Origin of the sequence: Providencia sp. PROV252, from assembly GCF_033676005.1 — a bacterium.
Taxonomy (GTDB): domain Bacteria; phylum Pseudomonadota; class Gammaproteobacteria; order Enterobacterales; family Enterobacteriaceae; genus Providencia; species Providencia vermicola.
The window spans coordinates 2706064-2763734 of the sequence record NZ_CP096294.1; the positions used below are offsets into that span (position 1 = coordinate 2706064).

The 57671-nt window shown below is 41.6% G+C and carries 48 protein-coding genes and 1 tRNA gene (2 of these 49 only partly in view); 14 read left to right on the forward strand and 35 right to left on the reverse strand.

Going from position 1 to position 57671, the window contains the following annotated elements; all coding sequences use genetic code 11:
• Window positions 1–978: the 5' portion of a M24 family metallopeptidase gene (locus M1F05_RS12505; protein WP_206082366.1), read on the reverse strand. 258 nt of this gene lie to the left of the window's left edge; 978 of the gene's 1236 nt are visible here — the first part of the coding sequence; it begins with the start codon at window positions 976–978; its stop codon lies beyond the left edge, outside the window.
• Between the two features lie 236 nt (window positions 979–1214).
• A complete protein-coding gene (yfcD, locus tag M1F05_RS12510; protein WP_206082367.1) occupies window positions 1215–1757 on the reverse strand; it encodes an NUDIX hydrolase YfcD in 543 nt (180 codons plus the stop codon).
• 954 nt (window positions 1758–2711) lie between these two features.
• Here yfcD and M1F05_RS12515 point away from each other — a divergent pair.
• The 3 genes from M1F05_RS12515 to M1F05_RS12525 all read left to right on the forward strand — a co-directional run bounded on the left by M1F05_RS12515 (window position 2712) and on the right by M1F05_RS12525 (window position 5365).
• The gene (locus M1F05_RS12515) at window positions 2712–3620 is read left to right on the forward strand and encodes a TIGR01777 family oxidoreductase (protein WP_206082368.1); all 909 of its coding nucleotides are present in this window, start codon (window positions 2712–2714) and stop codon (window positions 3618–3620) included.
• 215 nt (window positions 3621–3835) lie between these two features.
• Window positions 3836–4468 (forward strand): hypothetical protein, encoded by a 633-nt coding sequence (locus M1F05_RS12520; protein ID WP_206082369.1) that lies wholly within the window; start codon window positions 3836–3838, stop codon window positions 4466–4468.
• Between the two features lie 45 nt (window positions 4469–4513).
• Window positions 4514–5365 (forward strand): hypothetical protein, encoded by an 852-nt coding sequence (locus tag M1F05_RS12525; RefSeq protein WP_206082370.1) that lies wholly within the window; start codon window positions 4514–4516, stop codon window positions 5363–5365.
• 13 nt (window positions 5366–5378) lie between these two features.
• On the opposite strand, the gene M1F05_RS12530 is transcribed toward M1F05_RS12525, so the two are convergent.
• From M1F05_RS12530 to M1F05_RS12585, 12 genes are all read right to left on the reverse strand, one after another.
• Window positions 5379–5951 (reverse strand): UbiX family flavin prenyltransferase, encoded by a 573-nt coding sequence (locus M1F05_RS12530; RefSeq protein WP_206082371.1) that lies wholly within the window; start codon window positions 5949–5951, stop codon window positions 5379–5381.
• Window positions 5952–7089: 1138 nt separating this feature from the next.
• On the reverse strand, window positions 7090–7914 hold the full coding sequence (locus M1F05_RS12535; protein WP_206082372.1) for a YwqG family protein: 825 nt from the start codon (window positions 7912–7914) through the stop codon (window positions 7090–7092).
• 258 nt (window positions 7915–8172) lie between these two features.
• Window positions 8173–9690 (reverse strand): amidophosphoribosyltransferase, encoded by a 1518-nt coding sequence (gene purF / locus M1F05_RS12540; RefSeq protein ID WP_206082373.1) that lies wholly within the window; start codon window positions 9688–9690, stop codon window positions 8173–8175.
• A 14-nt stretch (window positions 9691–9704) separates the two neighbouring features.
• Window positions 9705–10208, reverse strand: coding sequence for a colicin V production protein (gene cvpA / locus M1F05_RS12545; protein ID WP_206082374.1), 504 nt, complete (start codon window positions 10206–10208; stop codon window positions 9705–9707).
• A 178-nt stretch (window positions 10209–10386) separates the two neighbouring features.
• Window positions 10387–11022 (reverse strand): cell division protein DedD, encoded by a 636-nt coding sequence (gene dedD, locus M1F05_RS12550; protein WP_206082375.1) that lies wholly within the window; start codon window positions 11020–11022, stop codon window positions 10387–10389.
• Window positions 11023–11027: 5 nt separating this feature from the next.
• The gene (gene folC / locus M1F05_RS12555; protein ID WP_206082376.1) at window positions 11028–12317 is read right to left on the reverse strand and encodes a bifunctional tetrahydrofolate synthase/dihydrofolate synthase; all 1290 of its coding nucleotides are present in this window, start codon (window positions 12315–12317) and stop codon (window positions 11028–11030) included.
• Window positions 12307–13278 carry an acetyl-CoA carboxylase, carboxyltransferase subunit beta gene (accD, locus tag M1F05_RS12560; protein ID WP_206082377.1) on the reverse strand — a complete coding sequence of 324 codons (972 nt, stop codon included), beginning with the start codon at window positions 13276–13278 and terminating at the stop codon, window positions 12307–12309. Before accD ends, folC begins: the two co-directional genes overlap by 11 nt.
• A gap of 104 nt (window positions 13279–13382) precedes the next feature.
• Window positions 13383–14069 (reverse strand): DedA family protein, encoded by a 687-nt coding sequence (locus M1F05_RS12565; RefSeq protein ID WP_206082378.1) that lies wholly within the window; start codon window positions 14067–14069, stop codon window positions 13383–13385.
• A gap of 65 nt (window positions 14070–14134) precedes the next feature.
• Window positions 14135–14950 carry a tRNA pseudouridine(38-40) synthase TruA gene (truA, locus tag M1F05_RS12570; protein WP_206082379.1) on the reverse strand — a complete coding sequence of 272 codons (816 nt, stop codon included), beginning with the start codon at window positions 14948–14950 and terminating at the stop codon, window positions 14135–14137.
• Window positions 14950–15960 (reverse strand): aspartate-semialdehyde dehydrogenase, encoded by a 1011-nt coding sequence (locus M1F05_RS12575; RefSeq protein WP_206082380.1) that lies wholly within the window; start codon window positions 15958–15960, stop codon window positions 14950–14952. The genes truA and M1F05_RS12575 overlap by 1 nt, the downstream gene beginning before the upstream one ends.
• 79 nt (window positions 15961–16039) lie before the next feature.
• Window positions 16040–17176 carry a 4-phosphoerythronate dehydrogenase PdxB gene (gene pdxB, locus M1F05_RS12580; protein ID WP_206082381.1) on the reverse strand — a complete coding sequence of 379 codons (1137 nt, stop codon included), beginning with the start codon at window positions 17174–17176 and terminating at the stop codon, window positions 16040–16042.
• 78 nt (window positions 17177–17254) lie between these two features.
• The gene (locus M1F05_RS12585) at window positions 17255–18076 is read right to left on the reverse strand and encodes a helix-turn-helix transcriptional regulator (protein ID WP_206082382.1); all 822 of its coding nucleotides are present in this window, start codon (window positions 18074–18076) and stop codon (window positions 17255–17257) included.
• Window positions 18077–18177: 101 nt separating this feature from the next.
• Between M1F05_RS12585 and M1F05_RS12590 the strand changes: the two genes are divergently transcribed.
• Window positions 18178–19098, forward strand: coding sequence for a DMT family transporter (locus tag M1F05_RS12590; protein ID WP_206082383.1), 921 nt, complete (start codon window positions 18178–18180; stop codon window positions 19096–19098).
• Window positions 19099–19462: 364 nt separating this feature from the next.
• The gene (locus M1F05_RS12595; RefSeq protein WP_318825852.1) at window positions 19463–24130 is read left to right on the forward strand and encodes a sel1 repeat family protein; all 4668 of its coding nucleotides are present in this window, start codon (window positions 19463–19465) and stop codon (window positions 24128–24130) included.
• Window positions 24131–24339: 209 nt separating this feature from the next.
• On the opposite strand, the gene M1F05_RS12600 is transcribed toward M1F05_RS12595, so the two are convergent.
• Both M1F05_RS12600 and tctD read right to left on the reverse strand, forming a co-directional pair.
• Entirely contained in the window at window positions 24340–25770 is a 1431-nt protein-coding gene (locus M1F05_RS12600) for a sensor histidine kinase (RefSeq protein ID WP_206082385.1), read from the reverse strand.
• A complete protein-coding gene (gene tctD, locus M1F05_RS12605; protein WP_206082386.1) occupies window positions 25767–26435 on the reverse strand; it encodes a transcriptional regulator TctD in 669 nt (222 codons plus the stop codon). Before tctD ends, M1F05_RS12600 begins: the two co-directional genes overlap by 4 nt.
• A 312-nt stretch (window positions 26436–26747) precedes the next feature.
• Here tctD and M1F05_RS12610 point away from each other — a divergent pair, with 312 nt between their 5' ends.
• The 3 genes from M1F05_RS12610 to M1F05_RS12620 are packed head-to-tail and all read left to right on the forward strand — an operon-like array spanning window position 26748 to window position 29685.
• The gene (locus tag M1F05_RS12610) at window positions 26748–27722 is read left to right on the forward strand and encodes a Bug family tripartite tricarboxylate transporter substrate binding protein (RefSeq protein WP_206082387.1); all 975 of its coding nucleotides are present in this window, start codon (window positions 26748–26750) and stop codon (window positions 27720–27722) included.
• A gap of 11 nt (window positions 27723–27733) precedes the next feature.
• Window positions 27734–28165 (forward strand): tripartite tricarboxylate transporter TctB family protein, encoded by a 432-nt coding sequence (locus M1F05_RS12615; RefSeq protein ID WP_206082388.1) that lies wholly within the window; start codon window positions 27734–27736, stop codon window positions 28163–28165.
• An 11-nt stretch (window positions 28166–28176) separates the two neighbouring features.
• Window positions 28177–29685: a tripartite tricarboxylate transporter permease gene (locus tag M1F05_RS12620; RefSeq protein WP_206082389.1), complete on the forward strand. Its 1509-nt coding sequence runs from the start codon at window positions 28177–28179 to the stop codon at window positions 29683–29685.
• A gap of 68 nt (window positions 29686–29753) precedes the next feature.
• On the opposite strand, the gene M1F05_RS12625 is transcribed toward M1F05_RS12620, so the two are convergent.
• Entirely contained in the window at window positions 29754–30011 is a 258-nt protein-coding gene (locus tag M1F05_RS12625) for a hypothetical protein (protein WP_206082390.1), read from the reverse strand.
• Window positions 30012–30196: 185 nt separating this feature from the next.
• On the opposite strand from M1F05_RS12625, the gene M1F05_RS12630 reads away from it, so the two are divergent.
• Window positions 30197–30658 carry a hypothetical protein gene (locus M1F05_RS12630; protein WP_206082391.1) on the forward strand — a complete coding sequence of 154 codons (462 nt, stop codon included), beginning with the start codon at window positions 30197–30199 and terminating at the stop codon, window positions 30656–30658.
• Between the two features lie 44 nt (window positions 30659–30702).
• On the opposite strand, the gene M1F05_RS12635 is transcribed toward M1F05_RS12630, so the two are convergent.
• Together M1F05_RS12635 and fabB are read right to left on the reverse strand one after the other, a co-directional pair.
• A complete protein-coding gene (locus M1F05_RS12635; protein ID WP_206082392.1) occupies window positions 30703–31266 on the reverse strand; it encodes a hypothetical protein in 564 nt (187 codons plus the stop codon).
• Between the two features lie 161 nt (window positions 31267–31427).
• Window positions 31428–32642 carry a beta-ketoacyl-ACP synthase I gene (fabB, locus tag M1F05_RS12640; RefSeq protein ID WP_206082393.1) on the reverse strand — a complete coding sequence of 405 codons (1215 nt, stop codon included), beginning with the start codon at window positions 32640–32642 and terminating at the stop codon, window positions 31428–31430.
• 202 nt (window positions 32643–32844) lie between these two features.
• On the opposite strand from fabB, the gene mnmC reads away from it, so the two are divergent.
• A complete protein-coding gene (gene mnmC, locus M1F05_RS12645; RefSeq protein WP_206082394.1) occupies window positions 32845–34884 on the forward strand; it encodes a bifunctional tRNA (5-methylaminomethyl-2-thiouridine)(34)-methyltransferase MnmD/FAD-dependent 5-carboxymethylaminomethyl-2-thiouridine(34) oxidoreductase MnmC in 2040 nt (679 codons plus the stop codon).
• Window positions 34885–34920: 36 nt separating this feature from the next.
• On the opposite strand, the gene M1F05_RS12650 is transcribed toward mnmC, so the two are convergent.
• The 11 genes from M1F05_RS12650 to hutI all read right to left on the reverse strand — a co-directional run bounded on the left by M1F05_RS12650 (window position 34921) and on the right by hutI (window position 47006).
• Window positions 34921–35436: a GNAT family N-acetyltransferase gene (locus tag M1F05_RS12650; protein ID WP_206082395.1), complete on the reverse strand. Its 516-nt coding sequence runs from the start codon at window positions 35434–35436 to the stop codon at window positions 34921–34923.
• Between the two features lie 72 nt (window positions 35437–35508).
• The gene (locus tag M1F05_RS12655) at window positions 35509–35781 is read right to left on the reverse strand and encodes a YfcL family protein (RefSeq protein WP_047756281.1); all 273 of its coding nucleotides are present in this window, start codon (window positions 35779–35781) and stop codon (window positions 35509–35511) included.
• Window positions 35782–35808: 27 nt separating this feature from the next.
• Window positions 35809–36357: an elongation factor P hydroxylase gene (locus M1F05_RS12660; protein ID WP_206082396.1), complete on the reverse strand. Its 549-nt coding sequence runs from the start codon at window positions 36355–36357 to the stop codon at window positions 35809–35811.
• Between the two features lie 17 nt (window positions 36358–36374).
• A complete protein-coding gene (locus M1F05_RS12665; protein WP_206082397.1) occupies window positions 36375–37178 on the reverse strand; it encodes a TSUP family transporter in 804 nt (267 codons plus the stop codon).
• A 172-nt stretch (window positions 37179–37350) separates the two neighbouring features.
• The gene (aroC, locus tag M1F05_RS12670; RefSeq protein ID WP_206082398.1) at window positions 37351–38439 is read right to left on the reverse strand and encodes a chorismate synthase; all 1089 of its coding nucleotides are present in this window, start codon (window positions 38437–38439) and stop codon (window positions 37351–37353) included.
• Window positions 38440–38552: 113 nt separating this feature from the next.
• Window positions 38553–39485 (reverse strand): 50S ribosomal protein L3 N(5)-glutamine methyltransferase, encoded by a 933-nt coding sequence (prmB, locus tag M1F05_RS12675; protein WP_206082399.1) that lies wholly within the window; start codon window positions 39483–39485, stop codon window positions 38553–38555.
• A gap of 212 nt (window positions 39486–39697) precedes the next feature.
• Complete coding sequence (locus M1F05_RS12680) at window positions 39698–41089, reverse strand: amino acid permease (protein ID WP_206082400.1); 1392 nt, start codon at window positions 41087–41089, stop codon at window positions 39698–39700.
• A gap of 90 nt (window positions 41090–41179) precedes the next feature.
• Window positions 41180–42712, reverse strand: a complete 1533-nt coding sequence (gene hutH / locus M1F05_RS12685) for a histidine ammonia-lyase (protein ID WP_206082401.1) — start codon at window positions 42710–42712, stop codon at window positions 41180–41182.
• 12 nt (window positions 42713–42724) lie between these two features.
• Window positions 42725–44404: a urocanate hydratase gene (hutU, locus tag M1F05_RS12690; protein ID WP_206082402.1), complete on the reverse strand. Its 1680-nt coding sequence runs from the start codon at window positions 44402–44404 to the stop codon at window positions 42725–42727.
• A 325-nt stretch (window positions 44405–44729) separates the two neighbouring features.
• On the reverse strand, window positions 44730–45461 hold the full coding sequence (hutC, locus tag M1F05_RS12695; RefSeq protein ID WP_206082403.1) for a histidine utilization repressor: 732 nt from the start codon (window positions 45459–45461) through the stop codon (window positions 44730–44732).
• Window positions 45462–45767: 306 nt separating this feature from the next.
• The gene (hutI, locus tag M1F05_RS12700; RefSeq protein WP_206082404.1) at window positions 45768–47006 is read right to left on the reverse strand and encodes an imidazolonepropionase; all 1239 of its coding nucleotides are present in this window, start codon (window positions 47004–47006) and stop codon (window positions 45768–45770) included.
• Between the two features lie 219 nt (window positions 47007–47225).
• Here hutI and smrB point away from each other — a divergent pair, with 219 nt between their 5' ends.
• A complete protein-coding gene (smrB, locus tag M1F05_RS12705) occupies window positions 47226–47771 on the forward strand; it encodes an endonuclease SmrB (protein WP_206082405.1) in 546 nt (181 codons plus the stop codon).
• A 21-nt stretch (window positions 47772–47792) separates the two neighbouring features.
• On the opposite strand, the gene sixA is transcribed toward smrB, so the two are convergent.
• The 4 genes from sixA to M1F05_RS12725 all read right to left on the reverse strand — a co-directional run bounded on the left by sixA (window position 47793) and on the right by M1F05_RS12725 (window position 52669).
• A complete protein-coding gene (sixA, locus tag M1F05_RS12710) occupies window positions 47793–48275 on the reverse strand; it encodes a phosphohistidine phosphatase SixA (protein ID WP_318825853.1) in 483 nt (160 codons plus the stop codon).
• A 314-nt stretch (window positions 48276–48589) separates the two neighbouring features.
• A complete protein-coding gene (gene fadJ, locus M1F05_RS12715; protein WP_206082407.1) occupies window positions 48590–50779 on the reverse strand; it encodes a fatty acid oxidation complex subunit alpha FadJ in 2190 nt (729 codons plus the stop codon).
• Entirely contained in the window at window positions 50779–52098 is a 1320-nt protein-coding gene (gene fadI / locus M1F05_RS12720; protein WP_206082408.1) for an acetyl-CoA C-acyltransferase FadI, read from the reverse strand. Before fadI ends, fadJ begins: the two co-directional genes overlap by 1 nt.
• Window positions 52099–52372: 274 nt before the next feature.
• On the reverse strand, window positions 52373–52669 hold the full coding sequence (locus M1F05_RS12725) for a YfcZ/YiiS family protein (RefSeq protein WP_206082409.1): 297 nt from the start codon (window positions 52667–52669) through the stop codon (window positions 52373–52375).
• 353 nt (window positions 52670–53022) lie between these two features.
• On the opposite strand from M1F05_RS12725, the gene fadL reads away from it, so the two are divergent.
• Window positions 53023–54342: a long-chain fatty acid transporter FadL gene (gene fadL, locus M1F05_RS12730; RefSeq protein ID WP_206082410.1), complete on the forward strand. Its 1320-nt coding sequence runs from the start codon at window positions 53023–53025 to the stop codon at window positions 54340–54342.
• A 553-nt stretch (window positions 54343–54895) separates the two neighbouring features.
• Here fadL and mlaA read toward each other — a convergent pair.
• Window positions 54896–55648 carry a phospholipid-binding lipoprotein MlaA gene (gene mlaA / locus M1F05_RS12735; RefSeq protein WP_206082411.1) on the reverse strand — a complete coding sequence of 251 codons (753 nt, stop codon included), beginning with the start codon at window positions 55646–55648 and terminating at the stop codon, window positions 54896–54898.
• A 564-nt stretch (window positions 55649–56212) separates the two neighbouring features.
• On the opposite strand from mlaA, the gene M1F05_RS12740 reads away from it, so the two are divergent.
• Together M1F05_RS12740 and M1F05_RS12745 are read left to right on the forward strand one after the other, a co-directional pair.
• Window positions 56213–56287, forward strand: a tRNA-Arg gene (locus M1F05_RS12740).
• A 1256-nt stretch (window positions 56288–57543) separates the two neighbouring features.
• A protein-coding gene (locus M1F05_RS12745) for a hypothetical protein (protein WP_206082412.1) crosses the window boundary here: on the forward strand, window positions 57544–57671 show its beginning. The gene runs 304 nt beyond the window's last position; only the first 128 of its 432 coding nucleotides appear in the window; the start codon lies at window positions 57544–57546; its stop codon lies beyond the right edge, outside the window.

Genomic DNA, 57671 nt, shown 5'->3' on the forward strand with positions numbered 1-57671 from the left:
TAATGCCATGGTTTCGTTAAATACGTCACTCAACGCAACTCCTGGCGCAATACGGCTCAACATATATTGATGGCCTTTTAATATCGTTTGGTAAATCGCTCTCACCTTTTCATTGGGTTTACCTACCACAAAGGTACGTGCAATATCTGCACCGTATCCAGCAACATCCACACCACAATCAAACTTAATTAAGTCCCCTTCTTTTGCAGGCACATTCTCTGGCAACATTTTAGGTGAAAAATCACTTCCTACTGAAATTAAGTGAAAACGACTGTAATTGGTTTCAGGAAAGGACATTACTTTCGCTTTAAAAGCCGCGGTTAGTTCCGCGGATGTACAGCCAACACGAATGAGCTGGCTAGCTGCTTCAATGCCTGCCTCAGTAATTTGGGCTGATTTTCGCAGATGGTTAATCTCCCACTCACTTTTGATCATGCGTAATTCATTAAAAAGCGGTGAGGAATCAACTAAGTTTAGTTCTGGAATGACTTTGTCTAACCAGTTTTTACCCGTGTAGGTAATTTGGTTAAGCTCAATCGCAACAGGTTTGCCATACACCCCCGCCTCAGATAAAGCGTCTTTTAATAAATTAAAAATGGTTTCGATTGGGCTATTGATCGGCCTTGCTTTCACCACTTTGCCATTATCAGGGTTATAAGGGTCGTCAACATCCACCCAAATTGGAAAGGTTTTAATTTGCGCATTTGGCATTTGTAAGCTTAAGTTCGCGGCTTCAAACTCATTCATGATCACCAGTGATTTTACCGTGGGATCACGGAAGATCACGGCAATGGCAGAACCTGTCTGCCTAAAAGTATACATAAAGAAGCTTGCAAACCCTGTTAAATGATAAAAATTATCACCAACTGTGGCAATTAGCGCTTCAATGCCATCACGCTCCATAATTTCACGGGCTTTATTTGTTACGTTTTCAAGGTGTTGTTGCTTTAAAAGTGACTCGGTTTTTTGAATTGTCATTGTTGTTTTCTCAATCCGTCGTTCTGATCGCTAAATAAATTCACAATATGACGAGCGAAATAATAAGTTCGCTTATTATATCGAGAGTTGAAATGAATACATCGTGTAAGGTGTAAGTTGGATATAACTAATAGTTATATATTAGTCAAAAATTAACCTTGCTAGAGATTTGAATTTTGGTGAAAAAATGAAAAGGACTACAAAAAATAGCCCTTTTACGATTTAAAACTGGGGGATTATAAGTTTTCAGCACAAGTGATGGCTTTTTCGGACTCATTGTTACGAGTGAGCCATAAAGAAAGCGCTTTTAATGAATCAGGTGTAAATTCATCACAACGTGCGCTAATTTCTTTTGGTGTAAGCCAACTTACCTCAACCACTTCTGACTCTTGCAGTGCAAAAGGGCCATGGCTAACACAGCTAAATAGCCCACCCCACACGCGGCAATGCTCATCCTCGAAATAAAAATGACCATGCTCTGCAAATGGTACACCTGCGATACCCAGCTCCTCTTCCGCTTCACGTTTTGCTGAATCAAGAATATTTTCACCTTGGGTAACAACACCACCTGCTGTGGCATCTAAAAAACCAGGGTGGAAATCTTTAATATCCGTGCGTCGCTGGACTAAGATCTTCCCCATTCCATCGTGCACAACAATATACGTCGCACGATGCCGTAAGTTTTCAGCACGCATTTGGCTGCGGGTTGCCTGAGCAATAACGTTATTATCCTCATCGACAATATCGACCCATTCGACGACTTCGGTTTGTTGTTCCATCCTGTAAACCTTTTATAATTAAGCTAAAATAGCTTATGTCATAGACTGATTGCCACGACATGTCAGACAATACAACGATGCTTTTGACTCGCACTTAATCGTTGATCCTAGCCCAATTTGCATTTGGTTGCTATCACAAATAAGTACTTATTATCACAATGCTCATAGAGCTTTTAGCATTTTTAAGATAACGTAATCAAATCACACAATTTGTGCTCACAGATGCTATAGTTAAATTATAAAACCTATGGAAACATTGTTTTAGCGCGATAACTTGAACTTAGCAAGATATCAGTTAGCTAACTGAGTGCAGACAACAACGCTGCGGTTTGAATAATACGCGGGATCCATCTCCTAAATAGTTCAAATTACAGCTAGGCGTCAAACGAAGGCATCCTTAGGAGCATACACAAGTATGTGACTAGCGCGAATGAGCATAGTCAACAACGCTGCGGTTTGAATAACACACGGGATCCATCCCCTAAATAGTTCAAATTGCAGCTAGGCGTCAAACGAAGGCATCCTTAGGAGCATACACAAGTATGTGACTAGCGCGAATGAGCATAGTCAACAACGCTGCGGTTTGAATAACACACGGGATCCATCCCCTAAATAGTTCAAATTGCAGCTAGGCGTCAAACGAAGGCATCCTTAGGAGCATACATAAGTATGTGATTAAGGTAACTGAGTGCAGACAACAACGCTGCGGTTTGAATAACACACGGGATCCATCCCCTAAATAGTTCAAATTGCAGCTAGGCGTCAAACGAAGGCATCCTTAGGAGCATACATAAGTATGTGACTAAGGTAACTGAGTGCAGACAACAACGCTGCGGTTTGAAATATGACGGGGATGAGGAGCATACACAAGTATGTGACTTAAGGTACTGAGCGTAGTCAACAACGCTGCGGTTTGAAATATGACGGGGATTTTGAAATATGACGGGGATGGCAATGAAAATACTCATAACAGGCGGCACAGGGCTAATCGGTACCCCTTTAGTCCAAAAGTTAATCTCCCTTGACCATAAAGTCACCATATTGAGCCGTTCACCACAAAAAGTGTACAGTCATTTCTGTAAAGCTGTCGAATGCTGGACATCTTTAAACGACATCAATAACCTCAACGGCTTCGATGCTGTTATCAACTTAGCTGGTGAGCCCATTGCCGAAAAACGTTGGACTGATGAGCAGAAAAAGCGCCTTTGTGATAGCCGTTGGAAAATCACCCAACGACTGACCGAACTCATTATAGCTAGTGAAACGCCACCGTCTGTCTTTTTATCGGGCTCTGCTGTTGGCTACTATGGTGACCAAGGCCAAATTGTTGTCACTGAAGACGAACAACCTCATGATGAATTTACCCATCAACTTGCCCAGCATTGGGAAGCGCTTGCAGAAAATGCAGCTTCCGATAAAACACGTGTGTGTTTACTGCGTACAGGGCTTGTATTGTCCCCTAATGGTGGAGTCTTGGGTAAAATTTTGCCTATTTTCAAAATGGGTGCAGGTGGGCCAATAGGTCATGGTAAGCAATACATGCCTTGGATACATATCAACGATATGGTCAATGCTATTTATTTTTTACTCATGACGCCTGTGCTTTCAGGCCCTTTCAATATGACAGCGCCTTATCCTGTGCATAATGACCAATTCACGGCTATTTTAGGGGATGTCCTCAACCGCCCTTCTTTTGTTCGCACCCCCGCTTTTGTGATCAAAGCCATTTTAGGCGAATCTGCAGCCTTAGTATTGGGTGGGCAGCAAGCGATTCCTAAACGTTTAGAAGAAGCTGGATTTGAATTCGAATTTATCGAGTTAAAAATTGCATTAGAAGACTTATTGGTTCCCAAGGAAAACTAACCCCCTTTTAATGCTCCTAATAGCCTCATATCTCTACCATCTCGTAATATAAATATAACGGGATGGTTTCCACGCATTCCTATGAAAATGCTTGTGAGAATCATATTTAATTATATCCACTACATATATTAAATACAAAATCATTGATATTTGAAAGATACAAATAGAAAACATCATTATGGTATCTATTTATTAGATAAATTAAGGATGCCATAATGCCTACCCAAATAAATTCATTGAATAAAATCCCCTTTACCCAATCAAAATTTTTAAATTTTTTACAAAAAGATAATTCTAAATTTTTCCAAGAAAACATTTTGAAAATTACAAACTCAAAAGAACCTTTCCTCGGTTTTTGTTATGGTGCATCTGTCAAATTCTTACACTATAGTGATAAAGGTTTAGAACAAGACTATATCAATATTTACAATAAATACTTCGATGATGTTAAAACTAACGACACAATGATAGCAAAAAAACGCAGTGATTTGGCGATGGCATCCGTTTCAGATTATAAAAAATACACAGAAAAAAAACATATCATTAAACAAGGAAATCAACTTCTCAAAGAGATATTTGATATACAAAAATTACGATACAATTCAACAAATAATTATAATTTATCACTACACATTCCATTATCCTCACCTATCTTTAAAGAAAAAAGTCTTTTGAAATTAATAGAACTAGCCTTAGATGAAAACATTAAATGGTGTGTAGATAAGGAATATAGAATGTTTAAAATTACGATAGCACCATTAATTTCTGACAATATCAAATGTACAAAAAAAATATATTCATTGAATTCAAGTGAAATTTCAAGTCCAGATACTGACACACAAAAATAAGCATATGGTATTATTGAATCAGCCATTAACAAAAAAACACATCAAATGAGAATTAATAGCCTATTAGATTTAATGCTAATTTCCACAAGCGAAAAAATAGAAAAAAGCTGGCTAGATACAAACAGCCAACAAAACTTAACTCCCAGTATAAAAATACAAGATGAATATGAAGAAATAACAAAATTAAATGATTTTATGGATGCAATTAGAGAATGCAAAGATGACAATCAAAATTATATATTTTTAAGCCCCAATCATGCTTGCGCAATTAATATCAAGAAAAGCAATAAAAGTGAAATCTATCAATTCTTTGACCCCAATGAAGGCATTTATCAATTTCATAACGTCGATGAGCTCACTTTTTTTCTAAAAAACTTTATGGATGAACATGAGACATATAAATTTATAAAAGATAGCGATTCTAATTATCAAATTTCATTTGTTAAACTTAATAGGATAAACCCAATTTCAAATAATCATAATAAAAAAAAAGTTTTTGATAGTAATTTAAAAATAAACAAATTGCTTGCATTAGATAACTTTGAGGTAAAATTTAAAAGAAAATCATTCAAAAACTTGATACCAAAAAACAAAACTTATCGCATTGTTCATCGTAATTTTGACAAGAAAAGCCATCTTGTGACATTAGCATTTCATTACACTCAATCAAATAATAAGAAGCAAAAAAACATCTACTCATCGAACATTGTTACCCCCATCCTTCATCAGGTTATACAAAGTAACCTGGCACTATTGAAAAAAACGGATGAGGACATTTTTATTGATAAAAGAGGCAATATTTATCCTGTGGCACCTGATATTTCTATGGGTAATTTTAACCCTAATACTGACCCTAGCTTTATGTTTGGCACAAGGACACTTAATAACCAAGTGTAAATACTATCTTAATTTATTTGGCCCCTTGCCAGCGATGAAATAAATCCTGTTCAAGTTCAATATCAAATTGGTCGAGTACACGGTTAACCGTTTGATTGACAATATCTTGAATGGATTGAGGTTGATGATAAAACGCTGGCATGGGTGGCATAATCACAGCTCCCATTTCAGCTGCTTGTACCATCAACTTCAAATGCCCAACATGCAATGGTGTTTCACGTACCCCGAGGACTAATTTTTTCCCTTCTTTGAGTACCACATCTGCCGCCCTTGTCACTAAGGTATCGGTATAGCTGTGAACAATACCTGAAAGGGTTTTCATGGTACAGGGCATAATCACCATGCCGGCAGTACGAAAGGAGCCTGACGAAATGGCCGCTGCAATATCGCGGCTATCGTAATTAAAATCAGCAAGTTGCTGTACGTCTTTCACGCTGTATTGTGTTTCCAGCGCTAATGTTTGGCGGGCAGCCGCACTCATCACCAAATGGGTTTCAACCTGTGTAACGGGTTTTAGTACCTCAAGCAATCTGACGCCATATATCGCCCCACTTGCTCCAGTTAACCCAATTATCAGTTTTTTCATTTCTCTGCCCAATCCACGGTAATTTTTAAAGATTATATACTATATTACGCGCCGTTGTTTGCCCTAACCGAATAATCAACATTCTGAGGATGTCAGGTTGCCACCAATACTGATAAAAACACACTGACGAAAACAATTCTCTAAATAGCTTGAACAACAGCTTAGCGGCAAGAGAAGTCATCCCAAGGAGCATACAGTAGTATGTGACTTGGGTGACTGAGCGCAGCCAACACCGCGACAGCCTAAAGGCACCAATCTCATCCTCTAAAGATTTTAGGTTGTCGCTAGGCGGCAAGAGAAGTCATCCCAAGGAGCATACAGTAGTATGTGACTTGGGTGGCTGAGCGCAGCCAACACCGCGACAGCCTAAACACACCAATCTCATCCTCTAAAGATTTTAGGTTGTCGCTAGGCGGCAAGAGATGTCATCCTAAGGAGCATACAGTAGTATGTGACTTGGGTGACTGAGCGCAGCCAACACCGCGACAGCCTAAAGGCACCAATCTCATCCTCTAAAGATTTTAGGTTGTCGCTAGGCGGCAAGAGATGTCATCCCAAGGAGCATACAGTAGTATGTGACTTGGGTGGCTGAGCGCAGCCAACACCGAGGTAGCCTAAAGGCACCAATCTCATCCTCTAAAGATTTTAGGTTGTCGCTAGGCGGCAAGAGAAGTCATCCCAAGGAGCATACAGTAGTATGTGACTTGGGTGGCTGAGCGCAGCCAACACCGAGGTAGCCTAAAGGCACCAATCTCATCCTCTAAAGATTTTAGGTTGTCGCTAGGCGGCAAGAGATGTCATCCCAAGGAGCATACAGTAGTATGTGACTTGGGTGGCTGAGCGCAGCCAACACCGCAACAGCCTAAAGGCACCAATCTCATCCTCTAAAGATTTTAGGTTGTCGCTAGGCGGCAAGAGAAGTCATCCCAAGGAGCATACAGTAGTATGTGACTTGGGTGGCTGAGCGCAGCCAACACCGCAACAGCCTAAAGGCACCAATCTCATCCTCTAAAGATTTTAGGTTGTCGCTAGGCGGCAAGAGAAGTCATCCCAAGGAGCATACAGTAGTATGTGACTTGGGTGGCTGAGCGCAGCCAACACCGCGACAGCCTAAAAGATGACGAGGATTTTAGGGAGATCAGCCACAATCCCAGTTATACACCACCCTGCTAAAATCCCTTTTCTTCAAATCTTCGGGATGAATAAAGAAATTCCCTACACCAATGTCTCCCCACAGGATCCCGACTTCATAGTCGCTGTTTATTTGTAGGAGCAACTCATATTGCTGAATATCTTCTTCGTACTCTCTTGGATCTGATTGCGTAAAGAATGGATAGCCACCAATACAATGCGCACCTGACGCAAAGGCATCACTGTATGGTTCAACCCAGTCATCATAAAAATCTTCGCCTTCAAACTGGTCTTCGTAGTCATAGAGGTTATCAACGCCCAATATTTTTTGCCCGAATTGAAAATCATCGATACTGATATATTGCTCTGTCGGCGTATACTCGATAGCACAGGTTTGGTCAACGGGCGTGTAATAGTCATCTGAGTGCGCTGCAATAACGGCGGAAAAGTCTTGGGTTAATTTCGCTGTATCTTCAATAATATTTTCACGGTAGATAATCCTAAAGTCCGCTTGTTTTTGGCGGTCTTCGAAATTAGCCCCATATAAATCATCACCGCCGATAAAAAACTGTAACAGTCCTTTTTCTGGGTAGTTTGCCAATTTAGGCATTTGTGCAAAGTTGATTTGTGCGAGCAATTTTAACGGAATTCCCTCGCTATCGATGGGGTAAGGTTCGTTCAGAGGTAAGTACGGCATTCCACCCACACGACTTTCCCACCACACATATTCTTCTATCGGTGTTAAGGTCATTTCAACAAGGTTTTTTTTCGTTGCTTTGATTTTATCTATGAAGGGTTTTATGACATCAGGAAGAGAATCGAAATCAGCCATACTTAGCTCCAAATAGGTTGTTAATTTCTTTCTAGCCTACTTGATTTTTTCGAATTTTAAATCAGATATAACTGCAACTTATTCGTTTATTTAAAGCAATGATAGAAAAAATAACGTAAGCCTATGTGGAGTCAATGTTCTAACGAGTTTGAGTAACAGCCTAGTGGCAAAGAAACTATCCCAAAGCGCATACAAAAGTATGTACTTGTTAGCTAAATGATGCCAACAACGCTGTCACTCAAACTATGAACGAAGATTTTAGCCTTCGTTATAAATTTCCAAATCCTCGACTTCACTCTTATCTTTTAACTTCAGCTCGTCGTCTTTTCGCAAATTTTCCAAATAATCTAAATAACCTTGGTCAATGTCTTTGGTAACATAAATCCCATCAAATACGGAACATTCAAACTCAGTAATTTCTGGATTTTCTTCACGAACAGCATCAACTAAGTCTGATAAATCTTGGAAGATTAACCCATCAGCACCAATTAATTTGCGAATTTCATCCACTTCACGACCATGAGCAATCAACTCGTTCGCATTTGGCATATCAATACCATAGACGTTCGGGAAGCGAACTTCAGGCGCCGCAGAGGCGAAATAGACATTCTTTGCGCCAGCTTCGCGCGCTAGTTCAACAATTTGCTCTGAGGTTGTGCCACGAACAATGGAATCGTCAATTAGTAACACGTTTTTGTCACGAAACTCAGCACGGTTGGCATTCAGTTTACGGCGAACAGATTTACGCCGCTCTTGCTGACCCGGCATGATAAACGTACGGCCAACATAACGATTTTTCACAAAACCTTGGCGATACGGTTTATTTAATATATGGGCGATTTCTAACGCAATATCGCAAGACGTTTCTGGAATCGGGATAACGACATCGATATTTAAGTCTTCCCACTCACGCGCAATTTTTGCACCGAGCTTTTGACCCATACGCAACCTTGCGTTATAGACCGATACTTTGTCGATGAATGAATCTTGGCGAGCAAAATAGACGTATTCAAAAATACATGGCGTCAATTGAGGGTTGTCAGAACATTGGCGTGTGAATAATTGACCTTTTTCAGTGACATATACCGCTTCACCAGGTGCCACATCACGTAAAAATTCAAAACCTAATGTATCGAGCGCAACACTTTCAGAAGCGACCATATACTCATGTTCACCACTCTCTGTAATACGGCGTCCTAACACTAACGGACGAATACCGTGTGGATCACGGAATGCTAACATACCATGGCCAATAATCAGAGCGACACATGCGTAAGCACCACGCAGTTTTTTGTGCATCGCAGCCACTGCACTGAAGACGTTATCGGGTTCAAGGGGGAAATGGTCAAATCTGTCTAATTCATACGCCAGCACATTGAGTAAAATCTCAGAATCCGAGGTCGTATTAACATGGCGACGTGCAGTTTCAAACAAACTTCGCGTAAGTTCGTGTGCGTTTGTCAGATTACCATTATGAGCAAGTGTGATACCAAATGGTGAATTTACGTAAAAAGGCTGTGCTTCCGAGGCACTTGAGCTGCCTGCTGTTGGATAACGGACATGCCCTAATCCCATACAACCTTGTAACCGAAGCATATGGCGAGTTTCAAACACATCTTTCACAAGGCCATTTGCTTTACGTAAACGAATATTATTTTTGCCATCAATAGTGGCAATACCTGCTGCATCCTGCCCACGGTGCTGAAGCACTGTTAAAGCATCATAAATTGATTGGTTAACTGGTGTAACACCAGCGATCCCGACAATACCGCACATTTGGTCTTTCCTCATCAGCCAGACGGAGAAATGTTCTCCGGTAGGAAACTTGACGCATTTTGCAGGTAGTCAAAAAACCACCTGATAATATGACTGAACTGTGGAATAAATTCTGAACGCTGCCAATCCTCACTTTGAGGAAGCGGTGTAAAGGTATCGAGAAAAAACAGCAAGGCCGATACAATCAACACACCACGCAGCGCACCGAAGCAAATCCCCAGAACACGATCTGTGCCTGATAACCCAGTTTTTTGCACTAAAGAGCTGATCACATAGTTCACCACCGCACCCACAATTAATGTGGCAATGAATAATGCGGCGATTGCAATGCCATTTCGCACCAGTACGTCCTCAAAGCGGGTAAAATAGTCCGCTAAATAAGGGTAAAATGTACTTGCGACAAAAAAAGCACAGCCCCATGTCACCAGTGATAGTGCTTCACGAACAAAACCACGGATCAAACTAACCAGTGCCGAGAAGCCAATAATGGCGATAATTGCGTAATCTATCCAGACCATATTTCATCCAAAATTCGCACTCACGACATCAGCGAAGTGCATTCTAACAGAAAACGAAAACGTTTGCGTAACCATTTTTCTATCAATTTACAAAAAATAGCGGCGAAAAGAAAAAATCATAATCGCCGCAGTAAGTTACTAAATCCCCTTACCTTTTAGGGATTATTGATTCTATTTATTAGGGTTTGAATGTTTGAATTATCCCTTTTGTTCCTGTTATCGCGTTAAGTTCAGGAAGCGCGGCTTCTAGCTTCTGCCGTGATGCCTCTGGCCCGACATAAATACGCGTGAGTTTATTGTTCACCGGTCTTGCTGGAACGGTATACACTTGGTAACCCGATAACCGCAGCTTCGCAACAATCTCCTCAACCTTGCTGGCATTGTTTAGAGCAATGACTTGAACAACAAATGCTTTGCCTTGCGGCTCAGGTTTAACCTCGGGTTTTGGTTCAGGCTTCGGCTGTGGTTTTGGCTCAGGCTTGGGTTCTGGCTTGGGTTCTGGCTTAGGCTCTGGTTTTATTGGCTCAACTGTCGCTGGGACGTTTGCCGCGACTTGTTCATTTTGCTGCTGGGTAATTGCTTCTGATAACATAGCTTCAGAAGCCCCTTCCGAAGAGGCGCTCGCGCTATTATGTGCTAACGGTGCAATTGCTTCGATATCTTCTTCATCACCTGGCTTTGGAATAATAGGAATGGCCGCAAATTCACTTTCATTATATTTCTTATCGCCATCAAGAAGTGCAGGAAGCACGATGACCCCTGCCGCAACCAGTACAATGACGCCAGCAAGACGATTTTGAAATTTACTAGCCACCAGCACTATCCTTTTTGGTTTTCTAATAACATCATGACATGAGCGACTGTGTGGAATGACCCACAAACTACAATCACGTCTTGTTCTTGCGCCTCAACACAAGCTTGCTGCCATGCTTTTTCAACACAATCAAACACATTAGCTTGCTGTACATGCTGGCTCAATTGAGCCACATCAGCCCCTCGAAACTCAGTTAATGGTGCGAGATACCAGTCAGTCACCTGCTGCGATAAACACTCAAGCGTGCCTTGAATGTCTTTATCACCGAGCATCCCAACAACCGCACGAATGCGACGGCCATCAACCGCAGGTAAGCCAGCTAATTTACTCACTAAATACCCTGCAGCATGAGGATTATGTGCCACATCCAAAATCATTAATGGTTTCTCACCAATAATTTGGAAACGTCCTGGCAATTGAGCTGATTTTAAACCTTGATAAATGGCAGCATCCGTGACTTTTTTTGCAATATCTGCATCAATTTGCAGTAAACAGCTAATTACGCCTAATGCCGTTGCCGCATTCGCCAGTGGCACATTCGGTAATGGAAGATCATGCCATTCACGTTGTGAGCTCTGCCAAGACCAACTCGTTGCTTGTTCGCTGTATTGCCAATCTACACCACGACGGAATAAATGGGTGCCAATGTTGTCTGCATATTTTCCAATCGACTCTGGCATATCGGGTTCACCCACCACACCATAATGTCCTTGGCGGAAAATACCTGCTTTTTCATGACCGATATGTTCACGATCAGACCCCAGCCAATCCGTGTGGTCGAGAGCAATACTGGTAATCGCAGCGATGTCTGCATCCACCACATTGGTCGCATCTAAACGCCCACCTAAGCCCACTTCTAAGATAACGATATCTAAATGAGCTTGCTTAAATAATTGTAGTGCAGCCAATGTGCCATATTCAAAGTACGTAAGAGAAATATTTTTACGTTGTGCTTCAATGGTCGCGAAAGCCTCACAGAAATCAGACTCGGAAAGCTCCTGCCCTTGAATACGTACACGTTCAGTGTAGCGCACCAAATGTGGCGAGCTGTAAACCCCCACTTTTAGCCCCGCTGCTATCAAAATTGATTCTAGCGTATGGCAAGTGGTGCCTTTTCCGTTGGTACCTGTGACGGTAATAACGCGAGGAGCTGGTTGCGTCAGATTCATGTGCCGAGCAACTTGGCCGACTCGTTCCAACCCCATGTCAATGTTTTGACTATGCAGGTCAGTGAGATAAGAAAGCCAAGCCTCCAAAGGAGACTTGGCTGTAGGAATGATTAGATTACTCATCATCTTTTTTATGCTTTGCAGAATCCTTTTCTGGTTCTTCGGCACTGATCTCATCAATAGCATTCAGGTCGATTTCTACTGTTTCTGCCACAATGATTGGCGTTTCATTAAAACTTGGCTTATTCGTTAACATCGCCAAAATTTCAGCCAGGCGATCACGCATTTCAGGGCGTCGCACGATCATATCAATGGCGCCTTTTTCCAGTAAGAATTCACTACGCTGGAAACCTTGTGGTAACTTTTCACGCACGGTTTGTTCGATAACACGAGGGCCTGCGAAGCCGATCAGCGCTTTAGGTTCTGCCACGTTGATATCACCCAGCATCGCTAAACTTGCTGAAACACCACCCATGGTTGGGTCAGTTAGCACTGAAATGTATGGTAAACCGCGCTCTTGCATTTTTGCTAAAGCGGCACTGGTTTTCGCCATTTGCATCAACGATAACAACGCTTCTTGCATACGCGCGCCACCACTTGATGAGAAACACACGAGTGGGCAATTATCTTCCAACGCTTGTTCTACCGCACGGACAAAACGTGCTCCGACGACGGAGGCCATTGAACCGCCCATAAAAGAGAATTCAAACGCAGCGGCAACAACAGGCATCCCTTTCAATGTACCTTTCATCACGACCATCGCATCTTTTTCACCCGTTTCTTTCTGCGCTGCTGTAATGCGGTCTTTATATTTTTTGGAATCCTTAAACTTGAGAATATCTTTTGGCTCAAGTTCGCTACCGAGTTCTGTCGTAGAATTTTCATCAAGGAAAGTTTCTAAGCGCTGACGGGCATGGATACGCATATGGTGGTCACATTTTGGACACACAGATAAATTGCGTTCTAACTCAGCACCGTATAAAACTTGTCCACAGCTATCGCATTTAGTCCAAACCCCTTCAGGGATGTTGGCTTTGTGTGATTGGGTCAAGTTACCTTTCTTTAAAATTTTTTCAATCCAGCTCATTAATGGACCTTTTTGTCTGTTTCACTCTGGTTATCACCAGTATGTAATTTTTTGCCATTAAACCACAATGATATCTCACTGTAGATAAAAACTTTTTAAACCACTTAGTGGTTATCGATTTTTTGCGCTGCCGCACGCTTTTCTTTTGCAGCAATCCGACGATGACGAATAATTTCAACCACCCCCGGCAGAATTGAAACAAAGATAATCGCGACTATCAGTAATTTCAAATTCTTTTGTACGAACGGTAATTCACCGAAGAAATACCCTGCATAAGTGAATAATAATACCCAAATAAATGCGCCCGTCACATTATAAAATGCAAAGTGACGATAAGACATTTTGCCCATTCCTGCAACGAAAGGTGCAAAAGTTCTGACTATCGGCACGAAACGCGCCAGTATAATTGCCTTGCCACCGTGCTTTTCATAAAACGCATGGGTTTTATCTAAATAAACACGACGAAAAATCTTTGAATCCGGATTTTTAAATAATCTTTCACCAAAAATACGCCCAATCGTATAGTTTACCGCATCGCCAATAATTGCTGCGGTAATCATTAACGCCACCATCAAATGTACGTTGAGTTCATTACTGTCCAAGGACGAAATAGCGCCCGCAACAAATAATAACGAATCTCCTGGCAAAAATGGTGTGACCACTAACCCTGTTTCACAAAATAGGATCAGGAACAGAATACCATATACCCACGTGCCATAATCTCTGACCAGTTCAGCGAGGTGCACATCAATATGTAAAATAAAGTCGATAATAAAACTGATAAATTCCATATAATCCTCATTAATAATAGCATCCGTGCTATTTGCAGTAATTATGAGATAAAGTTAGCGTCGATTTACATCAGTTCATCTTCGAGAAAAAGAGGCCCCATGACATGACTGGGGAGCGCAAATTTCTCTGGATAATCCACACTGACCAAATAAAGCCCTTCCGCTTTTGCCGTGGCGGCAGCTTTAGTTCGGTCTTTTAATTCAAGAAGATGAGCCATCCAATCAATGTCTTGATTGCCACAGCCAATCTCCAACAAACTACCAACAATGTTTCTCACCATATGATGTACAAACGCATTGGCTTTAATATCCACCACCACATAATTGCCGTGGCGGCTCACATTGACGTGCATAACATTACGCCAAGGTGTTCTAGACTGACACTGGACTGCTCTGAATGACGTGAAATCACGCTCGCCTATCAGTGCTTGTGCCGCTTTGTGCATCCGTTTTTCATCCAGTGGATAATGAAAATGCGTCACGCCATTGGATAAGATGGCAGGCCGATAGCGGTGATTAAAAATCACGTAGCGATAACGACGCGCCGTTGCACTAAAACGCGCATGGAACTCATCACCCACAGGTTGGCACCAACGTACCGCAATATCTGGCGGTAAATGCGTGTTAACACCCATCGTCCAAGCGGCTTCTTTACGCTCAACTGACGTTTCGAAATGCACAACTTGCCCTGTTGCGTGAACACCTGCGTCTGTTCGACCCGCACAAAACACGCCAATCGGCTCTGCGGCGATTTTCGACAAGGCTTCCTCGAGACAACCTTGTACACTTTTCACTTCTTGCTGGCGTTGCCAACCAAAATACCGACTGCCGTTGTATTCAATACCTAACGCGATACGATGCAACTTTGTTGACTCGGACATCAGTAAAACAGCTCCTGAGCGAGTTTTTCCGCTGTTTCAACTGCCATTAATGCACCACCGAAACGCACGTTGTCCGCGACTGACCAAAACTGTAAAATCTCGGGGATCCCGTAGTCATTGCGCACACAGCCAATACTGAGCAGGTCGTTACCAGACGCATCTGTCACTTGTGTTGGATAATCACCCTCTTCTGAGACCTGAATATCATCAAAACGTTCAAATTCATCGTTCGCTTCTTCAGCGCTAATCGGGCGCAGCGTTTCTAAATGGACAACTTGTGCATTACCATAAAAAACAGGGGATTGGATAAAACTGACTGCAACAGGTAAGCCATCGTCCTGCAACACTTTACGCACCTGTTCAACTAAGCGGCGCTCATGTATGACACTGCCTTCCATATCCGCCAATAGCGGCAGCATATTAAAGGCTAATTGCTTACTAAAGCGCCCTTCTTCCGCTGGAATACCATTCAATAAACGTGCGCTTTGCCCTGCCAGTTCATCTACCGCCGCTTTACCGTAGCTTGAAACTGATAGCATATTGGTTAATGTGATACGGCCTAAACCCGCGGCATCCACTAACGGTTTAATTGCTGTCAATAATTGGCTAACTGCGCTATCTGCTAACGAAATAATATTGCGATTACGGTAATCCGCTAATACTTGCGGGTTCACGGCAGGTACAATTAATGGCACATCAGGTTCTTGAGCAAACACACCGCTGGTATCAATCACAATGCAGCCATCTTGTGCCGCGGACTCTGCGTATTGCAGCGTTGCCGCTTCGCCTGCCGCGAAGAAAGCCATTTGGGCTTGTGACCAATCGAAGTCTTTGGCATCGTTTACTTGAATACTTTTACCATTAACACGTACGCTCTCCCCCGCACTGCGTTCACTGGCCAGTAAATACAGCTCGCCGACTGGGAATTCTCTTTCTTGTAACAGTGAAATTATTGCTTCACCCACAGCACCGGTTGCACCCAATACTGCAATATTCCAACCTTCAGTCATGGCTATTCCTCTAAAAAATAAAAAATTAAATGACCTCAATAATTGAAGTCATTTAATCAGATGTTCATCTTACTGAAATCTATGATTGGTGAATTAAGTTCGCCTTAAAACCGAGCTCAGTGAGTAAAGTGGCTGTTTGCGGGTCATCACAAATCACATTCAGGGATGACCACTCACGGCGTTCTTGGTAATTTTTGCGCAATTTATCAAATTCACCTTTGATACCAGCAACAGCTCTAAGTGCTGCATCATCACGGCGCACATCATACACTAGATGCACTAACCTTTTGAGCTGGTTTTGCGTTAATTTACCATTAAGAGCTAATTCGCTAATATCAGGTTTTGGCAGTAGCGATGAGAGGGAAACGTGCGCCGATTTACCGAGAAATTGGCAATAAGCTTCATAAACTTGTGTCGTTCCACGCGCTTTCCCTTCTAAGGTATAACCTGCAATATGTGGCGTACCGATATCGACTAAATGGAGTAAGTCGGTATTCAAATCAGGCTCTGGCTCCCAAACATCCAGTACGACACTGATTTTTTTTCCTTGTTGAAGTACTGCGAGTAACGCTTGATTATCAACGACCTCACCACGGCTAGCATTGATTAAAATAGTCCCTTCACGCAAGTTCTCTAAGCGGGTTTTGTCCATCAAATGGAAGGTTTGGTCTTCCCCTGCCATATTCAGTGGTGTATGGAAAGTCAGCACATCGGCCTGAGTAAGCAACTCATCAAAAGCCACAAATGGCCCTTCTTCGCCTTTTGCTGCGCGTGGTGGATCGCATAACACGGTTTTCACACCCCATGCGTTCAAGCGCGTGGCTAAACGACCACCCACATTACCGACGCCCACGATCCCAACGGTTTTATCCCGTAAATCAAAGTTATCGCGCTGTGCAAGCAGTAATAAAGACGAAATCACATATTCCACCACAGCAATGGCATTACACCCTGGTGCAGAAGAAAAACCAATATTGGCAGTGGACAACCATGCCGTATCCACATGGTCAAATCCTGCAGTTGCGGTACCGACAAATTTAACAGGTGTCTTATTCAAAAGTGATTCATTGACTTTGGTGATGGAGCGAACCATTAATGCATCTGCATCAATGAGTTCTTGTTCAGGGATCGGGCGTCCTGGTACGGCCTTAACGTCACCTAGCTCACTAAACAGTGCCTGAGCGTAAGGCATATTTTCATCAACTAAAATTTTCACGCGGTATGTCCCAATGATTGACAATTTATCTCTGTATCACAATATTTTGCCACGGTTTAATCTAGATGCCTACGAGAGTTAGCGCTCCAGACCAAAGTTATCATCCATCGCAAATTCTTTCACACGGAACCGGTCAGGTGTCACCCCTGAAATTTGTTGGAACATCGCAATAAATGCAGATGCCGAACTATATCCCACATCCAACGCCACTTCATGCACACTTTTTCCTCTTTCCAAGCCTGCAACCGCATGTAAATAACGTAAACGTTGCCGCCATTCACTAAACGACATACCGAGCTCTTGTTGGCAGCGCCTTGATAGCGTACGCTCTGAGGTATAAGAACGTTTTGCCCATTGGGCCAGTGTCGTGTTATCTGAGGGGTCGTTTTGCAGCTCTTGCAAAATCGGGGCTAAAAATTTGTCCTTGGTGGCAGGTAAATAAGTGTCTTGGCATGGGGAGAGGGAGAATTGGTCAATCAAAACATGGGCAAGGCGCAAATCTTGTTCTGTTTCGGGTTGAACAACACCCCGCTGGTACATATCCGTCATAATAGATTGAAATATCGTACTTAAACGAACCACGCACGGACGCTGAGCTAATACATCATTATATTCATGCGAGAAATCCACGATGCGAAATTTGACACTTTCTTTATTAAAGCTAGCATGGGGAATATTCGCGGGGATCCAAATACAAAATTCAGGCGGTGCCAAGTAGTGCTTGCCAGCCACTTCCATTTCCATAATACCGCACACGACATACAGCATCTGCCCAAATGGATGTGAGTGTGATTTGTACTCAGTGAGTGCAGCGGTTTGTTCGTGACGAAATGCAATAAGTTCAGGCTCAATTATATTGCATTCACTAATGTGCCAAATATCTAATTTTGAATTTCCCATGATACCTGTCTGAAAAGCGTTATCGATTGTCTGATTATCAGTATATCTAAAAAATCGGTCAGATGTATACTGGATCACATTCGATATGGGAGAATGTTTTAATGAAGAATTTGCTTTTTCCGCTAATTGCGGTTTTATTGTGGTCAATCAATGCCATTGTGAACAAAGCAGCGTCCACTGCCATTGACCCCGCAGCGATTTCCTTTTACCGTTGGGCACTTGCATTAGTCGTTATGACCCCCTTTGTTCTGCGCTCAGTACTGCGCCACCACAAAGTAGTGATGAAACATTGGTGGCAATTGGCCATTTTAGGGGCGCTCGGGATGATGCTATACCAAAGCTTAGCCTATTATGCCGCCCACAGTGTTAGTGCAACATTTATGGGAATAATGAACTCATTAATTCCATTACTTACAGTAATCATCAGTATTTTTGTACTGCGCGTAATCCCAACAGTCGGTATCGTTCTGGGTTCGGCTTTGTCGCTGTTTGGTTTATTGTGGCTAGTCAGTCAAGGCAATCCAAGTACGTTGCTATCCCACGGGTTAGGCCAAGGCGAGTTAATGATGATTGTTGCCTCTGCGGCTTATGCACTCTATGGCGTGCTGACAAAACGTTGGGCAATTCAGCTCTCTAGTTGGGACTCACTCTATGTGCAAATTTTCTTTGGGGTGATTTTACTGTTACCAAACTTCTTAATGGCCGATGACGTAGCACTGAATAGTCACAATATTGGGTTAGTCATGTTTGCAGGGATTGCCGCCTCCATTATTGCTCCAGCTTTATGGATCCAAGGGGTGATGCGTTTAGGCGCAAATACCACATCTATATTTATGAATCTCGCGCCTGTATTCACTGCAATTATCGCTATTTTCGCCTTAGGTGAAGAGCTAAAAAGCTATCATTTAATCGGCGGAGGCGTCGTATTACTGGGTGTCATGTTAGCGCAGCAACTACGTACTCCACTCACACACATGTTCCGCCGTGAAAAAAAGGTGGTTCAAAAGGATACTTGTCAGTAGAATAGAATTACAAAAGCAATAAAGCAATGTCGTCACTCATATGCCCCACATTGTGGGGCTATGTTTGAAAGTCCCTCACAAAAGAATCCCTATATTTCTCTCTCTTTTTTACTTTTTTCGTCTCTTTTTTATCAACATTAATGCTTTGTGACATTTTAAAATCACTCAGTTATTCATTATTTTCCTACCATTGGTAATCTCAAAACCATCTTATTGCCCATTGTAGACAAAATCCGATTGAAACTTCTTCATAAGCAATTAGACTTAAGCCAAATTAAATACCTCTTTAGTAGTATTAACTCAGAGTGCCCATTGAACACAGGAGCGTGGCAAATAACCTGATAAGCCATGACAAGGAAAAACCATGACTAAACAGTTTAAGATGGTATTGTTTGTATTGATAATAATTGCTATCGCAGGTGGCATTTATTTTATCAATGCATCAAGCCAATCCAACCCAGCTCAAGCTGGGTATGACTTATATCAACAAGGTGATACTAAAGCCGCTGTTGAGCAATTTCAAAAAAATGCCGATAAAGATCCTCAATCTGCCTATGCCTTAGCCATGATGTATAAAGATGGAATTGGTATTGAGCCTGATGATGAAGCGGCGCAGCGTTATTTGATCAAAGCCGCTGAAGCTAATAATAAAAATGCACTCTATAACCTAGGTTATTACCGTTATAACCGTGAGATGGATGATACCCCAAACGATAGAAGCGGTCTCGTTTCCCTCACAAAAGCAGCTGATTTAGGTGTAATAGAAGCACAAGAGTTAGTGGGCAGTGTGTACATGGAGGATAGATACGACGAAATTCCCCAAGACATCAAGCTAGCGCGCCACTACTTTACATTAGCCGCTGAGCAAGGCTCCAAAATATCAAAATTTGCACTGGGTTATATCGCCCATCAATTTGACAAGGACAATAAAAAGGCAGTTGAAATCTTAACACCGCTAGCTAGCAAAGATTTTCCATTCCCTGCCATGTTGCTGGCCACGATTTATGAACAAGGTGGCGATGGGATCGCACCAAACCCTGCGTTAGCCAAAAAATACGAACGCATGTCATACTCCTCTACGTTCGATTATCTTTCCCAAAGCAATGACAGGGAGCCAGCACCTTTATCATTGTATGGTTCGCAAACTGCTGAAGAAAAACAACAAATTATTGCCAACCTTGAAGAACGAGCCAGTAAAGGCGAAGAATACGCTATTTACACGTTATATCACAAATACAGTGTGGGAGAAGACGTCAAACGCAGTGAATTACGCGCAATGGCGTATTTGCGCCCTCTAATACAACAAAAGAAACCTAAGGCACTGTACCTCAGTTACCTTGCAGACAATAGCAAAATTAAAGCGCTAACTGAGGCTGCGGACCAACAATATCCAGACGCGATGTATGAAGCTTATCGTGCTTATTCAGGTACTATTTTCAATTCAGTTGAACGGAATGACGCTTTAGCCAATAAATACTTAATCTCAGCGGCGGATTTGGGGCACCAAGAAGCGCTTATAACCATCACCCAACGCGCCATTTCTGACTATAATTTTCCCACTAAAAAACTCAATGAAACCGTGGCAAAATATCTGCCAGAATTAATGAAGAAGTACCCAAACTCAGCAAAGGCACAAATTCTTGCCAGCCAAGTTTATGGTACTAAAGGCAGTGTATTATATTCCCCAGAAAAATCTTTTGAGGCGACAGAAAAAGCAAACCGCATTCAGCCAAGTTATGAAACACAAATGCAACTTGCTCGCGGCTATATTAATGGCTTTGGAACAGAAAAAAACCTCGAAAAAGCCACACAAATACTGAAAGATAACTTAGATTCACGGGGCTACCCATCCACCGCAGAACGCATGTTAGTTCATTTATACTATCGTTATGACATTAAAGCATTTGTGGATGAAAAAACGATTGTTGATATCTTAAAAAAAGACGTTATTGAACGCGATAATGACGCATTAGCCCATTATTATGCAGACTATTTACTACGCCAAGATGCAGAAAACAATAAAAAATTAGCCTTTGAACTGTATGAGAAAGCAAGCAAATACGACTATAACGGCCGTGTCTATTACGCTGCTGCCCTGCTCAAATATCAACCCACTGAAACCAATACCATCGCCAATATACTTGTCGATTTATTAGACTCGCCTCGAGCCAAATCAGAGTTAACCCCCGAAGAACTCGCCACCGCCTATGATGTTTTATTTAAAACAGGCTTAAACCGCAGAGATACGAAGGCCATACTGGTTAGATTAGCGGCCAATGAGAAAAATACTGAAGCACAAAAATTAATTGAGCCACTGATTGGTACAGACGCAGATATCACTTATCAGTATGGTATTACGCAACTTACAAACTTAAAAAATGTAAGTGCCCTAACGAATGACGAACTCAAGCCTTATTATGACACTATTTTAAAAGCCGCAGATTTAGGAAGTACCTCCGCGATTTTATATATTGCACAAAACCTTGATGGCGTGAATTACATCAATGATAAAGCCTATTATAAAGACCGCTTCCAAGCCATCTCTGGGTTAACGTCTAATGACCTCGTTCCGCAGTATAAGCGCTGTGCAGCATTAGGCAGCAACCGCTGTTTATATGAGTTGGGTGAAATTTACCAAAAAGGCAATTATGGGGAAGATGCTAACTATGATCTCGCCATGGAATATTACAACAAAATATCCGACCCTGATTTCAGCTTTTTAAAATCACGCAAAAGAGAAATTGAAAAAGCGAGAGCCTCGTTTATTACCATTCAGGCGAATGCAAAAAACAATGACTCTGATGCCATTCGCACCCTCGCCAATGCCTATAAATTCGGTAATTATGGGCAGAAGGTCGATAAGCAAAAATGGCAAGAATACCTAGAGAAAAGCGCCAAGCTGAATAATAAAACAGCACTTGAAGAGTTAATTGATTATTATAATGAAAATGAAGAACTTCAACGTGCAAACAAAAGCAAAATTATTGGTTATTACGACCAATTAGCTGCCCTTGGTAGCAAAAACTATACCCGTGAACTGGCACACCAATATTTAAATGGCAGCCAATTAGTTGATGTTGATCGTCAAAAAGCCCGAGAATACTACCTAAAAGCAGGTAGTTGGGGCAATCAATACATCAAGTATATGGATGACTTTGATATTGGCATGCAAACGCTAAATGAAAGTGCAGTTGCAAAATACAAAGTGGGCCGCGCCTATTTATATGGTAATGGAGTGAAAGAAGACCGCCAGCAAGCCATGAAATACTTGAAAATGGCCAGTGACGACAATAACGATAACGCAATAATCCTCTACAGTGAAATGCTGTATTTGGGCGAACTCTCCGCAGATAAGAAAACGCTAGTTGTTGAACCCAATTGGGATGAAGCCATTGTTTATCTGAGGAAACATTCCAACCCAAGCCGTGTTGAAGAATACACAAAACTGTATGATACCACCGTGGTACCTGCACAAAATGGTGATGCAGCGGCGGCTGAAAAATTAGGGGATTGGTATAAATCCCGCGGTCACGCCCCTGCTGCGCAGCTTTGGTACAAAAAAGCCATTGCTGGCGGTAACCTCGCCGTTTATCCATCACTGGATAAAGTGACAGAAAATAGCCAAGCCAAACGCCAAAACTACCTTGATGGCACCGCGAAAGGCGATCTGTTCTCTAAGGTGCAACTTGCAGGCGATTACTTGTACGATAGCAGCATCACCTTAGAGTCTGACGAATACAACGCTGCGATCCAATACTTGCAGGAAGGGATGAAATCGACTGATGAGGCGCTTTCAAAACAGGCGTTCAATTCCTTAGCAAATTTGTACCAAAACGGTATCCGCAGTGAAAAAAATGATCTAAATCGCAGCAAAGATGATAAAAAATACTTTTCTTTACTTGAAAGTGAAGCCCAAAACCGCCCTGATGCTCTCAAACGTTTGTATTCCTATTACGCCAGTAGTGATCCACAAAAAGCCTTAGAATATCTGGAGCAAGCCTATAAAAAAGGCGATATGGGCGCAATCAAAATGCTCTATGAAATTAACTCTCCTGGGCGCTACTGTTCCAATAGTCGTAATACTGACATGGATAAGGCAGGTGCCTATCTGAAAGAGTGGTTAGAAAAAGGCAAGTTCGAAAAAAACACCGATAGAACCTTTATTCAAGAACCTGAAGATTTGTCTCGTGCCATGGGTGACCTCTACCTTAAGGGGGAATGTGATGTTGAGCAAGATCTTGATAAAGCCATTGAATGGTTTGAAATATCCTTGAAATACCATGATAAATACGCCCTTGGTAGTCTTTATGATGCCTATACCCGTAAAAATGATGCAAAACAAGCGTATTACATCGCCTTAAGATTGGAAAAAGATACTGACAATATTGAGTTGATGAATAAACTGTCAGCAGAAGATAAACAAAATGTTGATAAACGCTTTAAAGAAGAGCAAGACTTCCAAAAATATGGCCGTTTTGCAAAGGAGATTGAAGCTAAGCGGGTTAAAGCAGAAGCAGGCGACAAAATGGCCGCGTTCTCCTTAGGGATCAACTATGCCCGAGGTGAAATGGTTCCCGAAGATACGCAAAAAATGATTTACTATTATGAGCTTGCAGGAAAAAATGGTTACCCTAGAGCCTACAATATTCTTGGCAATCTCTATCGCAAAGACAATGAGCGCGGAATAGAAAAGGACTTCGTAAAAGCCCTGTATTATTTTGATTTAGGCGCCCAGCAAAATGACAGTAATACTGCGCACCTAGCGGGAGATATGCTGTACTTTGGGCAAGGTATGCCAAAAGATTACGACCGAGCAGCCAAATACTACGATATGACCAATTTAGAGCAAGGTGCCCACCATGCCATGGCAAAATACAAACTTGCCTATATGTACTATAACGGCTGGGTTGGTAGCAAAAGTAAAGAAGATCTGCAAAAAGCCCACGACTACCTTGAATTAGGGGCTAAATACCAAGATAAAGACTCCATCAATGCCTTAAAAAAATGGGATTTTAGTGCACTGAAAAAATAGATGATAAAAATAAGGGCGCTCAATCAATAGCGCCCTTCAAACTGCGGAAAAACCGATTAGGTTTGGCTGTAGGTTGGAGATGTTTTAAAAATAAACTAGGAAAATCAATTTATTGATTTTCGGCTAATAACACAAAGCAGGAAAAACCACGTTTTTATCCTGCTTTGTCAACAACATCAAGGGCGCTCAATCAATAGCGCCCTCATTTTTTAACGAGTTGGCGCATAACTCGCTGTAAAAGCAATACGCACAAGCAACCCACCCAATAATTCACTTTTGAGTAATTGCGGTTCCGAATCGTGGTAACTGGCAATATCTTTTACTAACGCCAAACCAAGCCCAGCGCCCTCTTTACCCAATGCATTATTCAATCGTGTGAACGCCTCCATAGAACGGCTAATTTTCGCATCGGGGATACCAGGACCTGAATCCTCAATTTCTAAAACAAGCTGCTGAGTACTTTCATTATTCACTACACGCACCGTCACCACACCGCCTTCAGGGGTATATTTAATGGCATTATCAATTAAATTGGCGCACATCTCGGCTAGCAAAATAGGTTCGCCTTTAATCCAAGCGCTATCAAGACCTTCATAGCCTAAGTCAATTCGCTGACTTTCCGCTTGCCCGAGTCGGGTAAAACACGCCTGATGAACAATCTCCACTAAGTTAATCGCCCTGTATTGGCTAACCGCCGATTTTTCATGTGCTTTTAAGCGGGACAATTGCAAAAGTCTGTCTGTCAGCACAATGGTGCTATCCAATGTTTGATTAATCGCTTGTAAACTTTGCTGGCGTTGACTTTCATCACCGCTATTAATGGCAACAGACACTTGCGTTTTTAACACCGTCAGTGGGGTTTTTAATTGATGGGAAGCATCTGCACTAAAGCGTTCTTGCCGCCTAACCATGCGTTTTAACCGTGAAATATAACGGTTGAGCGCCTCAATTAATGGTGATAAATCAGACCATGGCAATAAATCAGGTAATGGCGTCAAATCATTTGCTGAACGCCCTAACATCAAATTCGATAGTTTCTTTAGGGGTGTCAAAAGCTTACTTAATAAGATATAGGCAAGTAACAGAGTTAAAAACACCACTGTTCCTTGGCTCATTAATGCCGATATTAATAATTGATTAGCTAAATCTTGCCGTGAATAGACCGTTTCTGCCACGCGAATTTCCACCATTCCCGTGATCCCACCTTCATTAATAGGCTGAAAAAATGTCGCAATCCGAATAGGTAAACCTCTATATTCAGCATCATAGAAATAAACCAATGCAGTATAATGCTGAGAACGCATCCAATAAGGGGGAATGGGAGGTAGGTCATCATAACCCGAAATAGTTTCACCATTGGGGGAAATCACTTGGTAAAAAATTCTGTCGTTATTGTTCAATTCAAAACTGTCGAGAACAACATAAGGTACACTCACTGATAGATGATTATCAATGACTTGTAACCTTTCCGCAACCGTTCTTGCAGAAGCCAAAAGCGTGCGATCGTAGGCCAAATTCGCGGCATATTTCGCACTATAATAGTGGGTATACACTGAAAAACTACCCAATAAAATGAGCGGGATACCGAAAAAGAGCAGCAACTGATGAAAGAGAGAGCGTGGATGAGAGACTAATTTCATACACTACACTGCTCTAGTCGGTATCCCAATCCGCGTAACGTATTGATATTAACATCTGAACCCGCTAATTTTTTTCTCACGCGGTGCACATATAATTCAATACTTTGTAAATTGGCTTCATCTGACAACGAAAAAACCTGCTCAAATAGTTGTGTTTTTGAAACAGGACGCCCTCGTCGATGGAATAAAGTGTTTAACACCGCATATTCCCTTGGCGTAAGCCCTAATGGCTCTTGGCGCAATAAAAAATAACCTTCCTCATGGTAACACAGAGAGCCAAAACGCTGAGGTTCATTAACCTGCCCTTGGCTGCGCCTTAAAAGTGCACGAATTCGCGCTTCTAGCTCTGCGATATCAAACGGTTTGGTGAGGTAATCATCCGCCCCTGCATTCAATCCCTGCACGCGATCTGCCACGTCAGAGTTTGCCGTTAACAGTAAAACTGGCGTTTCTTGGTGACGTTTGCGCATTTGCGCCAAAACTTCAAGCCCACTCATTCGTGGAAGTGATACATCCAGAACAACTAAAGTATAATTTTCTGTCTGTAACAGCTGATCCGCAATCGCACCATCAGGCGCAACATCCACGGCAAAACCAGAGGATGTTAAAGCCTTTTGTAACCACAACGACAATTCATCATGATCTTCAACCAATAAAATTCTCATACGCACACTCATTATTATTACTTATTGGTATACGTTGGCATTACCCATCATGAATGAAAAGCAGTTGTCATCATTTTTACTGTATTCATCACAACTATGACGTTGCAAGTACGTTAACGGTGTTAAATTAACATTAAATTAACATAACAAAGAAGCAAAAATATAAAACAATCTGATATATATCACATAAAAATAATATTATTTGTTAATGAAAGGTAAATGAAAGCTTCCTCGGCCAATCATGAGCTCGCAAACACAATAAGAAATCTACAAGTTGTTCCTCTAATTATTGGCTTAGTAAGGAAATAAAGAATGAAAAAGTTCACATTAAACACCTTAGCAACAGCAATATTTTTAGTTGGTATGAACTCAGCAGCCGCGCTCCCTGAGCGGACTGAATGTATCGCCCCTGCCAAACCGGGGGGTGGGTTTGATTTAACTTGTAAGCTCGTCCAAGTTTCCATGTTGGAAACCAAAGAAATTGAAAAACCGATGCGAGTGACCTACATGCCTGGCGGAATTGGTGCGGTTGCCTACAATGCCATCGTGGCACAGCGCCCTGCTGAACCAGGTACGATTGTCGCTTTTTCTGGCGGTTCGCTACTCAATCTCGCTCAAGGTAAATTTGGTCGCTATAACGAAAATGATGTTCGTTGGCTTGCCAGTGTGGGCAGCGATTACGGCATGATAGCCGTGCGTGCTGACTCCCCGTATAAATCCCTCAAGGATTTAATGGATACCTTTAAAAAAGACCCCAATAGCATTGTCTTTGGTGCAGGCGGCTCCATTGGAAGCCAAGACTGGATGAAGACCGCGTTACTCGCTAAAGCCATTGATATTGATCCGCGAAAAATGCGCTATGTCGCCTTTGAAGGCGGCGGGGAAACTTTAACCGCATTATTAGGTAACCATATTCAAGTGTTATCGGGGGATATCAGCGAAATGACCCCGTATATCAATGAAGGCAAAATCCGCATTCTTGCCGTGTATGCAGACAAACGTCTTGGTGACGGTTTAGCGGATATTCCAACTGCAAAAGAACAAGGGTATGACATTGTTTGGCCGATTATTCGCGGGTTTTATATGGGGCCAAAAGTTTCCGATGCAGATTACAACCAATGGGTTGAAGCATTCCAAAAACTCCAACAAACCGACGAATTCAAAAAGCAACGCGAACTGCGCGGGTTATTTGAATACAACTTAACAGGGCAAGAACTCGATAGCTATGTGAAAAAAGAAATCGAGCAATATCGTGAGCAAGCCCGTGCATTTGGTTTAGCCAAATAACGGAGCCGACGATGAGCCAACGCATATTTGCTCTAGTCTGGCTGATATTGTGTGTCATCGGAATTTATATTGGCTGGGGGATCCAAAGTGAGTTCTCTTATGAACCATTGGGCCCCCGCCCATTTCCGGTTGCCATACTCTCCTTAATGGCGATTTGTGCGCTTGCCTTACTGTTTGGTAAGCAAGAAGCCGTTGAGTGGCCAAAACCTTATGTACTGCGCCGCCTTGCTCTATTAATTTTATCCTTAGTGATTTATGCATGGGCGTTTGAGTGGCTTGGTTTTCCAATCGCCACCAGTTTATTGACCATCAGTGTCGCGCTGTTATTTGGCGCAACCCCCATCGCTGCGGTGATTTCGGGGCCTATTCTTGGCATTTTCCTCTTCTATGCCTTTGATAAGCTGTTGGATGTGACTCTGCCCATTGGCAGCCTACTGAGTTAAGGAGCGACAACATGGAAACTTGGATGTATCTATCACAAGGTTTTGAGGTTGCCCTTGTTCCTCAAAATATCTTGATTGCCTTGATAGGCTGTTTTATTGGTACCGTAGTGGGTATGTTACCTGGTTTAGGCCCCATTAATGGCGTGGCGATTTTGCTGCCACTGGCCTTTGCCTTGAAGCTCCCTGCCGAGTCTGCACTGATCTTGCTCGCCACCGTTTATTTAGGTTGTGAATATGGCGGACGAATCTCCTCTATTTTACTGAATGTACCTGGTGATGCCGCCGCGATAATGACCACGTTAGATGGTTACCCGATGGCAAAACAAGGTCGAGGTGGCGTGGCACTGTCCATTTCCGCAGTCAGTTCCTTTATTGGTTCAACCATTGCCATCGTCGGTATCATTTTGTTCGCCCCACTACTTGCCCAGTGGTCACTCGCCTTTGGGCCAGCCGAATACTTTGCATTGATGGTATTTGCCATCGCCTGCCTAGGTAGCATGATGAGCCAAAACCCAATTAAATCGCTACTCGCTGCGCTAATTGGTTTGTCTCTTGCCACTGTTGGGGTAGATGCCAACTCTGGGGAATACCGTTTTACATTTGATAGCGTGCATTTATCGGATGGCGTGCAATTTATCGTTGTCGTGATTGGTTTGTTTTCTGTCAGTGAAATTCTATTGATGTTAGAAAGCACGGCGACTGGGCAAGGCCTAATTCGTAAAACAGGCCGAATGTTGTTTAACCGTAAAGAAGCCAAAGCCTGTGCTGGCCCTGCCCTGCGCTCGTCATTTATTGGTTTCTTCGTTGGGGTATTACCTGGCGCTGGTGCCACGATTGCCAGTGCCATCACTTACATGACTGAGAAAAAAATCAGTGGTGAAAAAGGTGACTTTGGTAATGGTGATGTACGAGGTGTTGCCGCACCAGAGGCAGCCAATAACGCTTCTGCGTGTGGTTCGTTCATTCCGATGTTAACCCTTGGGGTGCCAGGTTCAGGGACAACCGCCGTCATGATGGGCGCATTAACCCTGTATAACATCACACCTGGACCTGGTATGTTCACTGAACAACCTGACATCGTCTGGGGGTTGATTGCCGCCCTACTGATTGCCAACGTGGTGTTGCTAATTATGAATATCCCGTTAATTGGCTTATTCACCCGTATGTTGACTGTGCCCCTGTGGTTTTTAGTTCCTGCCATCGCTTGTGTTTCTGCGGTAGGGGTTTATGCAGTTCACAGCACCACATTTGACTTACTGTTGATGATGGGGCTTGGGGTATTTGGTTTTATTTTGCGGAAAATGAACTTCCCCCTTTCCCCGCTGATTTTAGGCTTTGTACTCGGTGAAATGTTGGAGCAAAACCTGCGCCGTTCGTTATCTATCAGCAATGGTAATTTCGATATTCTCTGGAGCAGTACCATTTCACAAAGCTTATTAATCCTTGCGGTGTTAGTACTGGTACTGCCACCAATTATTAAGCGCATTCGTAAACGTAAACAGCAACACGCTCTCTCTTAGCTCGCCCCTGCGAGTACCTTCTCTGTAAAACTTTGCCCCAGATTGCTTTCGGGGCATTTTTTTGCTTATCAATAAACAGGAAGCTCTATGTAACTCAGCAATTTCACATTATTATTGTGTGCGCTTTCGCCGTAATATACATACTTTGACTCTGGAATTGGCATGGGCAGTGGTGTTTTAGGGTGTTTAATAAACAGCGGAAACGGCTTATTATTGTTAGATACACATTTAATTTTAACTGCGAATAGGCTTTTAATGCTGTTTATTAAAGCACTACCTAAAATTTTTAAGTCATTTTTCCAAATTTTGCATCGTGTGAAATCCATATTAGCCCCTTTGGTTAACTTTATTTACGTGAGTATTATCGCATTCACTCAATAATAATAATGTCATAAAGTGAGGTTTTATTATTCGAATCGTTAGATGTAAATGTTTAATCAGATAAAGACGATTGGCGAAATAACAGGTATCAATTAGCTTATAAACCCCATTCATTAAAGTAATAAGCCTTATGTTTGATAGATTATTTTTTGTTCTATTTAATATCAAGCCCAAACCGTTAGCGCATATTCGCACTGTTGAGGTGTACGATGAAACTTACGTGATCCACAGCCAAAACCCCGTTATCATCACTGAAAAAGACAGTGGTTATATTCAAATAAAATCATTTGGAAAAATGTTTATTTATTGCGGGAAAATGCTGCATGTCAGCGTGAGAAAAAATACCAGTTCAGTGACTATTGGCTGGGCAAAAGGGAAGAGCCAAATTTTTGAAGTACGTAAGAATATGAAAGACACACCTAAACAAACCAACTCCAGCCATTCAAACTCAAGTTATGTTCCTCCCTATTATGGCAGCTCATCCAGTGATGATAACCCTCGTTCAAATAGCCATTTTTGTTCCACTGATAGCTCAAGTTCAGACTGTTCTTCATCAGATTCAGGTGGAGGAGATGGCGGTGGCGGTGATTAATCCAATCAATGGCAGAAAATGAACTGCCATTGATTTTGTTTACTCTAAAAATCAAACCTTAATTCGATTCTATTAGCTGAGATAATATTATTGAAATGTGATTCATCTTCTTTCATTTTTCTTTTAATGATGTCTTTGATGTCATTGCTTATACTATTATCGACATGAACCACTGATGTGTGACTTTCTGGTTTAATAGAAAATATAATAGGTAATTCAATCTTTTTAGTTTCTGAGTATAACTTATTTATATAAGACGAATAGATAGCTGACAACCTTTGTTCATATTTTGCTTTACGGCTATCATTCACGTCTAAATTATGAACCTTTTTCATTTGTGAATTAAATGCCTTTAAAACATTACCTTCTGTTGGTTGCTCAATCGCTTTAATCACTTTTGCAGAGGTTGCGCACTTATTTTTTGTTTCTAATAAAGGAAAACAGTGACCACAACCTGATAATTCCGTATTAACGCCCATTAAAGCCGCAGCGATCCCAACAGTGATTAAGCCTGCATACACAGGAAGCATGACCAAACCTGACGCAATTTCAGCCCTATTATTGCGTATTCCGTTGTGTATTTGATGGCCAGTTAAAGAAAAGCTCATCTACAATCCTTGTCTTGATAATTAAAGTGAGCGGTATTTATAGCTCACCCGACAAAGAGCGTCTTTCAAAAAAAGAGGAGACAATATATTGTTTTATAAAATAAAAAAGCGAGATCCAAAGACCTCGCTTATCAATAATTCACTTATATGAATGATATAAATTACGCTTTATATTTGCTCATCACTAATGTGGCGTTAGTACCACCAAAGCCGAAGCTGTTTGACATCACAGTATTCAACGCTTGTTCCGTTGGTTTAGTGACGATGTTCAAACCCGCCGCTTTATCATCTAAGTTTTCAACGTTAATACTTGGCGCAATAAAGCCGTGCTCTAACATTAACAAGCTATAAATTGCTTCGTGTACACCTGCAGCACCCAATGAGTGACCGCTCATGGCTTTCGTTGCAGATATAGCAGGAGAGTGATCGCCAAACACTTCTTGGATAGCTTCTAATTCTTTGGTATCACCGACTGGTGTTGAAGTCCCGTGAGTATTGATATAATCAATTTTATCAATGCCTTGCATTGCCATTTGCATACAACGGACTGCGCCTTCACCCGATGGAGCAACCATATCAGCACCGTCAGATGTTGCACCATAGCCCACGATTTCAGCGTAAATATGCGCACCACGCGCTAATGCGTGCTCTAACTCTTCAACAACAACAATACCACCGCCACCTGCGATAACAAAACCATCACGGTCTTTGTCATAAGTTCTTGATGCTTTATCTGGGGTTTCATTGTACTTGGTAGACAATGCACCCATTGCGTCGAACTCACAGGTCATTTCCCAACTCAGCTCTTCGCCACCACCTGCAAAAATAACATCCTGTTTGCCCAATTGAATTAATTCAACCGCATGGCCGATACAGTGCGCAGATGTAGAACAAGCAGAGCTGATTGAATAGTTTACACCCTTAATTTTAAACGGTGTTGCTAAGCAAGCAGAAATACCCGATGCCATTGCACGGGTTACCATATAGGGACCCACGCCACGTAAACCTTTAGCACGCATACCGTCGGAACCTGCAACTTGGTTACGTGGAGAACCACCACCTGAGCCGACAACAATACCTGTGCGTAAATTCGAAACTTGTTCTTCAGTTAAACCTGAATCCGCAATCGCCTGCTCCATAGACAAGTAAGCATACGCGGAGCAATCACTCATAAAACGATACATTTTACGGTCAATCAGGTCTTTAGGATCTAAATTTTTGACATTACCCCAGACATGGCTACGTAGCCCTGCCTCTTTGAATTCTTCTGAGAAAGTGATCCCGGAACGACCTTCCTTCAGAGAAGCTAGTACTTCTTCCTGGTTATTACCAAGGCTGGAAACAATACCTAGACCAGTGATGACTGCACGCTTCATTCGTTACCTCATGTCTATAATTATATGATTGCGGGATTACAGGGTGTCACTTTAGCTTACACTTGTACGCTGAACAAGTCCGATCAGGGTAAATTTTTGTATTTTTTTCTCTAATGCAGTAATAACACTTTTTTATGACGGTAGCCTTACATCGCTATCAGCGTTAAAATTTAGTCATTATTTAGTGATCATAGGCTTTATTGTGAAAAAGAGCACAGTACAAACCGCACGCCTTAGCTGGAATGATGAAGGCACTCCCATGTCTGAGCAATTTGCAGATATCTATTTCTCTAACCAAAATGGGTTAGAAGAGTCCCGTCATGTTTTTTTACAAGGAAATCATTTTCCTGGGCGTTTCAAGACACATTCTGATGAAACCTGTGTAATTGCAGAGACAGGATTTGGTACTGGTTTGAATTTTCTCGTTTTATGGCAGTCTTTTATACAGTTCAAAGCGCAAAATCCACAATCCACTCTCAAGCGACTGCATTTCATTAGCTTTGAGCAATTCCCCCTGACAAAAACAGACTTAATTGCCGCACATCGCTGTTGGCCTGAGCTTTCAGCATTATCAGCAGCATTATGTGAAAACTGGCCACCTGCATTAGCGGGTAATCAAAGAATCATTTTGGATAATGGCAATATCACATTAGATTTGTGGTTTGGTGATGTTAATGAGCAAATATCTCTTCTTAAAGACAATTTAAACAATAAGATAGACGCTTGGTTTCTTGATGGATTTGCACCATCTAAAAACCCTCAAATGTGGAGCGAACACTTGTTCGCTACAATGGCAAAACTGGCACGAAAAGACGCGACATTTGCCACATTTACCGTAGCAGGTTTTGTTAAGCGAGGGTTACAACAAGCTGGGTTTACACTGAAAAAAGTCAAAGGATTTGGGCAAAAACGAGAAATGCTAACTGGGGTATTAGCCGAAAACAATCACCAACACACAGCACCTTGGAGCAAAAGATACCCCGCAGATAACCCAAATGATGTTGCTATTATTGGCGGGGGGCTTGCCAGCTTAACAGCAGCGTACTCACTCATGAGACGTGGTGCCAACGTCACATTGTATTGCCAAGATACTGACGTTGCCCAAAATGCTTCGGGTAATCGCCAAGGGGCTATTTACCCGTTACTCACAGGTGTAAATGACCCGCTCGAACGTTTTTTTGTAAGTGCTTTTCCCTTTGCCAAACGCTTTTATCATCAGCTTGAAACTATGGGAATTCCCTTTGATGGTCAGTGGTGCGGTGTTACTCAATTGGCCTATAACGAAAAAGTTGCCCGTAAAATTGCAGGTATGTTAGGCACCAATTGGCCTGAAGATTTTGCTCTGGGTAAAACCCATCAGCAGCTTAATGATATTTGTGGTGTTGATGTCAATTACGATGGTATTCATTATCCATCAGGTGGCTGGTTATGCCCTGCTGAACTTTGTGAAGGGCTATATTGCTACTTGAAAAATAGTGGCGTTCAATTTTATTTTAATCATAACGTCACGGCATTAGAGCAAGCCAATAACCTCTGGAAATTACAAATAAGCACTTCTGAAAAAAAAGAGCTAACACGTGTACACTCTACTGTCATTATTGCTAATGGCCATAAACTACGCCAATATTCACAAACTGTTAATTTACCCATTAACCCTGTCCGGGGGCAAGTCAGCCATATACCAACGACCCCTACCTTACAAAAACTTAAAAATGTGTTGTGTTTTGAAGGTTATTTAACCCCCGTGGACAATACCGGAAAACAACATTGCTTAGGTGCCAGCTATCAACGGGATCACCTTGATTTAGATTATAACGAAGAAGAGCAGCAAGCTAACCGCCAAAAGCTCATTGATAACTTACCAGATGCTTCATGGCCTCATGAGATTGATATTTCACACCAACAATCGCGCCAAGGTATTCGTTGCGTTATACGTGACCATTTTCCACTCTTGGGAAATGTGCCAAATTATGAGCAACATTTAGCGGCTTATCATGATTTGCAGACAAGAATTGCCAAAAATCAGCCAATTGATGATGCCCCTGTTTACCAAAACTTGTATATCTTTGGTGCCTTAGGCTCAAGGGGACTCTCGACCGCCCCATTGTGTGCAGAAATTCTTGCCTCGCAGATTTTTGGCCAGCCTTTACCATTGGATGATGAAACCTTGGCTGAATTGAACCCTAACCGCTTTTGGGTGAGAAAATTGCGGTTAGGTCGCCCTGTAAAAATACCGTACTAACAATCAACTAGCAGCATCAGAAATACGAAGCCTGATTTAGGTCAGTTTAATAACCATTGCACAACGGTCTTTTGCAGCGAACCCTGCGTTGATTTCATATTGCAAAATATCACGCAGGACTTCGGTTAACTCGCTTTCATTCAGTATTTCAAAACCTAATCGCTGGTAATAAGGGGCATTCCAAGGTACATCACGGCAAGTGGTCAAGGTCACAGCCATGATATTACGAGCTCGAGCCGCATCCAGAACCTGTTTAATCAATTGCTTACCTAGCCCCTGCCCTTGCCATTGCTGGCTGACAGAAACCTCACAAATATGCAGGCTATCATGATGGTTTTCAGCATTAATAAAACCAATCGGTTCACCGCTATCATTCACTGCCACCCATTCTAATTGCTCGGCAATACAATCAAGATGGTCTTGCTCGGTTTGTCCATCTCCTTCAGCAAGCCACTTATATTTTTCGATACTCGTAAATGCCTGACCAGCGGAGGCTTCAACAGCAGGGAGGTATTTGGCATCTGCCGATGTTGCTAAGCGAATATGCACCATAATGTCTACTCATCACAAAATTTAGCTAACAAAAAAGCGGGTATCCCCGCTTTCAATTCATAACACAGAAAATTAAATTGCGTTATTTAATAAGTTTTTCCACATACCTAGAACCAAAATTTGGTCAGGGGGTGTTAACTCACCTGCTTTAATGGCGGTTTGAATGCTGTCTTCTACGCGTTGATACAGCGCTTCTGAGCTGGTTTCGTTTTCTTCTTCAAGCTCAGCCACAGCAAGGGTTAAGTGACCACGCAGGTAACCGCCTGCGAATAGTTCATCATCGCTAGCATGTTCAACCATATCATCAATTTTTGTCAGTATGCGTGTTTCTAAATCCGCAAGCATGCTTAATCCTTACTTTAGGTGAGTCAATTAGGCAAAAATATCTTCCGGATACGGGAAGTCTTCTGCACAAAGTGGAGGCGTATTGTAAAACGATTGTAACGCATTAATAAAGCGTAATGGGCGCTCAGGAATGCCATTTTGCAAATAAATCATCACTTGTGCATGAACTTTGCGCATAAATGCAATGCGATCGGGTTCAAAATCCCCTTCTAAATTATCGCAACTGACATTAAAGGGGATCCCCACTGCAACACAAAATAGCCAATCGAGGGCTTGAGGTTTAATTTCAACGACTTCAAACTCACATTGTGTTTTTTCATCACGCCCATCTGGACAATACCAATAGCCGTAATCCACTTGTTGGCGTCTTGCATCCCCTGCAATACACCAATGAGAAATCTCATGTAGCCCGCTGGTAAAAAAACCATGAGCGAACACAATTTGATGATAAGGAACGACCTCATCAGCTGGTAAATAAATAGGCTCATCGTCCCCTTTTACCAGTTTGGTGTTATAGGTTTCACCAAAGCATCCATCAAAAATATCAATCAAATCCTGATAATTATATTTACTCATGAATAATTTAAATCATCTTAAAATAATGAAAGGAACCAAGCTTTAATGACATCACCATGGCTATCGTGGAGTAACTTAATACTCATTAACAACGAAATCACCACAATCATTGGCCTGATCAGTTTTTGTCCTTTAGTTAATACCAAACGGGCACCTAACCGTGCACCGATCATTTGGCCCGCCAGCATAACAAAACCAAGCACCCAAAGAACATGACCTCCGATAATAAAAAACACTAAAGAACCAAAATTGGAAGCAAAATTAAGTAATTTGGCATGGGCAGTCGCTTTAGCCAGATTATAGCCGAGCAATAACACATAGCCTAATGCCAAAAATGACCCCGTACCTGGCCCAAAAGCCCCATCATAGAAGCCTAGAGTCATACCGATTGCAACGCCAAAAAATGGCATACTGACACGTTGCTGTCTATCTTGTACACCGATTGATGGAGTTAATAAAAAATAGAGACCAACACAGATAACTAATACTGGGAGTAATTGCTTTAGGAAGGCAGTATCAATCATTTGAATAACAATCGCACCGAGCATCGCACCAATCATTGTCATAATGAAGGGGAAGATTTGCTCACGTAGGTCAATCGCTTTACGCCTGACAAAATATAAGGTAGAAGAAAAGGAACCACCAACCGCTTGGAGCTTATTGGTTGCTAACGCTTCAACAGGGGTGATCCCAACAGATAATAGCGCTGGGATTGTTAATAAACCGCCCCCACCCGCAATGGAATCGATAAATCCAGCGAAAAGTGCAACAAAGAAAAGTAAAGCATAAACTTCGGGTGCAACGGCGGTCAGCCAATCCATTTTTCAATCCAAAATGAGAAATATCATGATGTTGGTACGTAATCTATCGCAACCTTGCGTTGCAATATCACAACCCAGATGAGGTGTTTTTAAGGAGGCATCATCCAAACCTCCATATTAAAAGAGCGACTAACCGCTTCGCTCTTTCTATAACATTAACTACTTTTTACTATTATTCAAATGGTTGCATAGCAGGAGTTACATCAGCACACTGGCCGCGGTGACGCAAGTAATGATCCATTAGCACAATCGCCAGCATCGCTTCTGCAATAGGCACGGCGCGAATGCCTACACAAGGGTCATGGCGACCTTTCGTGATCATCTCCACTTCGTCACCATCACGATTTAATGTTTTACCTGGAACTGTAATGCTCGATGTCGGTTTTAAGGCAATATGGGCTATTATGGGTTGGCTGCTGCTAATTCCCCCTAAAATCCCCCCTGCATGGTTAGATGCAAAACCTGAGCGGGTAATTTCATCTCGGTTTTCACTGCCTTTAAGCCCAATAACACCAAAGCCATCACCAATTTCCACGCCTTTAACTGCATTAATGCTCATTAGTGCGTGAGCAATATCAGCATCTAAGCGGTCAAAAACAGGTTCCCCCAATCCAGCGGGGACGTGCTCTGCAACAACGGTGATTTTGGCACCGATAGAGTCACCTTCTTTTTTCAACCCACGCAGTAACTCATCAAGGGCATCTAATTTATTCGGATCAGGGCAAAAGAATGGGTTCTCTTCAACGATTGACCAATCTTTAATTTCGCACTCAACAGGCCCCATTTGGGTTAAACACCCTCGAATCTGAATACCTAATTTTTCTTGCAGATATTTTTTCGCAATTGCCCCTGCCGCCACGCGCATTGCCGTTTCACGGGCAGATGAACGCCCGCCACCTCGATAATCACGCTGGCCATATTTTTGCTCATAGGTGTAATCCGCATGCCCTGGTCTAAAGACATCTTTAATCGCACCATAGTCTTGCGAACGTTGGTCTGTATTTTCAATCAATAGACCAATGCTTGTCCCCGTTGTGATGCCATTAAACACACCTGAAAGAATTTTGACCTGATCGGGTTCACGGCGCGCTGTTGTATAGCGTGATGTGCCTGGGCGACGACGGTCTAAATCGATTTGTAAATCAGCTTCTGTCAGTGCTAACCCCGGAGGTACGCCATCGACGATGCAACCTAATGCCACGCCATGTGACTCACCAAATGTCGTCACACGGAACAGTTGCCCAATTGAATTTCCAGCCATCGGAGTTTCCTATTTTAAGCCGTTCTTGAATACCAAGAATGTGGTTAATAATTATGATGTCGTTATGTTGTTCTTATTGATTACCCGATCCTAACCCATCGTGCAACTATTGATTAATCAATGTATAAATCAAAATGGGCATGATGCTCAACTAGCTGCTCACGCGTTAACATAAATACGCCATCACCACCGTATTCGAAATCTAACCAAATAAATGGAATTTCAGGATATTGTTCAATGAGATGCACCATACTATTACCCACTTCGCAGACTAAAATGCCTTCTTCAGTAAGGAAACGCGGCGCATTCGCCAAAATTCGACGAACCAGTTTCAAACCATCGCTTCCTGCGGCAAGAGCCAATTCGGGTTCAACACGGAATTCTTCAGGTAAGTCATCCATATCCTCTGCATCTACGTACGGAGGATTCGTGACGATGAGGTCATATTTCACCTCAGGCATATCACGGAATAAATCTGAACGAATAGGGACGACACGGTGCTCTAAACCATGATTAGCGATATTTTCCTCAGCAACCGCGAGAACATCACTCGAAATATCAACGGCGTCCACTTCTGCATCAGGAAATTCGTAAGCACACGCAATGGCAATACAGCCGCTGCCCGTACACAAATCTAAAATCGTTTGCGGTTCATCTGCTAATAACCCAACAAAGTGGTTATTAATAAGCTCACCAATTGGTGAACGAGGGATCAGCACGCGCTCATCCACATAAAATTCATGACCACAGAACCATGAACGATTTGTTAGGTACGCTACTGGGATTCGGTCATTGATTCGTCGCAAAACACGCTCAATAATACGGTGGCGCTCAGTTGGCGTTAAACGTGATGTGAGAAGTTCATCTGGCAGATCTAAAGGTAAATAAAGCGTTGGCAACACTAATTGCAGCGCCTCATCCCACGGATTATCAGTTCCGTGGCCATAATATACATTGGCGGCATTAAAGCGGCTCATTGTCCAACGTAAAATATCCTGAATGGTATGAAGTTCTGCGACGGCTTCATCAACGAAGATCTTTTCCAAGAAGGTTTTCTCCAACGTGATTTTTAAAAGGGAATATATGAATTAGTAAAGTTTGCCACGAAGTGAAAGACAAATCAGCAGATTAATGCAATAAAATAATTAACAAAGTAACCAAACCACTCCTTTAAATAGCGATTTGATGCAAAAATGCCCTTTAAGTTCTTAAAGGGCATGAATGAAGATACCAAAACAATCAGAGAAAAATGGCGAGATTAATTTTCACTTTGGAGGAGATCTTTAGTTTCTTTTGCTGGCTTTTTAACCCATAACGCATAGGCGATAGTTAATAACGCCAACCAAACAATACCGACATATAAGGCAATTCGTGTGCTTTCGAAATAACCAAGCACGCCAAAAATAAATACCATAAAAGCAATCGCGAGGATTGGTGCGACAGGCCACATTGGTACAGGGAATTTCAATTTGCTAATTTCTTCAGGAGACATTTTTTTGCGCATCGCAAATTGTGACAGTAAAATCATCAGCCACACCCAAATGGTGGCAAATGTCGCAATGGATGCAATCACGACAAACACATCATCAGGAATGACATAATTCAAGACGACGCCCACTAGCAGTACAATCACCATAACAAGTACGGTCATCCATGGCACACCATTTTTTGTTAGCTTAGTGAATGCTTTTGGGGCTTGCCCTTCATGCGCCATCCCATACATCATGCGCCCTGCACCAAAAATATCGCTATTGATCGCTGATATCGCAGCAGTGATCACCACCACATTCAAAATATTTGCTGCGGACTGGATCCCTAAACTATCAAAAATTTGGACGAATGGGCTACCTTGTTGACCAATTTGGTTCCACGGGTAAATACACATCAACACAAATAAGGTCAGGACATAAAAGAGTAAGATGCGAATTGGTACGGCATTTATAGCTCTTGGGATCGTCGTTTCAGGGTTTTTCGCTTCACTTGCTGTAATACCAATGACCTCAATCCCCCCGAATGCAAACATTACCACAGCAAATGACGCAATCACTCCCCCTATTCCATTTGGCATAAACCCATCATGAATAAATAAGTTCGACACACCCACCGCATGATCTGCTGCCTGACCAAAGCCAAACAACATGATTGCTGCACCGCCCACAATCATCGCGATAATCGCCACGACTTTGATGATGGAAAGCCAAAATTCCATTTCTCCAAACGTTTTTACGTGGCATAAGTTAATCGCCCCAATAAAAAATATAATGCTCAGAACCCAAATCCATTGTTCAACTTCTGGAAACCACAGTTTCATATACACGCCGAACGCTGTGACATCTGCGAGGCAGACAATTAGCATTTCAAATACATAGGTCCAGCCAGCAAAAAAACCCGCCCTAGCACCTAAATAGTGACTTGCATACTGGGAAAAAGACCCCGCAAGTGGGCGATGAACGGCCATTTCACCGAGTGCTCGCATGACCATAAATACTGCTGCTCCCCCGATAATATATGCCAGCAGGACCGCCGGACCTGCTGTTTCAATCGCTTTTGCTGAACCGTAAAATAGCCCTGTACCAATCGCAGAACCAAGAGCCATAAATCGGATGTGGCGCGCAGAAAGCCCTCGCGCAAGTTGTGATGTGCTTTGCATGATTTATCCTTCGTATTATTTTATTAGTCGTGCAGATAAATACTTCAGGCGGCCGATACATTGTCGGCCACCTTTTATTTGCTTGATGTGCTATTTAGGGAAGACTGTCCCTACCGTAAACAGTGTTGAGAGCTTGTGTTGATTAATAAGGTTAATTGCCGCTTCAATATCAGGGGCAAAATAGCGATCCTTATCATAGTAAGTCACTTGATCACGCAGTATTTTACGTGCCTTTTCAAGGGCCTCACTCGATTTTAATCCTTCTCTAAAATCCATTCCCTGACAAGCGGATAACCACTCTATCGCTAGAATACCCGTAACGTTTTTCGCCATTTCCCATAAACGACGCCCCGCCGCAGGCGCCATCGAAACATGGTCTTCCTGATTTGCCGAGGTTGGTAAGCTATCAACACTAGAAGGATGAGCTAACGCTTTATTCTCACTGGCTAACGCAGCAGCTGTAACCTGCGCAATCATAAAGCCTGAATTTACACCGCCATTATTAACAAGGAATGGTGGTAACTGGGACATATGCGTATCCATCAATAACGCAATGCGGCGTTCTGACAGCGCACCAATTTCAGCCAATGCAAGCGCAATATTATCCGAAGCCATTGCTACAGGCTCTGCATGGAAGTTCCCACCAGAAATAATGTCACCGTTATCTGTAAAGACCAGTGGATTATCTGACACTGCATTCGACTCAATGAGAATCACTTCTGCCGCTTGACGAATTTGCGTTAAACACGCCCCCATCACTTGCGGTTGACAGCGTAGTGAATATGGGTCTTGTACTTTTACGCAGTTTTCGTGTGATTTAGCTAATTCACTTGTTGGCGATAAAATTTCACGGAACAATGCTGCCACATCAATTTGCCCTTTTTGCCCTCGAACCTCTTGCACTCGAGAATCAAATGGCTTGCGAGAGCCTAATGTAGCTTCAACACTTAATGCACCACAGACAATACCCGAAAGTAGTAATTTTTCCGCCTCAAACAACCCCTTAAGTGCAAATGCCGTTGAGGTTTGTGTTCCATTTAATAGCGCTAAACCTTCTTTTGCTTCTAATTTCAATGGGGTCAGTCCAGCTTTTTCCAGCGCTTTCTTTGCTGAAATCCATTTTCCTTCAAAGCGTGCTTTACCTTCTCCTAATAAAATCAAGCTCATATGAGCTAAAGGAGCTAAATCCCCAGAAGCGCCAACGGAACCTTTAGCAGGAATGAATGGATAAACCTGTGCGTTGACCAATGCTATCAGTGCATTAATGACTTCCAGACGAATACCCGAAAACCCTCTCGCTAAGCTATTAATCTTTAAAACCATAATTAAACGAACAAGTTCATCATCAAGTGGGTCGCCAACCCCTGCAGCATGGGACATCACAATAGAACGTTGTAACGACTGCAAATCTTTCGTGGCAATACGGGTGTTTGCCAGTAAACCAAACCCAGTATTGATACCATATGCAGTTTTATCTTCCGCGATGATTTTATTGACGGTTGCAACGCTTTTCTCAATTGCAGCTTGTGCGCGTTTATCAAGAGAAATCGTCACCGTTTGTTGGAAAACAATACGTAACTCATCGAGTGTCATTTTTCCTGGATGGATCGTTAATTTAGTCATTAATGGCACTCCTTAGCGAGCTTTAATCATAGGTAAATTAAGGTTTTTTTCTTTCGCGCAATCAATTGCAATGTCATATCCTGCATCAGCATGACGCATAACACCTGTAGCAGGGTCATTGTGAAGCACTCTAGCAATCCGCTCAGCGGCTTCATCAGTGCCATCACACACAATGACCACACCTGAATGTTGTGAAAAGCCCATCCCCACACCGCCACCGTGGTGCAGTGATACCCACGTCGCACCACTTGCAGTGTTCAATAACGCATTGAGTAGTGGCCAATCTGATACCGCATCAGAGCCATCTTTCATGGCTTCAGTTTCACGATTAGGGCTAGCAACTGAGCCTGAATCTAAATGGTCACGACCAATCACGATTGGCGCTGAAACCTCGCCACTTCTGACCATCTCATTAAATGCTAAGCCGAGTTTTGCTCTATCCCCCAACCCAACCCAACAGATACGCGCAGGTAACCCTTGGAAGCTAATACGCTCACGAGCCATATCTAACCAGCGGTGTAAGTGCTTGTCATCTGGCAGTAATTCTTTAACTTTGGCATCTGTTTTATAAATGTCTTCAGGATCTCCCGACAAAGCAACCCAGCGGAATGGGCCAATTCCACGACAAAATAACGGGCGAATATAAGCGGGAACAAAACCAGGGAAATCAAATGCATTTTCGACGCCCATTTCCAGTGCCATTTGGCGAATATTATTGCCATAATCAAACGTTGGAATACCTTGCTGTTTAAACGCTAACATTGCTTTAACATGTTCAGCCATAGATTTTTTCGCGGCAAGCGCGGTACCTTGCGGGTCTTTTACGCTTTGCTCGCGGTATTCATCCCATGTCATTCCAACGGGTAAATAACCATTTAATGGGTCATGGGCACTGGTTTGGTCGGTCACCATATCTGGTTTCACACCGCGTTTAACCAGTTCAGGCAGGACTTCCGCAGCATTTGCACACAGTGCAATGGAAATAGCTTTACCTTGGGCGGTATATTTTTTGATACGGGCAAGCGCGTCATCAAGATCAATAGCTTGCTCGTCAACATAGTGAGTTCTTAAGCGAAAATCGATGCGGCTTTGTTGGCATTCAATATTGAGTGAACAAGCTCCTGCTAATGTGGCAGCTAATGGCTGAGCTCCCCCCATACCACCTAGCCCTGCAGTTAATACCCAGCGCCCCGTTAAATCCCCCTTAAAATGCTGGCGGGCAGCTTCTACAAACGTTTCATATGTGCCTTGCACGATCCCTTGGCTACCGATGTAAATCCAACTTCCCGCAGTCATTTGCCCGTACATCGCTAACCCCTTAGCGTCGAGCTCATTGAAATGCTCCCAATTTGCCCAGTGTGGGACTAAGTTTGAATTAGCAATTAATACCCGTGGTGCATTCGAATGAGTTTTAAATACACCAACGGGTTTACCTGATTGCACAAGCAGTGTTTCATCGTTTTCAAGTTGTTTTAGTGATTCAATGATTTGGTCATAGCATTGCCAATTACGTGCAGCACGACCAATTCCGCCATACACCACCAGTTCATGAGGATTTTCAGCAACATCTGGATCAAGGTTATTCATTAACATACGCAATGGTGCTTCCGTCAGCCAACTTTTTGCCGTTAATGTATTCCCATGCGGTGCTCTAATTTCGATATTTCTGTATTTATTATTTAGTGCAGTCACTTATATACCCTCTTTTATCGAATCATTGGATACCATTTATGTTTATATAGATATAGTTGTATAGACATGTATGATCAATCCATTTTTTAACATAAAAATTAAAAAAATTTGATATAAAAAGGTTTTTTCGTTTGATAAAACATTGAGATAGGTATTCTGCTTTTTTTATAACCGCTGTTTTTTTCTTCTAAATTTGCCTGTGAGATCACATTTATTTCACAATGCGTTTACACTAAGTTAGTCGAAAACAAAAAGGGGAATGATATTTAGAGAATGGCAAAACGGAAAATCACCTTAAGCAAGATTCCGTTTATAAATAATGGCGTTAGGAAGAAAAGCTACCTTTAAGTTTATAACGATTTCCAGGAAACAATAATTTAGTGCTGGTAACAATAAATGCTTGTGACCACGTGCGACGAGTAATTAGCAAACAAGATGCCCCCGCATTGATTTGTAACAACTTCGCTGAGCGCTCATCTGCCTCAACCGCTTCAACAATATGCTCACCTTGAGTCAGAGGTGCTACTTGAGATAAGTAATCATGAGGCGTGACGGCTAAAAAATTCTGCTTAAGGTAGTCTGGTGCAGCCAACGCATTGACATAACGGTCTTCAATTTGAACTGGAACATCATTTTCCATATGTATAATAATCGAATGGAATACTGGGGTTTCTGGAGGAATATTCAGTTCACTTGCTAGTGATGTTGACGCCTGTATTTCTTCTAATTTAATAATCCGACAGCTGTATTTATGGTTTCTTGCAATAATTTCCGCTTCAATACTGTGAATTTCAAATAATGCAGACTGCCCTTTCGGTTCAGCAACAAATGTTCCGACCCCCTGTAAACGAACAAGTAACCCTTCCGCTGTTAATTCTCTTAAAGCACGGTTAGCCGTCATTCGGCTACATTGAAATTGAGAAACAAGTTCAGATTCAGAGGGGATGCGATCATTCGCACGCCACTTTGCAGTGTGTATTTTTTCAATAATGGATTGCTTAACTTGCAAATAGAGTGGAACTGGCGTTCCTTGTTTATTTTTTTGTTCGGCTGTCACTGTTCATTCCAAATTAGTCATTAAAATCTTGAATATGCGTATGCTGTTTTAATCGTCATTACGTTACGCAACGCGGCCTTAGTGCTATCGGATATCGTCATCATGACAGTCGCGAATAAAATCCATCATATTTAAAACGCGTTAATTGTGTAATTAAACAATGATGCTTAATAAAAAACAGAAAACAAAATACTGCCATATATAGTGACCACTTACACTATATACGGCAATAAGAACTTTATTAATTAATTATGGCGATTATCACGCCAATTTAAATGTCTTTTTTTATGCTAACGGTTATCAATATTATTGGTTATGGTGTGTAATTTGCCCTTGATAGACACGCATATGCATCGGATTACTGCCCTGCTCATAAATCATCTCTACAGGGTCTTTGGCATTCCAAACGATAAAATCTGCGGTAAACCCAACTTTTAACTGACCATGAGTGTGCTCTTTACCTAAAGCTTTTGCCGCATGGCGCGTCACTCCAGCCCATATTTCCTCTGGGGTTAATTTAAATAATACCGCCGCCATGTTCATGATCAAACGTAATGATGCAAATGGACTTGTTCCCGGATTAAAATCCGTTGATATTGCCATTGGTACTTGATGTTCACGTAATAAGTCAATCGGTGGTAACTTCGTTTCCCGTAAGAAATAAAATGCACCAGGTAACAACACAGCCACTGTCCCACTTTCTTTAAGCGCTTTAATTCCAGCCAAATCTAAGTATTCAATATGGTCAACCGATAAACCATGATAGCGTGCCACTAACTCACTACCACCAAGATTAGATAATTGCTCAACATGGCCTTTAACGGGGATCCCTAATTGTTGGGCAGCCGCAAACAATTTTTCACTTTGCTTAAGAGAAAAGCCTACACTTTCACAAAATACATCAACAGCATCAAATAGCCCTTTATTCCATAGTTCTGGCATGATTTTTTGACAAATAAGGTCAATATATTCATCTGGTTTTCCTTTAAATTCAGGTGGCACCGTGTGAGCGGATAGCAAAGTTGAAGAAATAGAAATAGGATATTCTGCAAGTAATCTTTTTGCGACTCGTAATTGCTTTTCTTCGTTTTGATAATCAAGGCCATAACCCGATTTCATTTCAATGCTCGTTACACCTTCACGAATTAATACATCTAACCTTGGCTGTGCTTTTTCAAATAACTCAGCTTCGCTCATTTGCCTGGTTGCACGAACTGTTGAATTAATTCCCCCACCCTGTGCACTGATGGTTTCATATGAAACACCATTCATACGCTGTTCCCACTCAGTAGCTCGGTCACCGCCAAAAACTAAATGGGTATGGCAATCAATTAATCCTGGAGTAATTAGTTTTCCTTTTACATCAATAATCTGACATTGGTTTTGTTCAATTTTCTCTGGCGGTAAAATTGCAATAATTTGATTATCACGAACGACAAGATCATGATTTTCGATAAGCCCATAAGGCTCAATTCGATCTGAATCCATTGTCGCAATACGACCATGACGCCAGATCACATCTTGTGGCAGCGTTTTAAATAGCATCAGTTTTCCTATTGTCGTAGCAGGTTGATTTATTAGTTTGAAAAATAATGGTATAGATATGTATATACAATTAGACTAGTTATACCCAGTTTGTCAATCTCTGCCGCTCAAAAGGTGACAATTTTGTTATGTCACGCTAAAAAATGCTTTTGTCTCCATCCCCCTTTAAAATAGGTTACACTAAAGACCAGCGAAAATGACTATATACACATTAGTAAAATGACGAAAAATAAATTTGGACTTAAAGATGATGAAATTCATCTATTTAAAGAAGCAATTCGTGGCGCAAAAAAAATTAATCAGGATCAAGTCCTACATGCACCTGTGCGAGTGAAAGTCACAAAACCTTCTGACAAAAAAATGAAACAGGAACAAGTTGATGCTTCTTTCTACTTTTCTGATGAATTTCAGCCACAGCTTGAAAATGAAGGCCCAACTCGTTATTTAAAACCTGATTCTAATCCTTATGAGTTAAAGAAATTACGTCGTGGGGACTATACGCCTGAATTATTTCTTGATTTACATGGATTGACTCAAATGGAAGCTAAGCAAGAAATTGGGGCGCTAATAGCTGCTTGCAAACGCGAAAATGTGTATTGTGCGTGCATTATGCATGGACATGGTAAACATATATTAAAGCAACAAACACCACTATGGCTTGCACAACATCCTGATATTATTGCATTTCATCAAGCACCTAAAGAATGGGGTGGCAATGCAGCGTTGCTACTTTTGATTGAAACCAACGAGAGCACTCGCCGTTAAGTGCTCTTATTACTGGATGGTTTATTTAGCGAATAGTAACTGTGACGGACTCAACATCCATTCAACATCACTTTTTTGAAAAGCCAAATCCAATTCAATACATGCAATCATTGATGTTGTAAACATCGGCGGTTCTTTCTGTGGGCAGAGTTGTGAAACTAAATAGCCAACTAAAGGTAAATGGGATACAACCAATATTGCCTTTGCACCTGTCACCGCTAAATCGCGTATATGATCGGCAACAAAAGCCGCGTTTCCACCTGGCGTTAATTGCGCTAAAACCTCATTTTGCAATGGAAGTTTAAGGTGTTCACCTACTATTTTTTCCGTTTGTAATGCTCTTAGGTAAGGGCTTACTAATACAGTGTCAATTTCAATACCTCGGTTTTTCAACCATTTAGCCATTAATATTGACTCATCTATTCCCTTTTGTGTTAATGGCCTCTCGGCATCGCTTGCCGCATGTAACGCTGCATCGCCGTGACGCATAATATAAACTTGCATAATCCACCATCTGAGTAGCCTACTGACTTAAAGTGGCTATTCTTTTTGTTAAGATAATTATTGTAAAAGTAACCATCAGTTGGGGTAAAAAGTGATTCTGCATTAAATAATCAACAATTAAAATGATTTAAGTGACTTTTTGTTGATTTTTTAGTGTTCTTTACCAAGACTTATTAAATCAATCGATTAAAAAAGCCTGAAGACTGAATAGCCAATATTCAGCTCAGGCTTTATTTTTCAGGGTATTCAATTGCATTTATAGCTTATCGCATAACCCTCTCTAACTAACAAAAATAGTGTTTAACCCACTTTCGCTATTCTTGGTCATCAACAGCATAAAACGTCTGGTTATTCTGAGCCATTCTGCATAATAAGTCACAGGGTTGGAATTTATCACCATGACGTGCAGCAAGTGTTTTTAACGTCTCTACCGTTTTCGTGATACCAAAATTATCCATATACCTGAACGGGCCGCCAAAAAACGGTGGGAAACCGATACCAAAAACGGCACCCACATCACCATCCCTTGCGCTACGAATAATTTTCTCATCAAGGCAACGGGCCGCTTCATTTAACATCATCATCACACAACGTTGAGCAATATCCGTTTTACTCAACTTGTTTTCTGGCGTGATATCAATAAGGGAATAAACTGTTTTATCCACCTGCCGTTTTTTAGTTTTTTTCCAAAATAGTAACTTACCCGAAGAATGCCCGTATTCATAAAAACCTTTACCGTTTTTCTTACCCTTACGGTCATCTTTAACAACTTTATCCAAGACATCTGGAGCTTTAAATCTTTCCCCAAACCGTTCAACTAAAATAGGTAAAATTTTAATGCCAACGTCGATACCAACTTCATCGAGTAGATTAAATGGCCCAACAGGAAAACCAAACCCAACCAATGCACTGTCAATATGGTCAATAGATTCTCCTTCAATAAGGCATTGCGCAGCCTCACATAAAAAAGGTGCCAGTATTCGGTTAACATAAAAGCCCGCATCATCGCCAACCACAATGGCTGTTTTACCTTGCCGTTTAGCAAACTCCACAACAGTAGAAATCGTTGTCTCATCTGTTTGTTTATGTGGAATAACTTCAACCAATGGCATTTTATCGACAGGACTAAAATAATGTAAACCAATAACCCGTTCTGGATGTTGCGCATTGGCGGCTATCTGATGAATAGGTAACGAAGATGTATTCGACGCAAAAATAACGTCCTTCCTCGTCATTTTTTCAACATCAGAAACCATTTTTCTTTTTAGCGCCAAATCTTCAAAAACAGCTTCAATAACCAGATCTGCGGTTTCTAACCCTTTGTAATTCAATGTCCCTGAAATTTTAGCCATTGTTGCATCGCGTTCACGTGCCAATAACCGACGTTTGCTGACGCGTTGGGTTAATAAATCCCAGCTATATTTCAAGGCCTGAGCAATGCCTTTTTCTGAAATATCTTTAATACGAACAGGTACCTTTCCTTGAGTTGCGCTCACATATGCGATCCCGCCGCCCATTAGCCCGCCACCTAGTACACCAACTTGCTTGATATTCAACGGCTTAGCTTGTGCACCTGTTTCATTTTTTAATGCTGTGACTGCAAAAAATAAATTACGTAAAGCCGCTGATTCAGGCGTCATAACTAACTCGCCAAATGCTTTAGCTTCTTCTGCATACCCAGCCTGTACTCCTTTGTTCATCCCTATTTTTACTGTATGAATAATTTTTTCAGGAGCGGGATAATGCCCTTTGGTTTTACCCAATACTTTTTGCCTTGCACTATTAAACACTTGATTACGCAGTAATTTACAACTCAATAAGCGCTGTTGCCAATGAATAGCAGGTCGTTTTACGCCACCTTTTTTCACCATTTTAACGGCGACATCTAATAAAATTGACTCTGGAACAACATCATCCACAAGCCCTAATTTAAGTGCTTGTTTGCCCTTTAGCTGACGTCCTGTCAGCATTAGATCAAGTGCATGTGGAATGCCAATCAAACGTGGTAAACGTTGAGTTCCACCAGACCCTGGCAACAAGCCTAACTGTACTTCTGGCAAACCTAAGCGGGTTTTATCATCATTTGAGCAAACCCTCGCATGACAAGCTAATGCTAACTCCAACCCTCCACCTAAGCATGCGCCATGGATAGCAGCAATAATCGGCAACGGGTAATTATCTATTTTGTCGAATAATAAATGCCCTTCCTTTGATAACTCACTGGCTTGCGCTTTCGATTCACAGTGCGCAATCATGCTGATATCCGCACCCGCAATAAAGTTATCTTTTTTACCTGAGGTAATAACTAGCCCTTTTAAACCCGAGGTGGATTGCGCTTTTTGTAAGATGGTTAGAAACTGCTGCGCAAATTCAGCTTTAAGCGTATTGACCTTTTCATTTGGCACATCAATGAAAATCACCCCTACGTTCTCGTCATAAATTTCTAATGAGAAAGCCTGCGGCAGCTTATCCATTACTAATTCTGTAGTAGAATTTTGTGTCATTATTCCACCTCTAAAATCATAGCTACACCTAACCCGCCTGCAGCACAAGCTGTTGTTAAACCAAAACCACCACCACGACGACGAAGTTCATTTAATGTTTGAGTCACCATTCTGGCGCCTGTCGCCGCAAATGGGTGCCCGTAAGCGATAGAACCACCGAGAACATTAAATTTGTCCATGTCTATCTCGCCAATGGCTTGTGTTAAACCTAATTTATCTTGTGCAAATTGGCGACTACCAAACATTTTGATGTTTGCCAATGTTTGAGCGGCGAAAGCCTCGTGCATATCAATTAAAGTGAGATCTTGTAAAGATAACCCTGCGCGCTTCAGGGCTATGGGCGTTGCATAGGATGGCCCCAATAGCATGTCTTCCCACACATCAATCGCGCTAAAAGCGTAACTACGAATATAACCCAGCGGGGTATAACCCAATGCTTTTGCCCTTGACTCTGTCATCATTAATACCGCTGCTGCACCATCGGTTAAAGGTGTACTATTTGCAGCTGTTACACTGCCATATTTACGGTCAAATGCGGGTTTTAATTTAGCATAAGAGGACAATACTGAATTTCCTCGTACATTATTGTCCTGCGAAAAAGCGTGCTTAAAAGGCGGCAAATACGCAGTCATGACCTCATCGTTTAGTAGGCCTCCATCCCACGCTTTTGCAGCAAGGACGTGTGAACGATGTGCTAGCTCATCTTGTTGTTCTCTCGTAATGTGGTAACTTTTAGCCATTTGCTCCGCGGTATCCCCCATGCGAAGCCCTGTTGAGTATTCAGCAACACCAGGTGCGACTGGCATTAAGTCTTTTAAGCGTAATTTCGCGATAAGCGATAATTTTTGTCCAACCGACTTTGCCTTACTCAAAGCAAGTAATGTTGCTGCTAATTTTTTCGAAACACCAATCGGTAAAACTGAAGAGGAATCTGCCCCTCCTGCAACACCAACAGTAATATCCCCAACCATCATACTTTGAGCCACATTCACAATGGCTTGAAAACTTGTCGCGCACGCCCTTGAAACGCTGTAAGCATCTGTTGAAACGCTCATCCCCGTTCCAAGCACAATTTCCCGTGCAATATTGGGTGCTTCAGGCATTTGAACCACTTGGCCAAATACAAGTTGCTCAATCAACTGGTTATCTAAATCACTACGAACTAATAATTCAGCGACTACTGCTTTGCCTAAATCTACAGCAGCAACACCTTGATATGCTGTTGATTGCTTTGCAAACGGTAAACGTAAACCACTGACAATAGCAATACGCTCTTTTGTTGAATATGTACTGTCACCATGGTGGGAATGTTGATTCATGGTCGCTCCTGCAAAAGCATAAATAAAAAATTATTGTTAATTTTTTCATGACTGGCCGAAAGAGGTCTGACCTGTAATGATTGTTAACATAATTTTCACAATTATCAATTGCATTGACTAAAAAATGGGAGCGCGCACGCAAGTTAGCATAAAAATAGTGCGAAAAAGAAAGGAATGGGTCTACCTAATATCAAAAACCCTTCTAACGCTTAGCCACCTAATAAAAGGGCGCTATCACAGTAGAAGGGTTCACCTAATAGATTCAAACGTTTGATTAACGAAGGCCTAGCTGAAAAATCAGGCTTTCTGCTTCACAGCTAAAACTAAATTCTGCGCTCAGTTCAACACCACCATTAACTTGTTTAAAAGTATGGTTAATCGCACAGGGTTCAGACTCAACAGACTTCGCTTTTTCTGTGAGCATCTTCAACATGGATTCCGCTTCACCTTGTGTGGCAAAAACATGCTGATACGACGCAGTACAGTCTTTGTTGTCCAGCACTGTGCCTACATCTACACAGCAGCAAGCTGCTGTTTCATCCGCACTACAACGGTTAATCGCATCAGTCATTTTATTCTCCAAATAAACAAACTGTTAAGTGGCTATCATAACGCTGAAAAAGTGGTAAAAACCAGTGTGAATCAAAACTTATTGCTAATAATTAAACATAAGTTTGATCTTACCCCGTATCTGATTATTTATTGCTCCCATTTCGTCACTTTATGTTGCTATTTTGTTAAATACATCGCATTTTTGAAAACGAAGTCGCAATAAACACAAAACAGACTTGCAACATATCGGGTGGTCAGACCTATACTCTAGTAACTGGTCTGATTTGTCATGGCGACAATGGACCCTACAATTCTGCGCTTCTTGCGATAGAAGTCGCTTTATTTAAAATAAAACATAAGAGGGTTTTGGTCATGAGCCAGAAAAACCTGTTTTCTAAGTCAGCTTTAGCAATAGCAGTGGCAATTGTATCATCCAACGCCGGCGCGGCTGGCTTTTTGCTCAATGAATATTCAACATCCGCACTGGGACGTGCGTTTTCTGGGGCAGGTGCGATGGGCGACAACGCAAGTGAGGGAAGCCGTAACCCTGCTGCGATGATGCTATTTGACCGACCATCTCTTTCTATCGGTGCTGTGTATATTGACCCAAGTGTTGATATTAAAGGCCGAAATGACGGTCGTTTAACAGCTAATGATATCGCACCAAGTGCTGTTGTCCCTAATGCGCACTTTATTTTCCCCGTTAATGATAAGTGGGCTGTTGGTACATCCATGACAACTAACTTCGGCTTAGCAACGGATTTTAATAAAAGTTATGCAGCAGGCCCTATCGGTGGAAAAACCGATTTAAAAACTGTTAACTTAAATTTAAGCGGCGCATACCGTTTAAATAACAACTTTAGTTTTGGTCTTGGTGCAAATGCGGTTTACGCTGATGCGGAGATCACTCGTCACGCAGGTGATTTAAGCCAGTTAGGCCCTATGCTAGGACTTAACAATATGGGTCCAAGCACTACCATGGCTAAATTAACAGGTGATGACTGGGGCTATGGTTGGAATGCTGGTATCCTTTATGAACTAAATGACGATAATCGTTTCAGTTTAACCTATCGCTCAAAAGTCAAAGTTAAATTCAAAGACGGAAAATACTCGAATGACCTACCGAGTAATAACCCAGCCCTTAATATGGTCGGAATTGTTGGAACTGACGGCAACAAAATTAAGGGTAAGCTAGATCTTAATTTACCTGATATTTGGGAATTTTCTGGTTATCATAAAGTCGCACCGAAATGGGCACTCCACTACAGCGTAGCTTATACTGGTTGGAGTGAGTTTAAAGATCTTACTGCATATCGTAGTAGCGATAACAAACAATTATTCCACAAAGCAGAAAACTTTGATGATGCATGGCGGTTTGCAATAGGTACAACCTATTTCTACAATGATAACTGGACATTCCGTACTGGTATTGCTTATGACGAAAGCCCTGTTCCATCCAAATATCGTTCCATTTCTATACCTGATCAAGATCGCTATTGGTTGAGCGTAGGAAGCACCTATGCATTTAACGAAGATGCCTCTATTGATGTAGGTATTTCTTATATGCATGGTAAGAAAGTGAACATAAATGAAAAACTTGTAGAAACAGATAAATTACCTTTAGGTACATACCAATTCAAATCTGAAGGCTCTGCTTGGTTATACGGTGTGAACTTTAACTACGCATTCTAATAAACCGAATGCTTAACTATCGGGGAGGCAACTCCCTGATAGCCCCACTCTCTCAGTGTTCAAAAAAACATCCCTATCATAAATTTATCTTGACCCTTACCACCCCCTCATGTAAATTAATTGTTAATAAAATAATTCTTATCTAAATTTCTACTTTTATACTAAAAATTAGCCCTATAAACTTTTTTCAGATAAATCCTTATATATTTCATTAGATTACCTTTCATTCTCTGAATGTTCTTATTTGCAAGCACAAGCCATACTCGTATTTTAGTATACAGATACACAAAAAATACGTATCCATTCATTAAACTGTATTATTAATGCAATAAATTCGCAGTAAAAGTACAAAAGAGGCAACAATGACAAAAACGTAGGGGGTTTTATGGGGACATTATTTACAGTAGGTTTTATTGGGGTGTTAGGGGTAATCGCCTTGATTGACACCGTTACCCAACGAGGAAAGCGAGACAATGACTAGCTGTTAATTTATCACTCTCACGTTTTAATCTAGACAAGAGAGTGATAAACCTTCCTGAGTCAATTCACCAAATTAATCAATCGAATCCAGATCCCCTTCAATTGCAGCTGCATTTGGGTTTTCAGTTGCTTTCAATACGCCGCCATTTGATAAGAAATCATTACGCTGGAAGTAAGCTTCACGCATCATTAAGTATGGGTCTGAAGAGTTTTTAAGTAACCCATCGGAATCCAGCAATCGTGCTCTTGTTTCTATCCCTTCAAGTGCCCATTTTCCTGCAGACATCCAGAATGTTAGATAGCTCAGCATTGGGTATAAACCATCAGCTAAATCCCCACCTTCCTCTCGTGGTGTTGCACTCCCATATCCTGGTAAAACGACATAAGGACCATAACCGACATCATAGTAACCGAGTGTATTACCAAAACGTTTAGGATCTTCTTTCGCTAATTGAGGATTCGCCATTGTTGCAACATCAATCAACCCACCCATACCAAATACCGTATTGAGGAAGAAACGGTTAAAGTGTTTAAACCCTTGGGTCACTTCCCCACGCAAGAAACTGTTCAGCATACTTGCAGGCTCTTCAAGGTTAACAAAGAAGTTGGATAATCCATTACGCGCAGGCATAGGAACATAATCATTCCAAGCAACAGCAACAGGCCTTAAAACATAAGGGTCTAAGACGTTGTAGTTAAAATTAAACATTGCTCGGTTAAAACCCTCTAATGGGTCTGAACGTTCTTGCGTATCTGGGTCAATATTACTTGCACAACCTGCAATTAATACACCCGCTAGAAAAACGCTAGTCATGCGAAACTTCATAACACTTTCTCCATTCCCTGCACCGCCCTGCTATGGTACTTTCCACAATATTCACGAATTTGATAATAATAAGGGGAAAAAATTATTTTTGTTAACCGTTTTGAGTGATTATACAGATCGACTTTTAATTATACCCTAGTTAATCATGCCATTATTATAAGAGTTATGGCTAATTCACACAAAACCATTTAAATATTGTTTTTATATATTCGAAAATAGTGTGCAGTGCCATCAATTTTTACTCAAGAATAAAAGCTAACTTAACGATTAGATAAAAAATATATCAATAAAAGAAAAAATCACTGTAAAATGAGCCTTTCACCATTACTTTTTGGTTTAATACGTATTTTAACCGCTAATCCTGTAAGCACAGTTCCCATCAGCCAACCTTTAAATACGTTACCATGCGAGGTGACGTGTCAGATAATTATTTAATAAAAGAAAGACTAAAAATCATACAAAATTGCCTCATTAGCAATAAATTGAATTAATTCTATGTAACAACTTGATTCCATTGGATGCGGACAGTAAAATGCAAACCCTGTTTAGCAATGACTGCCAAAAGTCCCCTTAGTTAAATGGATATAACGAGCCCCTCCTAAGGGCTAGTTGCAGGTTCGATTCCTGCAGGGGACACCAGTACAAACGAAACCAACCTATTCCCACTCCTCACAAAAAATCATAGCAACTATTCATGTTATGCCGAACTATACAAAGCTAAACTGGCATGAACACATGGTGGAGAGAACATTAGTCTTTAATTGATGGCTATTGATATTTGACTTATGTATATTGTTAATCACTTAATCATACGGATGTATGTATCGTCATGGCTGAACTGATTACTTATGAAATCATATTAGGGATTGCAGTGTTTTTTTGCTTTTGGAATATAGACAGAACCAATACTTTCTGGTCTTTTATTCGAGTTATCGCTGGAATATGCCTGATAGCCACCATGTGCATGCTTGGAATGATCATAGCGTACGTTGCATCATAGCAATCATCTATCTAACGTAAATATTGGAATATATGTAGTGACATTCACCGTTATTTATCTTTTATTTGCTGCCTTTTTACTCCTGTGGCTTGCTTATTGGAGCTTTTCAGCACTATTTCCAAAATCACCACCAAGTAGTGTTTTATGTCTTTTCGCTAGGACAATCATCGGTGTGTCCTTGGTCTTATCTGCTATCTATGTAGCTCTTGTCGCTTTCGCAATCACCATCTAGCTGAATGTTGAATGTTGAATTTCCTCCCTAGCCCTTTCAATCTCTCGAATGAATTTCTTGTCCAAGTTGCACTTTGCTATAGCGCTTATGGCATCAGCGAATCACTGAGGCATCTCACTCCAATTTACCTGTTCAGGAATATCAGGCTGTTTTAGCCTCCTCAGCTAGTAACATCAATTTGTTTTCTTTCAATATTAGCCTAAATCACATTAATAAATTCACCTGATAAATAATATTTACTACTCTATAGATATACACAGGCAGAAAAAATGCGTTATCTGAAAACATGATACTATTAACATTAATTATCGTTTCTGCAATTATCAGACTACTTGATTCATTCATTTTAATTACCAATTAAAAGTTTACATCAATATAGCTAACTAATCATACTTGTACCACTTGAGCACTCATATCGCAATTAACGGTAGGCAGGGCATACACAATATATTAGGAATACAAGTTAGAGGCTCTTGCTTAGTTAGCCAACAACTGAAACTTTCCTGTTACTATGAATAATCTGCTCTCTTAGGGAAAAACAGTGCTGGCAGTTCGTTTATCAGTCTAAATAGAAAAATCCTATTTTTCATCTGAACATTTTTATCAAGAATAGAACTTTCTATTATCAACTCTACTGCGCGTATTCACTGAGATAATCTATCAATGAAAAATTTTATCATTATTCTTTTTTTACCACTTTTACTTTTAGCCTGCACAAAGAAAGAGCGAAAATTAGTCGTTATTTCTGGAATGAGCAAAGCTGATGTCATTAAAATTGAAGGGATACCGAT

Excerpts from the sequence above, each read along its gene's own strand:
- aroC (WP_206082398.1), bottom strand. The coding sequence starts at position 38,439 with ATGGCTGGAAATTCAATTGGGCAACTGTTCCGTGTGACGACATTTGGT.
- M1F05_RS12630 (WP_206082391.1), top strand. The coding sequence starts at position 30,197 with ATGTTTGATAGATTATTTTTTGTTCTATTTAATATCAAGCCCAAACCG.
- yfcD (WP_206082367.1), bottom strand. The coding sequence starts at position 1,757 with ATGGAACAACAAACCGAAGTCGTCGAATGGGTCGATATTGTCGATGAG.
- M1F05_RS12615 (WP_206082388.1), top strand. The coding sequence starts at position 27,734 with ATGAGCCAACGCATATTTGCTCTAGTCTGGCTGATATTGTGTGTCATC.
- fadI (WP_206082408.1), bottom strand. The coding sequence starts at position 52,098 with ATGAATCAACATTCCCACCATGGTGACAGTACATATTCAACAAAAGAG.
- M1F05_RS12725 (WP_206082409.1), bottom strand. The coding sequence starts at position 52,669 with ATGACTGATGCGATTAACCGTTGTAGTGCGGATGAAACAGCAGCTTGC.
- M1F05_RS12680 (WP_206082400.1), bottom strand. The coding sequence starts at position 41,089 with ATGCAAAGCACATCACAACTTGCGCGAGGGCTTTCTGCGCGCCACATC.
- M1F05_RS12520 (WP_206082369.1), top strand. The coding sequence starts at position 3,836 with ATGCCTACCCAAATAAATTCATTGAATAAAATCCCCTTTACCCAATCA.
- M1F05_RS12565 (WP_206082378.1), bottom strand. The coding sequence starts at position 14,069 with ATGGAATTTATCAGTTTTATTATCGACTTTATTTTACATATTGATGTG.
- purF (WP_206082373.1), bottom strand. The coding sequence starts at position 9,690 with ATGTGCGGTATTGTCGGGATCGCTGGTGTTACACCAGTTAACCAATCA.
- hutI (WP_206082404.1), bottom strand. The coding sequence starts at position 47,006 with ATGCTATTTAAAACGCTGCCACAAGATGTGATCTGGCGTCATGGTCGT.
- folC (WP_206082376.1), bottom strand. The coding sequence starts at position 12,317 with ATGATGAGTAATCTAATCATTCCTACAGCCAAGTCTCCTTTGGAGGCT.
- M1F05_RS12625 (WP_206082390.1), bottom strand. The coding sequence starts at position 30,011 with ATGGATTTCACACGATGCAAAATTTGGAAAAATGACTTAAAAATTTTA.
- M1F05_RS12575 (WP_206082380.1), bottom strand. The coding sequence starts at position 15,960 with ATGACTGAAGGTTGGAATATTGCAGTATTGGGTGCAACCGGTGCTGTG.
- M1F05_RS12665 (WP_206082397.1), bottom strand. The coding sequence starts at position 37,178 with ATGGATTGGCTGACCGCCGTTGCACCCGAAGTTTATGCTTTACTTTTC.
- M1F05_RS12595 (WP_318825852.1), top strand. The coding sequence starts at position 19,463 with ATGACTAAACAGTTTAAGATGGTATTGTTTGTATTGATAATAATTGCT.
- M1F05_RS12655 (WP_047756281.1), bottom strand. The coding sequence starts at position 35,781 with ATGCTTGCGGATTTAGAAACACGCATACTGACAAAAATTGATGATATG.
- accD (WP_206082377.1), bottom strand. The coding sequence starts at position 13,278 with ATGAGCTGGATTGAAAAAATTTTAAAGAAAGGTAACTTGACCCAATCA.
- M1F05_RS12620 (WP_206082389.1), top strand. The coding sequence starts at position 28,177 with ATGGAAACTTGGATGTATCTATCACAAGGTTTTGAGGTTGCCCTTGTT.
- M1F05_RS12530 (WP_206082371.1), bottom strand. The coding sequence starts at position 5,951 with ATGAAAAAACTGATAATTGGGTTAACTGGAGCAAGTGGGGCGATATAT.
- M1F05_RS12525 (WP_206082370.1), top strand. The coding sequence starts at position 4,514 with ATGAGAATTAATAGCCTATTAGATTTAATGCTAATTTCCACAAGCGAA.
- M1F05_RS12650 (WP_206082395.1), bottom strand. The coding sequence starts at position 35,436 with ATGGTGCATATTCGCTTAGCAACATCGGCAGATGCCAAATACCTCCCT.
- sixA (WP_318825853.1), bottom strand. The coding sequence starts at position 48,275 with ATGCAAGTTTATATTATGCGTCACGGCGATGCAGCGTTACATGCGGCA.
- M1F05_RS12515 (WP_206082368.1), top strand. The coding sequence starts at position 2,712 with ATGAAAATACTCATAACAGGCGGCACAGGGCTAATCGGTACCCCTTTA.
- fabB (WP_206082393.1), bottom strand. The coding sequence starts at position 32,642 with ATGAAGCGTGCAGTCATCACTGGTCTAGGTATTGTTTCCAGCCTTGGT.
- mlaA (WP_206082411.1), bottom strand. The coding sequence starts at position 55,648 with ATGAAGTTTCGCATGACTAGCGTTTTTCTAGCGGGTGTATTAATTGCA.
- M1F05_RS12585 (WP_206082382.1), bottom strand. The coding sequence starts at position 18,076 with ATGGGAAATTCAAAATTAGATATTTGGCACATTAGTGAATGCAATATA.
- fadL (WP_206082410.1), top strand. The coding sequence starts at position 53,023 with ATGAGCCAGAAAAACCTGTTTTCTAAGTCAGCTTTAGCAATAGCAGTG.
- hutH (WP_206082401.1), bottom strand. The coding sequence starts at position 42,712 with ATGACTAAATTAACGATCCATCCAGGAAAAATGACACTCGATGAGTTA.
- M1F05_RS12610 (WP_206082387.1), top strand. The coding sequence starts at position 26,748 with ATGAAAAAGTTCACATTAAACACCTTAGCAACAGCAATATTTTTAGTT.
- M1F05_RS12590 (WP_206082383.1), top strand. The coding sequence starts at position 18,178 with ATGAAGAATTTGCTTTTTCCGCTAATTGCGGTTTTATTGTGGTCAATC.
- smrB (WP_206082405.1), top strand. The coding sequence starts at position 47,226 with ATGACGAAAAATAAATTTGGACTTAAAGATGATGAAATTCATCTATTT.
- M1F05_RS12535 (WP_206082372.1), bottom strand. The coding sequence starts at position 7,914 with ATGGCTGATTTCGATTCTCTTCCTGATGTCATAAAACCCTTCATAGAT.
- M1F05_RS12635 (WP_206082392.1), bottom strand. The coding sequence starts at position 31,266 with ATGAGCTTTTCTTTAACTGGCCATCAAATACACAACGGAATACGCAAT.
- truA (WP_206082379.1), bottom strand. The coding sequence starts at position 14,950 with ATGTCCGAGTCAACAAAGTTGCATCGTATCGCGTTAGGTATTGAATAC.
- M1F05_RS12600 (WP_206082385.1), bottom strand. The coding sequence starts at position 25,770 with ATGAAATTAGTCTCTCATCCACGCTCTCTCTTTCATCAGTTGCTGCTC.
- tctD (WP_206082386.1), bottom strand. The coding sequence starts at position 26,435 with ATGAGAATTTTATTGGTTGAAGATCATGATGAATTGTCGTTGTGGTTA.
- M1F05_RS12660 (WP_206082396.1), bottom strand. The coding sequence starts at position 36,357 with ATGAGTAAATATAATTATCAGGATTTGATTGATATTTTTGATGGATGC.
- fadJ (WP_206082407.1), bottom strand. The coding sequence starts at position 50,779 with ATGACACAAAATTCTACTACAGAATTAGTAATGGATAAGCTGCCGCAG.
- cvpA (WP_206082374.1), bottom strand. The coding sequence starts at position 10,208 with ATGGTCTGGATAGATTACGCAATTATCGCCATTATTGGCTTCTCGGCA.